This window comes from Streptomyces sp. NPDC104371, assembly GCF_055583785.1.
Window position 1 is genome coordinate 768419 of the sequence record NZ_JBVJNF010000002.1, and the last position, 55727, is coordinate 824145.

The window sequence follows — 55727 nt, forward strand, 5'->3', positions numbered from 1 at the left end:
TCTGCCCGCCTGCTCGGGGGAGCGGTCCGGGTGGTCGTACGAGGCCATGCGCGCGGCGGCGCGGGAGGCCGTACCGGCCTGCTGGGCGGCGAAGATCGCGAGACCGAGCTGGACGACGAGCAGACCCACGCCGATCAGCAGCGGGATGACGCCCACGTACTCGAGGATGGCCTGGCCCCGGTCGCCCGCCTTCTTCCGACGGCCACGGGTACCACGCTTCGGGGTGCCGGAGCTGACGGTGATCACGGTCGGCTCTCCCTCGGTGCGGCAGCCCTGCTCGTGATGCGCAGGGGGAAGTTCACCCCGCCGGGGAAGAGCACCGGTACCCGGACCCCGACGTCGACCTTCACCATGTCGCCTTCGGCATGGCACCCGATGTCCGCGCTCCAGCCGCCCGGCAGGTCCTCCCGCCCGGCCCGTCGGCACGCCTGGTCGGGGCTCAGGCCGTCGGCGGTCGCCCCGGCCCGTGCCGCCTTGTCGGCCGCGTTGCCCGCCAGTACGAACGCGTAGCCGGTCAGCGCCGCCTGCCAGAGCAGGGCGATCGTCACCAGGATGATCGGGGCCATGGTGGTGAACTCGATCGTCAACTGGCCTTGATCACCTAAGCGTTGGCACCGCTTCCCGCGAACGGCGTCGGCCGGGGGCGCGCCGTTCGTACGGCTGCAGTGCCTCACCCAGAGTCTCATGATGCACATCGCCCCCTGGCCGTGTCCGTGGTCTACGCGTTGTTTCCCCGCTGTCACTCGGTCATGCCGTCGGCGCGGGCGCGACGGCGCAGTCCGATCGAGCCACGGTCCGTGCGGTGCCTGCTGCGCCGGGCCTTCGTCAGGGCCTCGGCGTTGACCAGGCCCAGCTCCCCGGCGAGGGCCCACAGGGCCTGCTTCACCGTGGACTTGGCCTCCAGGTCGTGCAGACGGCCCGCGTCGACGGCGCTCTGCAACTCCTTGAATCCGGCCGGCACGGTGGTGCCCGCGACCCGGGTCCCGGTGATCTTCTGTATCAGCGGGGGCTGGATCTCGGTGGTGCGGGTGTGGCGGTTGACGACCACGGTGATCTCCTCGCCCTTGCGGATCTGGAGCCTGCTCCACATCCGCACCAGCCGCTTGGCGGCCCGGACGGACACCACGTCCGGGGTGGTCAGCAGCAGCGCGAGGTCGGCCATCTCGACGGCCGCGGCGTTGGCGGCGTTCATCTGCGAGCCGCAGTCGATGACGACGACGGAGTGACGGATGCGCAGCGAGCTGACCACCTGCCGCACGGACCGGTCGCTGACCTCCTCGCCGCGCTCGCCGTCCTTGGGCGCGAGCAGCAGCGACATCCCGGACTCGTGGTCGAAGACGGCGTCCTGGAGCACGCGCGGCGTGATGTCCTGGATGCCCGCGAGGTCCACGATCGAGCGGCGGAACTGCACGTCGAGGTACGAGCCGATGTCGCCGGTCTGGAGATCCAGGTCGACCAGGGCGACCGTCTGCCCCGACGCGTGGGCGGCCAGGGCGAGTTGGATCGCGGCCACGGTGGTGCCGACCCCGCCCTTGGCGCCGGAGACAGTGACCACGGTGCCGCCGGGACCGGCCATGGCCTCGCCGCCGCTGCCGAGGTGGCGGCGGACGCCGACGGCCCACTGGGCGGCGGACTGGACCCGGTTGGCGAGTTCCTCGTAGCTCAGGGGCAGCGTGACGAGGCCGCGGGCGCCCGAGTCCATGGCGGCGGAGAACAGGCCGGGGCTGGCGTCCGTGGTGATGAGGACCACCCCGACCGCCGGGAAGCGCAGCGCGACCTCCCGGATCAGTTCCAGCGCGGGCACCGGACCGATCCGCTCATGGACGAGCACGACCTCGGGCAGCTCGTCGACGGACTCGCCCGCGAGCCGGGCGAGCATGTCGATGAGCTGGGTGGAGTCCACCACCGGGACGGCGGGCTCCGCGTCGGGGAGCTGGCTGAGCAGGGTGGTGACGGCCCGTGCCGCGTCGACGTCACCGACGGCGGGGAGAATCCTCGTGGTCATCCGGCCTCACTTGTCCTTGGAGAGCTCATAGGTGCGCTCTCCGGGCCGGAGCGAGGTGTCACTGCCGGGAGCGATCAGGGCGAGGCGGACATGCTGGGCGAAGGACTCGGCGTAGGCGACGCGCTGCGCGTCGGTCGTGCCGAGCGCGAAGGTGATGGGCACCGCCTCGCTCATGCGCGACCGGTTGCTGTCGTCCTTGCCTTCCAGGGCGGTCAGTTGGCCGACGTCGATGACCTTGGCGTTGGAGACGATGATCTTCGACTGTGCGGGGGTGCCGCGGTCGTCGCCGGAGAAGGTGGCGAAGATGTTCACCTTGGCACCGGGCTTGATCTTGCCCGCCACACCGGTGGCGGCGTCGATCATGATGGCGATCTCCTGCTGGCCCGGCTCCAGCGCCGGACGCTTGACGATCATGTCGCTCTGGAGCAGCGATCCCTGGCGGAGATCGGTGACGGCGATCTTCCCGTCGATCTCCGAGAGATCGGTGACGGCGTTCTCCGACAGCCAGCGCTTGGGCATCGAGATCTTCTCGAACTGCTGCGCGCTGAGCTGGGTGTAGGGGGCGATGTCGTCCTTCACCTGGTAGGCGGTGACCTCCGGCCCGACCTTGGACTTCGCGTCACTGATGACGGACAGCACACCCGCGAACGCGACGAACGCGAGAAGCACGGAGAGGAGCAGGAGTAAGACGCCGCGGCGCTGGCGGGAGTTCATGGGCCGGACAACCTCATCAGGGGGACGTGGGATCGGGCGAGGCGGACGGGGTATGAGCAGGTGCCGTGAGGAGACTGTGCGGCGCGCAGTCGCCCGCGCTCACAGCACCCCCCGAGCGGACCGCAGACTGTCAAATGCTCAGCTCAACTGCATCAGCACCTTATCGATGTCACACATAACAGTGAACAGCGACGATTAACCTGTTACAGGCGATCCAGGAGGGCCAAACTCGGTGAGAACGGGGCGATTTGACCGGCCGCGACCGACAATTCACGGCTGGGTACCTGCCCGTTCGTCACAGCTTCTTCACGCGGGTCGTCAATGCGAGGCGACGAGGCCCCAGTTCAGGGCGAGGGCGTACAGCCCCACGAAGGAGAACATCCCCAGAGGGATACACATCAGGACCCGCACATAGACCGGCCCCCAGGTGTCCGGCCCCGCGATGGTGGCCCGCTTGCGGGGACGCGCCGGGTCGTAGCAGACCCGGACCGGTGCGCCTTCCTCGTACCCGAAGGCGCCCGGCCGGTCCTTGAACTCGACGGTCACGCCGTCCGGGGTACGGAAGGCGAAGATGAACTCGGGGTGCGATGGGCTGTTGCCTCCCGGGGACATCCGGCGCGTCACACACCATCCCTGGGTCCGCTCGCCGCGCAGGACCAGCCAGATCACGATGACCGCCCGATACAGCACCAGGACGATCCCCACCGTGCAGGCCAGCCCCACGGCCAGGAAGGTCATCTCCCACGTCGACATCGACATACCGCCGCCTGCTTCTTCTACTTCTTCGTCTTCTTCAGCGCGACGCTGTCGACGATGTCCGATATATCGCGGTGGGAGAGGGTGCCCTCCTTGGAGTTCACCGTGATCAGGTAGGGGCGCTGCTCGGTGTCCACACCGGTCAGCATCACACCGTCCAGCTTGGTGCCCTTGGGGAGCGTCCCCTCCTTGCCCTTGGAGGTGAAGGTGTAGGCGATCTTCCGGGCCTCCTCGGGCCCATCAGGACCGGTCACCTCGATCTCCGTGGTCTTCACCGGGGTGGCGCCGAGCTGGATCCGGGCCTCGGCTCCGACGACCGCGGTGTCGGCGGTGTTCATACCGGTGCCGAAGTCGAACTCGACGCTCATGGACGCGACCGTGACGCCGCCCTCGGTGAGGGTCGCCCGCGCCACCTCGTAGGGGTTGCCCTCGCGGGTGGGCGCCTTCTCGAAGCCCTTGGGGCAGGCGACGGAGAGCCGCTTGGTGTCCAGGGTGCCCCAGCCGTCGGGGGTGGTGGCCGCCGCCCGGCCGCCGCCACCGCATCCGGTGAGCAGCAGCCCGGCGACACCTGCCGCCACCGCCGTGGCCAGGCCGCGCTTCGACTTCCCGTTCATCCCTGCGTTCCCTCGCTCGTTCCGAAGCTCATCCACGTGCACGTACCCGGCGCTACTTCGCGCAATAGCTGTACGGGGTGTAGTCGCGCTTCCCGTTCCGGGGCGCACCCAGGAACTCGGCGTTCTTGAGCGTCTCGGACTTCTTCTCCAAGGAGATGGAGGCACCGACGGACAGGCCCAGGTTCAGTTCGAATCCGTACTCATGGGCATCGGAATCACCATCGTACGAGGTCTTGCTGGACTTGCCCTTGTCGAACAGCAACTGGCCGAAGGGGTCGTCGGCCCCCGGGCGCTGGGTGGGCGCGTTGTTGCTCAGCAGGTACGAGAACACCGCGCTGCCGTCGCCGTTGCCGTCCAGCCACCGCTGGGCGACGGCCCGGTCGGCGGCGCCGTCCTGGCCCTTCGGGAAGGTCAGGGTGTTGGTGTACACCTTGATGTCGCTGCCGCCGGAGTTGTCGGTGTCGCCGGCACCGCCGTTCTTGGCGTCCTTGCCGTCCTTGCCGTTGCCGCCCTTGTACCCGCTGGAGACACCGGTGGCGGTCTCCGTGGTCTGGGTGAAGTCGATCCGGACCAGCTCCCCGGTCTTCTGGTCACGGGTGACGGTGATCGTCGCGGTGCGGTCGCCCATCGCGTGGTCGCCCGTCTCGAAGCCGCCGGCACTGGCCTCGGCACCCAGCACACCACTGGCCTTCACCGAATAGGTGTACGACTTGGTGCCGTTGAAGTCGTCCTTGGTCCAGACGACGTCGCCGTTGATCGAGGCGCTTCCGTTGACCCCGGCGGAGACGACCCGTTCGTCGCCCGCGTTGATCGACAGCCCGCCGTCCACATCGCCGTAGACCCCGACGGAGCCGTAGCTGATGTGGCGGTCCTTGAGCTTGCCCTCGATCCGCTTGCGGAGCTTCTCCTCCTCCACCAGCGGGCCCTTGCCGAAGAGCGCGAGGATGCCGTCGCCCATGCTGGCCTCACCGGCGCCCGGCGAGGTGCGGCGCGTCTCGTACATCTTCAGCTTCTCGAGGTCGTCACGGAACGCCGCGGCCTCTTCCTTGCTCTTGAAGACCCAGGTGTCGCCGTTGTTGACCTTGATGCCGCCGCCGAGTTCGACCTCGCCCTTGCCCAGCTTGCCGATCTTGCCGCCGAAGCCGCCCGCGGCGCCGATCGACGCGGAGTCGGTGAAGGTGGTGTAGATGAGCTGGTCGCCGCCGTCGACCTTGCCGTCGCCGTTGACGTCGTAATTGGCCTGGTGGGCCTGCTCCTTGAAGCCGTACTCGCTGCCCCACTTGAAGAAGCCCAGCTTGAACTCGCTGCCCGCCTTGTCGCTGATGGTGGAGATGGTGCACAGCGGTGGCTCGTAGTCGGCGTTGCTGGTCGGCGGGGACGACTCGGTGCCGCCGGAGGAGCAACTGCCGCCGCCCCACAGCGAGGAGATGGAGCAGCGGAACCGTTCGCCGATCGAACCGGCCACGCCGGTCCCGATGAGGGCGAGCACGATGGCCACCGCGACGATCACGGCACCGACGTACTCCAGAGTGGTCGCGCCACGCTCGGAGCCGCCCGGTCGGCGCATCGCCGTCACCCGGCGAGACCACCACGTCCCGGCGGCGGTTCTGTGCGCGTGACGTCTCCTCATCGCTCCCCCTCCCGCAACCGGTCCACCCCGTAGCCCGCGACGGCACCGACCACCACGACGGCGCAGGACATCAGCAGCCCCTCCGCGGAGACACGGCCCCAGTGCGTGCCGACGTTCACGATCTGCGCGAAGAGCGGCACCGCGAACAGCGCGGCGAGGTGCCGCGGATGCGACTCACGGAACGGCTCCCGGTGCGTCCGCCCGGCGATCCAGGTGGCCAGCGCGACGCACACGGCATTGGGCAGGTGGATACAGAGCAGCCGACCGCCGAACGACTCCAGGCGCTCCGTCGTGGCCAAGTGTTCGTAGAAGTACGTGACTTGGACGTACTCGGTGAGGAACAGCGCGATGAGCCCGGCCGCCCAGGCGAGGACGAGCGCGAAGAACCCCCCGCTCTCCACTCGGCCCGCCGTCACACCGCTGTGCGGCGGCCCACCTGTCCCACGCATGCCTGACGCCCCTCCGGTCGCACCCTGACGAAGTCGCCACACCGTAGGCGTCGTTGAGGCACGGACTCATAGGCCCGTGGACCCAGAACCGGACCCAAATTCGAATCTTGGGTCCGTTCGGAAGCGCACGGGGCGAACGGAAGTCTGCTCGGAAGGCTCTGCGGCAGACCGGGGTCAGGACGCCGCGGCGCGGTCCCGTCGCGCGTGCCCCGGCGTGGTGACCGAGCAGAACACGCAGCGGTCGCCGATGAGTTCGAGACCGCACCAGTGGCAGAGGTCCCGTCGCACCGACGTCACGAGCTGGTACAAGACCGAGAGGTCCGGAAGGAACGTGGCGAACTCCACCAGCTTGCCGGTTCCCCACCAACGCGCCGACTCCGCGGGCAGTTCCGCCTCCACGATTCCCTGGACCGACCAGGCGCTCGCGAGGGTGGAGCCGATCCAGTCGGCCTGGAGCTGCCCCTGGGCGACGAGGAGCCAGGTGCCGAACTCCGGCCCGGTCAGGCGTGCTTCGGGGCCGATCTCCACCAACTGCGGCGCGGGGTTGGTCACCACGCCGAACTGCTTGCCCGGCATCCAGGACTTGGCGTGCGACTTGAGGCTCACCGGGACGCGGTCCAGCTTGGCGACGGTGTTGAGGACCGCGCCCGCGTGGATGTAGTGCGTGAGCAGACGTCCGGCGGAGGCCACGACACCGGCGCTGAGGTCGGTAGCCGACAGTTGGCGTAGCTGGCGGATCAGCACCGCGAGCCCCAGCGGGGGCAGGTCCGACTTGAGCAGGGCGACGCGGTCGCTCTCCAGGATCGAGCGCACGGAACGCAGCCGCTGCTCCGTCGCGGGCGGCGTCGCCGACGAGTAGACGACCACCACATGGCCGTGCTGGTCCAGCAGGGCCTGCATCTCCCCCAGGGACTGCTCCAGCGACTGCTGGTCCGGACCGCGCAACAAGGCGGCGGGCGGGATCGGTTGATCGGCCGACGGCAGCATCATGTCCGCACTGGTGACAGCAATCGCGGTCGACACGTCGAGCCCCCGTTCCTCGGTCGCCGCAGCTCGGGGGCCCAGAATCACGGCCCGCACGGCTGCCACAGCACTCTATCCGTGCCATACCGGTCGGAGCACATCGCTTCTTCACTTCCGAGACAGCCCATGCCTCACCAAGTGAGGCCAGACATGGGCGAGTCGGGCAAGTGCCGCGTCAGTCGTCGTCCTTGGTCACGGTCACGGGCTGCTTCTCGTCGTCCTTCGTCACGGCGGCAGGCTCCTCCTCGCCGTCGTCGAAATACGCGTCCAGCACGCCGTCGAGCCGGGTCTCCCACTCCTGGAAGCGGGCGCGGGAGTCGGCCTCGATCTCGATGGGGTACCAGCGGCGTTCGGGCGTGTGCACGGTCACCGTGAACCGCTTGCCGAACCGCGCGGTCTCCGTCTCGACGGCGCCGATCTCGTCCCAGCGGAACTCGCACTCCTGGTCGTCCAGGCGGAGTCGTACACCGTGGTGATCTGCGACGATCTTCGCGCGACGGTCGGACGCCTCGAAGACGGGCCCGTCGGGGGCAGGCTCCTCTGCCGAAGCTTCCGAAGCCTTGGATGCCTTCGAGTCCTTCGACGTCTCCGCCGTCTCCGACTCCTTCGCAGGCTCCGCCTCGGCCTTCTCCCCGGCCTTCTTCTCCGGCTCCTCCTCGGAGTCCTTCACGGAGTCCTTCACGGAGTCGGAGTCCTTGTCGGCCTCCGCCTCGGCCTCCGCCTCAGGCTTCGCCGACGGCGCGCGGTCGCGCTTCTCGTCGGCGTCCGCCACCGCCGCAGGGGCCACTTCCGCCTCGACCACCTCCGTCTCGGCGGGCGCGGTCTCCTCGGACGTCGCATCCTCCGGCTCGGCGGCGGACGCGGGCGAGGTGAGCCCGGGGATGAAGGCCGGGTCGACCCCGGCGCCGTTCAGGGGCTTGCTGCTCGAACCAATGCGCTGCTCCACAGCGGGCAGTATGGTCGAAGATCCTGTGCCGGACACAGCCAGACCCTGCATCGTTATACGAATCTTCGCCGAATCCCCGCGTCGACGGCTTGTTGACGCCCCGTCAGACGCCGTCCCGCCCGGCGCGTCGCTCGCCGCGAGAAGCACCACCGAACGGCGAGAAGCACCACCGAACGGCGAAGAGCACAGAAGAGCAGCGCACAGAAGAGCAGAGCACAGCCGAACGACCCGGATGCCACGCCAGGGAGGCCCCATGGACGCCGCTGTCGCCGCAGAACGCCTCGCCGCCCTCATGGCGGAACGCGTCGACCACCGCTTCAAGGGCCTGCCGCCCGACGCCGAGGGCCGTACGCTCGCCGACCTCGCGGCCGAGCGCCGCGACCTCTTCACCGGCGGCTTCACCACCCCGCTCCTCACCCTCGCCGCCGAGCACCTCACGCACAACCTCCACCTGATGGAGACGTACACGGCCCGGCACAGCCTCGCCTTCGCCCCGCACGGCAAGACGACGATGGCGCCCCAGCTCTTCCACCGCCAGATCGCGCACGGCGCCTGGGGCATCACGCTCGCGGTCCCCCACCAGGTGCGCGTGGCCCGGCACTTCGGCGTCCAACGCGTGTTCCTCGCCAACGAACTGGTCGATCCGGCGGCCCTGCGCTCGATCGCGGCCGACCTCGCCGCCGACCCGGACTACGACTTCGTCTGCTACGTCGACTCACCGCACGGCGTCGCGCTGATGGACGCCGCCCTGACCGGAGCCGAACGCCCCATCGACGTAGTGGTCGAACTGGCGGCGGGCGAAGGCGCGCGTACGGGCGTCCGTACGGAGGCGGAGTGCGCGGCGGTCGCGGATGCTGTAGCGGCGACGCGGACCCTGCGGCTGGTGGGCGTGGCCGGATACGAGGGCGAGGTACCGCGGGCGGACCCGGACCGGGTACGCGCCTGGCTGCGCCGACTGACCGCGCTGGCCGTGGACTTCGACAAGTCGGGCCGGTTCGCCGACGCCGACCGGATCGTGGTGAGCGCGGGTGGCAGCGCCTGGTTCGACGCGGTGGCCGAGGAGTTCACCTGTATGCCCGAACTCTCCGCCCCCGTACTGAAGTTGCTGCGCTCGGGCGCGTACGTCACGCACGACGACGGCCACTACCGCGGGCTGACCCCCTTCACTCGCGTCCCGCACGAGGGCGCGCTCCAGCCCGCGTTGCGCCTGTGGGCCCAGGTGGTGTCCCGCCCCTCCCCGGAGCAGGCGTTCGTCAACGCGGGCAAGCGGGACGTGGGGTACGACCTGGGCCTGCCCACCGCGCTGGTCGTCCACCGCGACGGCGAGAAGCGCGCGGCCACCGGCATCACGGTGACCGCCCTCTCCGACCAGCACACCTGGCTCCGTACGACCCCGGAGGCCGACCTCCGGGTCGGCGACTGGCTGGGCCTCGGCCTGTCCCACCCGTGCACGACCTTCGACAAGTGGCCCCTGATCCCGGTGACCGAGCCGGACGGCACGGTGGTGGAACTGGTCCGCACGTTCTTCTAGGAGTGCTCATGTCCCCTCTGGACCTCGCCGATCTCGTCATCCGGGACGCGGATGTGGTCGACGGCAGCGGCGCCCCCTCCTACCGTGCCGATGTGGCGGTCAAGGACGGCCGGATCGTCTCGATCGTGCAGGAGGCCGCGGCGGCGGGCTGTCAACGCCCGCGTGCGGTAAGGGAGCTGGACGCCGAGGGGCTCGTCCTCTCCCCCGGCTTCATCGACATGCACGCCCACAGCGACCTCGCCCTCCTGCGCGACCCCGACCACAGCGCCAAGGCCGCGCAGGGGGTGACGCTCGAGGTCCTCGGGCAGGACGGGCTGTCGTACGCGCCCGTGGACGACCGCACGCTCCCCGAGGTGCGCCGCGCGCTCACCGGCTGGCACGGGTACGGCGACGACATCGACTTCACCTGGCGGTCCGTGGGCGAGTACCTGGACCGTCTGGACGAGGGCATCGCGGTCAACGCGGCCTATCTGATCCCGCAGGGCACGCTGCGGATGCTCGCCGTCGGCTGGGAGGACCGGAAGGCCACGCCCGAAGAGCTGGACCGCATGCGGCAGTTGGTCGCCGAGGGCATGGTGCAGGGCGCGGTCGGCATGTCGTCCGGGCTGACGTACACCCCCGGCATGTACGCCACGGACGCCGAACTGACCGAGCTGTGCCGGGTGGTGGCCGCGTACGGAGGCTACTTCTGCCCGCACCACCGGTCGTACGGGGCCCACGCCCTGGCCGCGTACGAGGAGATGGTGGCCGTGGCCCGGGAGTCCGGCTGCCCGCTCCATCTCGCGCACGCCACCCTGAACTTCGGCGTCAACCGGGGCCGGGCGGCCGAGTTGCTCGCCCTGCTCGACACGGCCCTGGCCTCGGGCGTGGACCTCACCCTCGACTCCTACCCCTACACCTCGGGCTGTACGACGCTGGCGGCGCTGCTGCCGAGCTGGGCGAGCGAGGGCGGCCCCGGTGAGATCCTCGCGCGACTCGCGGACGACCGCGCGGCCGAACGGATGCGGCAGGAGCTGGAGATCACGGGCAGCGACGGCTGCCACGGCGTGCCCGTCGACTGGGACACCGTCGAGATCTCGGGGGTCGGGGACCCGGCACTCGCGTCGTACGTCGGCCGGACGGTCCAGGAGTCGGCGGACCTGCGCGGCGAGACACCGTGGGCCACCGCTCGTCGTCTCCTCGTCGAGGACCGCCTCGGCCCGACGGTCCTGCAGCACGTGGGCCACGAGGACAACGTCCGCGCGATCATGCGGCATCGCGCCCACACGGGTGGCTCCGACGGCATCCTCCAGGGCGCGAAGCCGCACCCGCGCGCCTACGGCACCTTCCCGCACTATCTCGGCCGGTACACAAGGGAGTTGGGGGTGCTCTCCCTGGAGGAGTGCGTCGCCCGGCTGACCGGCCGCCCGGCGGCCCGGCTGCGGCTGCCGGACCGCGGCCTGGTCCGCGAGAGCCACCGCGCCGACCTGGTCCTCTTCGACCCGGCCACGGTCGCGGCCGGTGCCACCTACGCCCGCCCCCGTACCCCGCCGACCGGCATCCCGTACGTCCTGATCGACGGCCGCTTCGTGATCGAGGACGGGCGGCGCACCGGCGTACTGGCGGGGCGGGCGGTCCGCCGTACCGCGACGTGACCGCCCGCGCGCGTCACCTACGGCTTGGGCAGGACGCAGCCGCTCGCGTTCAGGTTCAGCTTGTTGCCCGCGCCGAAGCACGCGGGGATCTGGTAGGTCTCCTCGGCGTAGTTGATGCCCTGGCGGACGGTCACCGTGCCGTTCTCGTCCACCTCGCAGGGGTTGTTCACCGTGCAGGTGCCGCCGTCCTCGTTGCCGGTGTTGTTGACGGCGACGACCTTGCCGGTGCTGTCGACGACCGGCGAGCCGGAGGTGCCGCCGATGGTGTCGCAGGCGGAGGTGTAGCGGACCGAGTCCTTCCAGGTCCAGCCGCCTTCCTTCAGGCGGTAGGCGAACCCGTCGATGTTGCAGCTGTAGATCCGCTTCCAGTAGCCGGAGACGACGTTGATCGCGGTGCCGGCGACCGGGTGCGTGTCCGCGACGGTGAGCGCGTTGATGCCGTACGAGCTGCGGATCTGCGCGTAGGTGGTGGTGAGCTGGTAGATCGTGACGTCGGTGTCGGTCATCGTGGAGTACGCGACCTTGCTCGCGCGCAGCGTCGCGACCGTGCTGCCCGAGGAGTTGAGCAGACCGAAGGTGCGGCTGGAGGCCTGGTCGACGATGACCTCACCGGGGTCGGGGAAGCCGGTCTCCAGGCAGTGGCCGTTGGAGAGGACGAGCGCCGGGTCGCTGTCCGCGGAGTTGGGGAAGCGGATGACGGAACCGGAGCAGTTGCTGAGCGAGACGGTACCGGCGAAGTCGGCGGCCTGAATCGTCGCCGTCTTGGTGGCCGTACGGGTGGCCTCGGTGGATGTGCTCGCGGTCCCGGGTGCCGCGGTCGCCGTTGCCGTGCCGGCCCCGGCGAGCACCAGAGCGAAGAGCGCGGCGGCGAGAGGCTTGCGCATGTGGGGGGTCCCCTCCTGGTGAGAGTGGTGACGTGGACGGCCGGAGGTGCACACCGCCCTCGTCTTGTCATGCGCATTGTGAGTAGCCCCCACCCCGGGGACAAGGAGTAGTTTTCGGCCACCCACCCGCACCGCAAGGCGACCACCCCCACACCTCACCCGTTCGGCGGAACCCGAAACGACGTACACACCCCACCCACCCCTCCCCTCACCCCCACACCCACCTCGACCCGATTACCGGTCATAACCCCTCAAACCGCCCGCACGTGGTGCAGAACACGCGGCGCGCGGCGGCGCACGGCCGTAAGCTCACGGGCATGCAGGTGATCCAGTCCACGAAGCTCGCCAATGTCTGCTACGAGATCCGGGGCCCGGTGCTCGAGGAGGCGATGCGACTGGAGGCGGCGGGTCACCGCATCCTCAAGCTCAACACCGGCAACCCGGCCGCCTTCGGCTTCGACTGCCCGCCCGAGATCCTGGAGGACATCCTCCGCAACGTCTCCACGGCGCACGGCTACGGCGACGCCAAGGGCCTGCTCGCCGCCCGCCGGGCCGTGGTGATGCACAACCAGACCCTCGGCATCGAGACGGACGTCGAGCACGTCTTCATCGGCAACGGCGTCTCCGAGCTGATCGTGATGGCGATGCAGGGCCTGCTGGACGACGGCGACGAGGTCCTCGTACCGGCCCCGGACTACCCCCTGTGGACGGCGGCGGTCTCCCTGTCGGGCGGCACCCCCGTCCACTACCGCTGCGACGAGCAGTCGGACTGGATGCCGGACCTCGCGGACGTCGAGCGGAAGGTCACCGACCGCACCAAGGCGCTCGTCATCATCAACCCCAACAACCCGACGGGCGCGGTGTACGACGAGGCGATGCTCCGCGGCCTCACGGACATCGCGCGGCGGCACAACCTCCTGGTGTGCTCGGACGAGATCTACGACAAGATCCTCTACGACGGCGCCACGCACACCCCGACGGCGTCGGTCGCCCCGGACCTGATGACCCTGACCTTCAACGGCATGTCGAAGGCCTACCGGGTGGCGGGCTACCGGGTGGGCTGGATGTCGGTCTCGGGCCCCCGGGCGCACGCGACCTCGTACCTCGAAGGCCTGACGATCCTCGCGAACATGCGCCTGTGCGCGAACATGCCGGGCCAGCACGGCGTGGTGGCGGCGCTCAGCGGACGCCAGTCGATCAAGGACCTGGTACTGCCGGGCGGGCGGCTGAAGGAGCAGCGGGACACGGCGCATGAGCTGCTGACCCAGATCCCGGGCGTGACCTGCGTGAAGCCGAAGGGCGCGCTGTATCTGTTCCCGCGCCTCGACCCGAAGGTCTTCAAGATCAAGGACGACCGGCAGATGGTGCTGGACCTGCTGCGCCGCGAGAAGATCATGGTCGTCCAGGGCACCGGCTTCAACTGGACGGAGCCCGACCACTTCCGGGTGGTGACCCTGCCTACGGTGGCCGACCTGACCGCGGCGATCACCCGCATCGGGCACTTCCTGGACGGCTACAGCCAGCCCTGACCCTGGTACTCGCCCCTGGGTGCTCACCGCGCGCGCATGCCTCACACCATTGCGCGACCCGGCTCAACTTTAGACGAATTCTAAGCTAGGATGGCATCCTGTCACGGCACAGGAGGCCTTCCCATGTACGAACCGATCCGCACCAAGTCGGTCCACACCATGGCCGGCCCCACCCCCGACTTCCCGCACCGCTCGCGCGAGGAGGAGCTGGACATCCAGCTCGCGGGCCATCTGGCGGCGCTGCTCACGGTGACGGACGAACTGTGCGCGCTGGCGCCCTCCGCCGATCTGCGCGCCGCCGCCGAGCGGCTCGCGGAGCAGGTGGCGCGGCTGCGCGGCGGGGTGCCGCCGGTCCGCGCGACGACGGCCGCGCACGGCAGTGCGCCACAGATCGCGGCGCTCCACCGGCGCGCCCACGCGCTCGCCGGCCGCGCCCTGGTGGTGGCGGCGTCCCGCGCGGACACCGCGGCGGCGATCCTGGCGGCGCGGCGCATGGACGCGCACACCGCCGCGCTCGCCGAGCGGCGGAAGCCGATCACCACCGGCTGACCCTTCCTCGAGCCGCCCCCGCACGGCTCCCCTCCCGAGCCGCCGCCCCTCCCCCGCGGCTCCCTTCGACGGCCCCGGTCCGCGCGCACCCGCAGCGCCGCGCGGACCGGGTGCCTCACCACGTCCCCGGCTCGACGCCTCAACGCCCGACGCGGACCGGCCGGTTGAGACCGATGACCTCGGTGATACGTGCATTCGGGTGGTCTGCGCGCCCAAGTGCCTGCCGCGCGGCGGCGCTTTCGGAGCGGGCTCGTAACGTCGGCGCACATGACGGTGGTCGGGCCGTCGATACCGCAGGCCTCGCCACGGTCTTCGCAGTGCCCCCACCGGTGATCAGCCGCATTCATCCATCCCCCGCGCTTCCCGAGATGTGACACTGTGAAACGTAGGAAATTGTGGGCAGGGCTCATCGGCTCGGCGGCGGTGGCCGCGGGCGTGACCGTCTGGGCGACGCAGTCCCACTCGACAACCACCCCGGAATCCAAGCCCGCGTCGACGGTCTCGAAGGTTCAGCAGGCCGACGCGCTGTTGCAGCAGGCCCAGCGGATCCAGGACCCCAAGGAGGCGGCCGGGGCCTTCAGACGCGTCCTCGACCTGGACCCCGACAACAAGCTCGCCTGGTACGGCCTGGGGATCATCGCGCTGAGGGACCGCAAGGCGGCCGAAGCCCGCGCGGACTTCGACAAGTCGCTGAAGATCGACCCGAAGTTCACTCCGGCCCTCTTCAGCGAGGCCGTGCTGCTGCGGTCCAGCGAGCCCGAGCGCGCCGTCGACCTGCTGAAGCGCACCGTCGCCGCCAATCCGAGGATGGCCCCGATCGCCGACCTGCAACTCGGGGCGATCCTGGCGGAGAAGGGCCATGACGACGAGGCCACGGCCGCGTTCCGGCAAGCCGTCGCGGCGGAGCCCTCGTTGATCTCCCGGGTCCCGGAACGCTTCCGGAAGTCCGTCAGCCCCTCATCGACATCGAGCCACGCAGGGAGCGCCAGATGACGTCGGCCGCGACACCGAGGTTCTCCGTCTTCACCCCCAGCCACCGGCCCCGGTTCCTCGACGACTGCCTCACCTCCCTTCAGGCGCAGACCTGTTCGGACTGGGAGTGGATCGTCCTGCTCAACAACGGCGCACGGTGGCGGCCCGAGCAGCCCGACGACCGGGTCCGGGTGGAGATCGCGGACGAGATCCACGGCGTGGGGGCGGCCAAGCGCCGGGCCTGTGAACTGGCGCGCGGCGAGATCCTCGTGGAGCTCGACCACGACGACATCCTGGCGAAGGCGTGCCTGGCGGAACTCGGCGAGGCGTTCGACTCGAACCCTGAGGCCGTCTTCGTCTACAGCAACACCGCGCAGATCACCGAGGACGGCAAGCGGGACGACAGCCGTTTCGACGAGACCTGCGGCTGGCGCTACGAGGAGGTGGACGTCGACGGCCTTACGGTGCTCCAGGTCATCTCCCTGGATCCGACGCCGCACAACGTCTCCTACATCTGGTACGCGCCCAACCATGTGCGGGCCTTCCGCAAGGACGCCTACGAGAAGACCGGCGGGTACGACGCCACGCGTACGGTCCTGGACGACCAGGATCTGATGTGCCGCCTCTTCCACCTCGGCGACTTCCACCACATCAACCGCTGTCTGTACCTCCAGCGGGTCCACCCGGCGAACACCCAGTCCGACCCGGAGATCAACGCGCACATCCAGCGCGAGACGGTCGCCCTGTACGACAAGTACATCGAGGCGAACTCCCTGGCCTGGAGCGCGCGGCGCGGGCTGCTCGCGCTGGACCTCGGCGCGGCCCACCGCAAGCCGGTCGGCTATCTGGGCGTGGACCAGTATCCGGGAGAGGGCGTCGACATCGTCGCGACCCTGCCCGGGAAGCTGGATCTGCCGGACGACTCGGTCGGCGTGATCCGGGCGGTGGACTTCCTGGAGCATGTGCCGGGCAAGGTGCCGCTCATCAACGAGCTGTACCGGCTGCTGGCGCCCGGCGGCATGCTGATCACACTGACGCCCAGTTCGGACGGGCGTGGCGCGTACCAGGACCCGACCCATGTCGCGTACTACAACGAGAACTCCTTCTGGTACTACACGAACAACCAGCACCGTTCCTTCGTGCCCGAGATCAAGGCCCGGTTCCAGTCGTCGCGGCTGGTCACCTACTTCCCGACCGAGTGGCACTCGCAGAACGACATCTCGTACGTGGTCGCCAACCTCATCGCGATGAAGGACGGCGCGGCACGGTGCGGTGGGCCGCTGCTGGTGTAGATCCGGTCCGGCAACGCGCCCCGCGGGAACGGTCGTTCCGGCGGGGCGCCGGTGCGTGTGCTCATGTCGGGGACGTGGACGTGGCGCCCCGGTCCGTGGACGCGCGCGCGGCGGTGGCCAGTGCGGCGAAGGCCGGGGTGCTCATGGCCTCGGCGAGTTGGTCCTCCCACCGTGGCAGGGGCGGGAGTCCGGCGCGCGGCCAGGCGCCGTGGCCCAGTACGCCGTACGTCGGGCGGGCGGCCGGGCGCGGGAACGCCGCCGAGCCGACCGGGCGGATCCGCTCGGGGTCGAGTCCGCCGAGCCGGAAGGCCTCACGCGCCAGGCCGTACCAGGTGGTGTGCCCGGCCGCCGTGCCGTGGTAGACGCCTGCCGGTGCCCGTCCGGCCAGTGCGGCCCGGCCCAGGACCGCCAGCCGCCGGGCCAGCGCGCGGGACCAGGTCGGCTGGCCGTGCTGGTCGGCGACCACGTCCAACGTCGCCTGTCGGGCGGCGAGTTCGAGCATGGTGGCCACGAAGTTGCGGCCGTGCGCGCCGTAGAGCCAGGCCGTGCGCACGACATAGCCGGTGTGCGGCAGGAGTTCGGCCACGGCCCGCTCCCCCGCCAGCTTGCTCCGCCCGTACGCGTTCACGGGTCCTGTCGACGCGTCCTCGGGGTACGGCCGCGGGGTGTCGCCCGGGAGTACGTAGTCGGTGGAGAGATGCAGCAGCAGTGCGCCGTGCGCGGCGCAGGCGCGCGCGAGATGGCGAACGGCCGTGCCGTTCACGGCCGTCGCGGCCCGCTCCGACCGCTCGGCGCCGTCGACGTCCGTCCAGGCCGCGCAGTTGACGACCACGCGGTGTCCGGCGACGGCCGCGCGCACGGCGGTCGGGTCGGTGATGTCGAGCTGGGCCCGGCTCGGCGCCGTGACCGTGGCGTTCGGGTCGGCGGCGAGTTCCTCCACCAGGTCCCGGCCGAGGAGCCCGCGCGCCCCGGTCACCAGCCAGGTCGTGGTCGTCACAGCCCCGCCCCGCGCTTGAGCGGCTCCCACCAGGTGCGGTGCGCGCGGTACCAGGCGACGGTCTCGGCCAGCCCCTGCGCGAAGGAGACGTGCGGGACATAGCCGAGCTGTTCGCGGATCTTGCTGTCGTCCAGCGAGTAGCGCAGGTCGTGGCCCTTGCGGTCGGCCACGTACACGACCCGGTCCCAGTCCGCCCCGGTCGCGTCCAGCAGCAGGCCGGTGAGCTTGTGGTTGCTGAGTTCGGTGCCGCCGCCGATGTGGTAGACCTCCCCGGCCTCGCCGCCGTGCAGCACCAGGTCGATGCCCCGGCAGTGGTCGGAGACATGCACCCAGTCGCGGATGTTGCGGCCGTCCCCGTACAGCGGCACCGTCCGCCCGTCGAGCAGATGCGTGATGAAGAGCGGGATGACCTTCTCGGGGAACTGGTACGGCCCGTAGTTGTTGGAGCACCGGGTGACGACGACGTCCAGGCCGTGGGTGCGGTGGTAGGCGAGGGCCAGCAGATCGGCACCGGCCTTCGACGCGGAGTACGGGGAACTCGGCGCCGGCGGCCGTCCCTCGGTCCAGGAGCCTTCGCCGATCGAGCCGTACACCTCGTCGGTGGAGACCTGGACGAAGCGGCCGACGCCGTGGCGGTGAGCGGCGTCGAGGAGCACCTGGGTGCCCAGCACGTTCGTCCGGACGAACGGACCGGCCCCCTCGATCGACCGGTCCACATGGGACTCGGCCGCGAAGTGCACCACCGCGTCCTGCCCGGCCATCGCCTGGTCGACCACCTCGGGGTCGCAGATGTCTCCCCGGACGAAGCGATGGCCCGGGTGGTGCGCCACCGGGGCGAGGTTCTCCTCGGCCCCCGAGTAGGTCAGCTTGTCCAGGACGGTGATCCGCTCCGTCGGGTCCGCGCTCAGACGTCGGCGGACGTATTCCGAACCGATGAAGCCGGCGCCGCCGGTCACGAGGATGCGCATAGCTCTCCGAGTTGTCCGTCTCAGGCGGCTCAGTGGCCGCGGCTCACAAGGCTTGAAGGCTTCTGCGGTACGCGCCGCAGCTCGCGAAGGAGGGCAGCAGGCCCTTGCGTTCGGCTTCCGCCAGCGTGGGCGCCGCCGCGTCCTTGTCGGACAGGCGCGGCGCGATGCCCTCGGGCCAGGCGATACCGAGGGCGGGGTCCAACGGGTCGACGCCGTACTCGCGTTGCGGCGCGTACCCCCGTGAACACAGGTAGACCACCGTGGAGTCGTCCTCCAGCGCCATGAAGGCGTGGCCGAGCCCTTCCGAGAGATAGACACAGCGATGCGTGGTGTCGTCGAGCCGCACCGCCTCCCAGGTGCCGTACGTCGGGGAGCCGGTACGGATGTCGACCACCACGTCGAGAACCGCGCCGCCGACACACGTGACGTACTTGGCCTGCCCCGGCGGGACCGAGGCGAAGTGGATGCCCCGGAGCGTGCCGCGCGCGGAGCGGGAGCAGTTGGCCTGCCGGAGTTCGAGCCCCTGGCCGACGGAGTCGTGGAACCTGTCGCCCTTGAACCACTCGTGAAATCGGCCCCGGCTGTCCGCGAACACGGTGGGCGTGTCCACCCAGGCCCCTTCGATGCCCAGCGGTTTCACGTGGCTGATTCCTTTCGCGCGAGAGGAGAAGGGGCAACGGGAGAGGGCGGAGACGGCAGCCGCGTGGCAGCTCGGGAGTCCTCCAGCAGCCGCAGCAGATAGTGGCCGTAGCCGCTCTTGAGCAACGGCTCGGCCAGCGCGTGGAGTTGGCCGTCGTCGATCAGGCCCGCCCGCCAGACCGCCTCCTCGACACAGCCGATCTTGAACCCCTGGCGTTCCTCGACCACGCGGACGAACTCCGCGGCGCGGACCATGGAGTCGAAGGTCCCGGTGTCCAACCACGCGGTGCCCCGGTCGAGTCGGGTGACCTGGAGCGTTCCGGCCTCCAGACAGGCGCGGTTGAGGTCGGTGATCTCCAACTCGCCCCGGGCGCTGGGCACCAGGCCGCGCGCGATCTCCACCACGTGGCGGTCGTAGAAGTACAGTCCGGGCACGGCGTACCGGGACCTCGGGCGGGCCGGCTTCTCCTCGACGGACAGCGCCCGGCCCTGTGCGTCGAACTCCACCACGCCGTAGGCCGAGGGGTCGGCGACCTGGTAGGCGAAGATCCTGCCGCCCTGCACGTCGCGATGGCGGGCCAGCCGTGTGCCGAGGCCGCTTCCGTGGAAGATGTTGTCGCCCAGGATCAGCGCCACGGACGCGTCGCCGATGAAGTCCGCCCCCAGGACGAACGCGTGGGCGATGCCCTCCGGTCGCTCCTGTGCCAGGTAGGAGAGGCGCAGGCCCAGTTGACTGCCGTCGCCGAGCAACCGGCGGAACTGGTACTGGTCTTCGGGGGTCGTGATGATCAGGATCTCCTGGATACCGGCCATCACGAGTGTGGAGAGCGGGTAATAGACCAGGGGCTTGTCGAACACCGGCAGGAGTTGCTTCGACACCGAGCGGGTCAGCGGCCATAGTCGCGAGCCGGTGCCACCGGCCAACAGAATTCCGCGCATGGCGTCACGATAGGCGAATTGCCCTTGAATACGGACGAATGCCCCCGAATGCGGCCTGTACGGCTTACCTGGCCCAGGCAGCCCGTGCGGCTCACGCGACGGAAACGCGACAGGGGCGGGGTCCCGTACTCGTCCGTACGGGACCCCGCCCCTGTCGTCTTGTCGTCACCGCGGCCGGTACTGGCGACGTCGCAGGTCAGGGCAAGTCCGACCGGCCGCGGAGCGTGCGGTGGGCGTCAGCCCAGGCGCTGCACCAGCGCGCGGTACTGGTCCCACAGCTCCTTCGGCGTGTGGTCACCGAAGGTGTTGAGGTGCTCGGGGACCAGCGCGGCCTCCTCGCGCCACACCTCCTTGTCGACGGTGAGCAGGAAGTCCAGGTCGGAGTCGGTCAGGTCCAGACCGTCGGTGTCCAGGGCCTGCTTGGTCGGCAGGATGCCGATCGGGGACTCGACGCCCTCGGCCTTGCCGTCGAGGCGCTCGACGATCCACTTCAGCACGCGGCTGTTCTCGCCGAAGCCGGGCCAGACGAACTTGCCCTCGTCGTTCTTGCGGAACCAGTTGACGTAGTAGATCTTCGGGAGCTTGGCCTGGTCCTTGTCCTTGGCCACGTTGATCCAGTGGGCCATGTAGTCGCCCATGTTGTAGCCGCAGAAGGGGAGCATGGCGAACGGGTCGCGGCGCAGCTCGCCGACCTTGCCCTCGGCCGCGGCGGTCTTCTCGCTCGCCACGTTGGCGCCGAGGTAGACACCGTGGTTCCAGTCGAAGGACTCGGTCACCAGCGGGACCGCGCTGGCGCGGCGGCCACCGAAGAGGATCGCCGAGATCGGCACACCCTTCGGGTCCTCCCACTCGGGGGCGATGATCGGGCACTGCGAGGCCGGGACGGTGAAGCGGGCGTTCGGGTGGGCGGCCGGGGTCTCGGACGCGGGCGTCCAGTCGTTGCCCTTCCAGTCCGTGAGGTGGGCCGGGGCCTCCTTGGTCATGCCCTCCCACCAGACGTCGCCGTTGTCGGTGAGCGCGACGTTGGTGAAGACGGAGTTGCCCCACATCGTCTTCATCGCGTTGGCGTTGGTGTGCTCGCCGGTGCCGGGCGCGACGCCGAAGAAGCCGGCCTCGGGGTTGATCGCGTACAGGCGACCGTCCTCGCCGAACCGCATCCAGGCGATGTCGTCACCGATCGTCTCGACCGTCCAGCCGGGGACCGTCGGCTCGAGCATGGCGAGGTTGGTCTTGCCACAGGCGCTCGGGAAGGCGGCGGCGACGTACTTCGCCTCGCCCTGCGGGGGCGTGAGCTTGAGGATCAGCATGTGCTCGGCGAGCCAGCCCTCGTCGCGCGCCATGACGGAGGCGATGCGCAGGGCGTAGCACTTCTTGCCGAGCAGGGCGTTGCCGCCGTAGCCGGAGCCGTACGACCAGATCTCGCGGTCCTCGGGGAAGTGCGAGATGTACTTGGTCTGGTTGCAGGGCCAGGGGACGTCCTCCTGGCCTTCCGCCAGCGGGGCGCCCACGGTGTGGACGGCCTTCACGAAGAAGCCGTCCTCGCCCAGCTCGTCCAGGACGGCCTGACCCATGCGCGTCATCGTGCGCATGGACACCGCGACGTAGGCGGAGTCGGTGATCTCGACGCCGATCGCGGACAGCGGCGAGCCCAGCGGGCCCATGCAGAACGGGACGACGTACATCGTGCGGCCCTTCATGGAGCCGCGGAAGACACCGCCCTTGCCGTCCTTGCCCTGGAAGATCTCCCGCATCTCGGCGGGGGCCTTCCAGTGGTTCGTCGGACCCGCGTCCTCTTCCTTCTCGGAGCAGATGAACGTCCGGTCCTCGACGCGGGCGACGTCGGACGGGTCGGAGGCCGCGTAGTAGGAGTTGGGGCGCTTGACCGGGTCGAGCTTCTTGAAGGTGCCCTTGCGGACGAGCTCCTCGCAGAGACGCTCGTATTCGGCCTCGGATCCGTCACACCAGACCACACTGTCCGGCTGGGTCAGTTCGGCGATCTCGTTGACCCACGAGATCAGTTCCTTGTGCTGGGTGAGGACGGTCGAGGGAGCCGCGATGTCGCGCGCCACGATTGCTCCTAGAAGAGGGGTTTTTTATTGATTGCCCCGTGGGGGCCTCGACCCGGATGCTTCGTAGCCGCTCATCCGGTGCCGACTGCACTCATTTGATCATCCGCCGAAAACGCCCATCTGTCCAGGGGAGCGCACACCTGAGCAACGTGAGAATCGCCACGCCACCAGGCGTTTCCCCTTACCCGGACCACACCCGGCTTGAGGGAGTCTTTGCGTTCCACGGCCCTCGCGGATGTCGGACATACAGGGGACGAGTCGGCCAATATCAACCGCCCCCCTGATTCGCAACTTACGACCCCGTAGGTACCATGCCCCGCATGACTGCGTCCGTCCCCGACGCGCCCACGGACTCGCCGGCAGTCGGCCGCGGTCCCGTCGCGCCCTCGCTGCCCCATCCGGCCAAGCCGAAGCTCCGCGGCTGGCTGCATCTCGGCATGTTCCCCGCCGTCCTCGTCGCGGGGCTGACCCTCACCGCCCTCGCCAACTCCACACGCGGGCGCATCGCTTGCGGCATCTACGTCCTGACGGCCTGTCTGCTCTTCGGCGTCAGCGCTCTCTACCACCGCGGCGACTGGGGCCCGCGCATGAGCGGGGTGCTGCGCCGACTCGACCACGCCAACATCTTCCTGATCATCGCGGGCACCTACACGCCGCTGACCCTCCTGCTCCTGCCGAGCGCGAAGGGGCAGTGGCTGCTGTGGGGCATATGGGGCGCGGCGGCGGCCGGGATCGTCTTCCGGGTCTTCTGGGTCGGCGCCCCGCGCTGGCTCTACACCCCCTGCTACATCGCGATGGGCTGGGCGGCCGTCTTCTTCCTCCCCGACTTCATGCGCGCGGGCGGGATCGCCGTCCTCGTCCTCGTCATCGTCGGCGGCCTGCTCTACAGCGTGGGCGGCGTCATCTACGGGATCAAGCGCCCCAACCCGTCGCCGCGCTGGTTCGGCTTCCACGAGGTCTTCCACTCCTTCACGCTCGCGGCGTTCGTCGTGCACTACGTGGGGATCTTCCTGGTGGCGTACCAGCACGCGTAGCTCTCCCGCTCCCCTCCCTCCCATGGCCACGGCTCTCCAGCCGTGGCCATTTCTCATGCCGCCCTCCGCGCTGTCGGCGGCGGCGCTCGGGAGCCCTCGCGGGCCCGTGCCGAGGAGAACGCCGCCATGGCCAGAGCCCCCGAAGATGTCCGACAATGACGACCATGGCCGCCACCGCACACCGCTCGAGCCCCGCCGCCGAACCCCGTCCGGGGCTGCGCGAACGGAAGAAGATCAAGACTCGTACGGCGATCCGCACGGCGACGTACCGGCTGGTCGAGGAGCACGGGTACGACGCCACCACCATCGAGCTGATCGCGGACGCGGCCGAGGTCTCCCCCTCCACGGTGTTCCGGTACTTCCCCACCAAAGAGGACATCGTCGTCACCGACGAGTACGACCCGGTCCTGGAGCAGGAGCTGCGGGCGCGCCCCGAGGGCGAACCGCTGGTGGAGTCCCTGCGCCATGTGGTGCACCGCGCCGTCGAGCGGAGCGCGTCGGGCGAGTACGGGACGCCCGCGGAGATGCGGCTGCGCAGCCGTCTGATCGCGGAGGTGCCCGCGGTCCGCGCCCGGTCGATGGAGAGCATGGCCGCGACCGGCCTGACCATGTGCGAAGTGGTGGCCGACCGCACCGGGCGCGACCCCGGCGACCTGGAGGTGCGCGTGTACTGCATGAGCGTCGTCGCCGCCCTCATAGAGGCCTCCCGTTACTGGACCGAGCACGGACAGCGAGGGCACATGGGCGACTACGTCCAGCGCGCGCTGGACGTACTCGAGCACGGTCTTGAGTCACGGAATTCCAAAGCCCCCTGAGCCGCCCCCATGCCATCCTGACCCCGTGAACGCACCTGAGATCCACGTCGAGTTCGCCCCCGAGCTGGGGCTCTTCATCCCGCACGGCCGACGCGGGCATGCCACGAAGGTCGTCACCGACGGCGCCTCCACGCTCGGCCATGTCGTCGAGTCGCTGGGCGTGCCGCTGACCGAGGTGGGCGCACTCCTCGTGGACGGTCGCGCCACGCCCGTCTCCCATGTGCCGGCCGACGGCGAGTCCGTCGAGGTACGCCCCGTCGAACGCCCCCAGCGGGTGCCCGGCGCCCCGCTCCGCTTCCTGCTGGACGTCCACCTCGGCACCCTGGCCCGGCGGCTGCGGCTGCTCGGCGTGGACACGGCGTACGAGTCCACGGACATCGGTGACGCGGCGCTCGCCACCCGCTCGGCCGCCGAGCAGCGCGTGATGCTCAGCCGCGACCGCGGACTGCTGCGCCGCCGGGAGCTGTGGGCGGGCGCGTTCGTGTACAGCACCCGGCCGGAGGAGCAACTGACGGACATACTCGACCGGTTCGCGCCCGAGCTGAAGCCGTGGACCCGGTGCACCGCGTGCAACGGACTGCTGCGCGACGCGACCAAGGACGAGGTCGCCGACCAGCTCGAACACGGCACGCGCCGCACCTACGACGTCTTCGCGCAGTGCCGTGACTGCGGGCGCGCGTACTGGAAGGGCGCGCACCACCAGGAGCTGGAGGCGATCGTGGAACGCGCCCTCGCCCGAGGGTCGGGCACAAGCTGAACCCTCGCCTCGACCCGGGGTCTCAGCCGCTCAGCACCCTGCGGAGCTGTTCCGGATCCGTGGTCGGGGCGTCGCAGGTGAAGTGACGGCAGACGTAGGCGGCCGGTCGGCCGTCGGCCAGCGGCCGGTCGGCGAGGAGCGGGAGTTCGCCGTCCCCCGCCACGCCGACGGCCACGACCGCGCCCGGCGCGGTGCCCAGAAGGGCCGTGCGGTGCAGGGCCTTGGTGGCGGGATCGTCCATGGCGGGGCCGACGATCGCGACCTCGCGCGGCCCGTCGAGCAGCGCCTCGGCGACGGCGAGACCCCAGCCGATGAAGCGGGGCACACGCGGCCCGACCGTCCCGACGACGCCCAACGCCCGCTCCGCGGCGGTGCGATGGGCCGCGGAGCCGGTCTGGGCGGCGTACGACAGAAGGGCTCCGGCGGCGGCGCTCCAGCCGGACGGGGTGGCGTTGTCGGTGGGGTCCTGGGGGCGGCGGATGAGCTGCTCCGCGTCGGCGGCGGTGTCGTACAGACCCCCGCTGTCGTCGGTGAACTGCGCCAGCACATGGTCGAGCAGCAGTCCGGCGAACTCCAGCCAGACGCCCTCCCCGGTGACCGAGGCGAGCGCGAGGAAGCCCTCGGAGACATCGGCGTAGTCCTCCAGCACGCCCGCGTTCGCGCCGACACGGCCGTCCTTGGACGTACGGGCGAGACGCGCGTGTTCGTCCAGATGCACGCGTACGACGAGGTCGGCGGCGGCGATCGCGGCGTCCACGAGATCGGGGCGGCCGAAGTACGCGCCGGTCTCGGCGAGGGCTGCGATCGCGAGGCCGTTCCAGGCCGCGACCACCTTGTCGTCACGGCCGGGGGCGGGGCGCAGGGCGCGTGCCTCGAAGAGGCGGCGCCTGATCGACTCGATCTTCTCCGCATCGAACACGCGCTCGTGCTGCGGGAGTTGGAGGACCGAGCTGCCGTGCTCGAAGGTCCCTTCCTCGGTCACGCCGTAGTAGTGCGCGGCGAGTTCGGCGTCCTGGTCCCCGAGGACCTCCGCCAGACGCCGGGGCGTCCACACGTAGTACGCGCCCTCGACGGGGTGCCCTGCGGCGCCCTGCCGCCCGCCGGGCGCCTCCTCTTCGCTGTCGGCGTCGAGCGCGGAGGCGAACCCGCCTTCGTTCGTGCGCAGTTCACGCACCATGAAGTCGGCCGTCTCCAACGCCACCCGGCGCGCGAGATCGGAGCCGGTGGCCCGCCACAGATGCGCGTACACGCGACACAGCAGCGCGTTGTCGTAGAGCATCTTCTCGAAGTGCGGCACGACCCAGTCACGGTCGACCGAGTAGCGGGCGAACCCGCCGCCGAGCTGGTCGTAGACACCGCCGCGCGCCATGCGCTCGCAGGTGTCCCGCGCCATCTGCAGGGCGCCCTCGGAGCCGGTGCGGGCGTAATGACGCAGCAGGAACTCCAGCACCATGGACGGCGGGAACTTGGGCGCGCCGCCGAAGCCGCCGCGCTGCGCGTCGTACTCACGCGTGAGGCCGAGAAGGGCCTGGGCCAGCTCCTCCTCGCCGGGCGGCCGGGTGCCGCTGTCCGCGAGTTCGCGCCCCGCGAGATCACGGACGATCTTCCCCGCGACCTCCGTCACCTCGTCCCGGCGCTCGGCCCAGGCCCGCCGCACCCCTTCGAGGACCTGCGGGAAGGACGGCATGCCCCGATGCGGCGCGGGCGGGAAGTACGTACCGAAGTAGAACGGCTCGGCGTCCGGGGTGAGGAACACGGTCATGGGCCAACCGCCCTGCCCGGTGGCCGCCTGGACGGCCTCCATGTAGACGGCGTCGACGTCGGGCCGCTCCTCACGGTCCACCTTCACACTGACGAAGTGCTCGTTGAGGTACGCGGCGGTCCCCGCGTCCTCGAAGGACTCGTGCGCCATGACATGGCACCAGTGGCAACTGCTGTATCCGACGCTCAGCAGTACGGGCACGTTCCGGCTGCGCGCCTCGGCGAAGGCCTCGGCCGACCAGGGCCACCAGTCGACGGGGTTGTCGGCGTGCTGGAGCAGATACGGGGACGTCTCATGGGCCAGTCGGTTCACCGTTCCACTCTGTCACGGGGTCGGGGACCGCGTAGAACCGCAGACTGACCGGGCGCGCCTCGTCGGGGGCCTCCTCGCGTGGATGGCCGTAGCGGTCGAGGAGCGCGTGGTACTCGCGTACGAAGTCCAGCAGTTCCTCCTTGGTCAGCCACGTTCCGGCGCGCATGACCTGGGCCCAGCCCTCCGGGCCTCGGTACTCCTCGTGGGCGCGGCGGAAGAGCGCGGTGTCCACGTCGATCTTGAGGATCGCCAGCTGCTCGGCGGCGGCGTACTCCGCGGGGGTCATCGTCGCCGGGTCGGGCGTGGTGTGCTGGAAGGGCAGCGCCCGCCACCAGCGCTCCCGGCCGCCCGACTTCTCGGGGATCTCTTCGATGAGGCGCTGCTCGGCCAGCTTGCGCAGGTGGTAGCTGGTCGTGCCGGAGCTCTCGCCGAGTTCCTTGGCGAGGACCGTCGAGTTCGCCTCGCCGTGCCGGCCGACGTACTCGAGGATCCGGCGGCGCAGCGGATTTCCGAGGGACTTGTAGAGCGCCGTGCGCTCCACGCTGGTCAGTTCTTGCTCCGGCATGGCCACCACGGTACTCGCCACCCACCCGATTCCCAGAGGGAATTTTGCAGAATTCTCTTTGCAGAGAGACTTCTGCGGTCTAGCCTGATGGCATGCGAGCGATCGAGACACATGAGCGGTCGGGCGCCGCCGCCGTGCGCCGCTGGACCTTGGTGGTGCTGGGCGCGGCGGCCGTGGGCCTCGTCCCCTGGATGATCCTGCTGGCCCACACGCTCCCGGCCAGCCCGGAGGTGCGGCACTGGCAGCTGGCGTGGGTGGGGCTGGACGTCCTGCTGGCGGCGGGCTGCGCGGCCACGGCGGCGCTGGGATTCCGCCGCGACGGGCATGCGCGGCTGACCGCCTCGGCGACGGCCGCGATCGCGATCCTGGACGCCTGGTTCGACATAACCACCTCCCTGCCGGGCGCGGATCTCCTCCAGGCCTTCGCGTGCGCGGCGGCTGAAGTGGCCCTGGCGGGGGCATGTGTGTTCCTGGCGGTGTCGAAGAGGGCAGGGGGCATGCGATGCGGGTGACATCACCGATGCCATGACGGTCGGCCGCCTCGCGCGCTCTCCTTCTCGAACGACACCGCAAGACAACGGAGTTGACGCGGGAGGGGGACGTGACATGCGGGACGGCCATCGGGTGGAGGCCGAGAAGCTGCTGGCACGGGCCGTGGAGGAGGAGGTGCGCCGCTCGGGCGGTCGCACCGACGGGGCCGTGCTCCTGTCGCGGGCGCGCGGCGCGCTCGACGCCATCGCGCAGACAGCCACCGAGGAGTACGAGGCCTACGCCCAGGCCCTCGACAGGACAGAGGCCGGACGGCTCACCTTCGGGCAGCGCTATGCGCGCGACGGGGCCGGAACTCCCCTGCTGACAGCGGGCGTTGCCGCGGTGGCCGCCTGCGTGGCGGACCTCGCGTTCGGTACGGGCCCGGGGACGGCGCTCGGCGCGGGCGCCGCGGTCGGTGTCGTGGGCGCCGCCGCCACCGTGGCGAAGGTGACCGCCTCTCATCTGCCCGCGGCCCACCGCCGGGCCGGAGCGCTCGGCCAGCCCGGCGGACCCGAGCAACTGCGCCTCCAGTGGCTGACCGCCCTGGAAGTACGCGGCATCCGCCCCTTCCTCGACCAGCAGCGCGTGATCGCCTCCTCCACGGCGCAGAAGCAGACCCCACCGCGGCGGCGCCGGGGCGACAAGAGCGCGGCGGCCCGCAGGCGCACCGTCCTGGAGCAGTCCTTCGCCCATCTCCCCGAGCTCCACGGCCCGTTCGCGGGCAGACGACAGGAGCTGGGGCTGATCCGGCAGTGGGTGCGAGCCGCCCGCGCGAGCGCGGAGACCGAGCCGACCGTGGTGATCCTGCACGGCGTACCGGGCTCGGGGCGCACGACGCTCGCGATCCGCGCCGCGCACGACCTGAAGGACCACTTCCGCGGGGCGTGCGTCGTCGATCTGCGCGGCGGCAGCGCCGGGGAGCCCCCGCTGTCCACGCGCGACGCCCTGCTGCATCTGCTCAACCGGCTCGGCGCCCCCCGCGAACAGCTTCTGTTCCGCGAGCGCTCGGCGCCGGACCAGCAGGTGGAGCGGCTGAGCGAGCTGTACCACCAGTACCTGACGGGCCTGCCGGTCACGATCGTGCTCGACGACGCCTCCGACCCCGAGCAGGTGCGCGCCCTCGTCCCCGAGCATTCCGAGAGCCTCGTCCTCGTCACCACCCGGGACCCCCTCGACCTGCCCGGCGATCTCCCGGCGCGGGTGCACCGGCTCCCGGTCGAGGCGCTGGACGCGGCGGGCGCGGAGGAACTGCTCGGCGCGGCGGCCCAGGACGACTCGGGGCCGTACGACGCGCAGTCCGCCGACCGCGTCCGCCACCTGTGCGGCGGCCTGCCCCTGGCCCTGCGCGTGGCGGGCTCCTCTCTCGGCCCGCGCACCCCGCTCCGGCTCGCCACCGACCTCGGCGCCTACGGCCCGGTGGAACCGGTGGAGCGCGCCCTGTGGCTGCGCTACACGGACCTGCCCGAAGCGGCCCGCTGCCTGCTGCGCCGGCTCGCGCTGGCGGGGCGTGCCTCGCTCGGGGCAGCCGCGGCAGCCGCCCTGCTCGCCACGGACGAGCAGGAGGCGACGCGGCAGTTGCGCACCCTGGCCGAAGCGGGCCTGATCGACCACGTCCGCGGCAGCCGCTACCGGCTGCACGACGTCGTCCGCGCCTTCGCCCAGGCCCGGCTGACGGACGAGGAGGAACCGGCCGCGCGGACGGCGGCGCACGAACGTCTGATCGTCAACTACGCGGAACTGGCCGACTCGGTGCTGCGCCTGGTGGACGGCAACATGTCGACCCGCTCGGACCGCTTCGGCCCGCACGGCTTCACGTCGCTGGACGCGGCCCTGCGCTGGCTGGACGACGAGTCCAGCTTCATCACCGCCGCGCTGCGGCACACGGAGGGCGTCGACCAGTCGGCGGTGCTGCATCTCCTGGGCGCGCTGTGCGACTACTGCCTGCTGCGCGGCGACCTCTACCGGCTGGGCGAGATCAGCGAGCTGACCCAGGCCGTCGACCAGGGCCTGCTGACGCGGTCGGTGCAGTGGCGTACGGGCATCGCGGCCCGCCAGCTCGGCGAGCTGGACAAGGCCCGCACCACGCTGGCCTCCGTGGTGGACCTCTACCTCGAAGCGCATCAGGACGCGGGAGCGGCCAGGGCGCTGTGCTCCCTCGGCATCACCCTGCACCACCAGGGCCGGCTCACCGAGGCGGCGGCCAAGCTCCAGGAGGCCATGGATCTCCAGGCGTCCCCCGCGCTGGCGGCGGACCGCGCCTGGACCATGCACGCCCTGGCCGCGGTGGAGCGCGACCGCGCCCGGCCCGCCGAGGCCCTCGGCCTGCTCACCCGCGCCCTGGACCTGCACCGGGAGAACGCGTCGGTGCACGGCGAGGCCTGGGCCCACTTCCAGTTGGGCCAGCTCGCCCTGCGCATGGGCGACGTCCCGCGCGCGGAGAGCGAGCTGCGCACCGCGCTGGACCTGTACACCAGCACCCATGACGCCCGGGGCGAGGCCTGGGCGCTGACCCAACTGGCCCGCGCCCGCCTGCTCTCCGGCGACGCGTCCACCGCGGCCGAGGCCCTGCGCCATGCGCTCGGACGCCACCGCGACAACGAGGACGCGCGAGGCGAGGCCTGGACGATCTACTACCTGGGCCAGGCCCTGGAGGACACCGGCGACCTGGACCGGGCGGTGCGCGAGCTGGAACGCTCCCGGACGATGTTCTCCCGGATGCGTGACGGATACGGCCTGGCGTGCGCCCGCCATCACTCCGGACGCGCGACACGGGACCAACAGGCGGCGCGGACAGGCTCGTTGCGCAACTCCGGCTACGCCCGCCAGCTCCTGGCGGACGCGAAGACGGACTTCCGGCGCATCGGTGTGGCGCACGGCGAGGCCTGGACCTGCCTGGAGCTGGCCGTGGTGGACGCGGGCAACGCGCGCACCCCGCAGGCCCTGGCCCTGTGCGACGAGGCGGTGGACCTGTTCGCCTCGTACGGCGATCTGCGGGGCGAGGAGTGGGCCCGCTTCCTGCGCTGCACCCTCCTGCCCTACGCCTCCCCCGGCGGCGCGGAGGTGGGCACGGCGGTGGCCCAGGAGGAGCTGGCCCAGTTGTCCCGTACGAGCGGGCCCATGCGGGACGCGAAGCTGGACGGCTGCCTGGCGGCCTACCGGCTGCTGCTGGAGCGGGGCGTGAGCCTGGAGAGCGGCTGGCAGGCCTGGCAGCTCGGGCTGGTGCCGGGACGGCACGCCCGGGAGGTGATGGGGGTGGTGACCGCCCGGAGCTGACGTCCGCACACCCCGGCTCGCGGCACACCACAGAGCGGGGCCGCACCTCTCACGGTCGCGGCCCCGTCAGGGCAGTCCTCAGCCGCGCTGGGGCTTGGGCGCGCTCGCGCCCGTCGTCCCGGCCTCCCCGCCGGAGCCGGAGGCGGCGTCCTTCTGGAAGTCGACCTTGCTCATGTGCTTGTTCATGGACTTCATCAGGCCCCACACCGCCAGGCCCATCACCGCGAAGACGATGAAGCCGAGGACACCGGGGGTGACCTTGTTCTCGTCGAACTCGGCGAGGGGGATGAGGTGGGTCACGGCCAGGCTCACGCTTGCGCTCATGTCAGGCATTCTCCCTCAGCATCAGCGGATGCCTGCAAAGAGGTCGTCCTCCGGCAGCGAGGTGGCCACGAGCGACTTCGCCAGCTCGTACTCCTCGGTCGGCCAGACCTCCTTCTGCAGGTCCATCGGGACGCGGAACCAGCCACCGTCGGGGTCGATCTGCGTGGCGTGCGCGATCAGCGCCTTGTCGCGGACCTCGAAGAAGTCCGCGCACGGGATGTGGGTGGTCAGCGTGCGGTCGGTGCGCTGGATCTCGTCCCACCGCTTCAGCCAGTCCCCGTACGGCGACTCCAGGCCGCGCTCGAGCATCGCGTGATGCAGCGCCTCGGTGCGCGGCCGGTTGAAGCCCTGGTTGTAGTAGAGCTTCTGCGGCTGCCACGCCGGGCCGAACTCCGCCTCGGGGTACTTCTCGGTGTCCGCCGCGCCCTCGAACGCCACCATCGAGATCTTGTGGGTCATGATGTGGTCGGGGTGCGGATAGCCGCCGTTCTCGTCATAGGTGGTGATCACCTGCGGACGGAACGCGCGAATGCTGCGCACCAGCTCACCGGCCGCCTTGTCGACGTCCTCCAGGGCGAAGCAGCCCTCGGGGAGCGGGGGCAGCGGGTCGCCCTCCGGCAGCCCGGAGTCGACGAAGCCGAGCCACTCCTGCTCGACGCCGAGGATCTCCCGGGCCTCGTCCATCTCCTTCTTGCGCACCTCGTGGATGTGTTCCTCGACGTACTTGTCGCCCTGGAGCTTCGGGTTGAGGATGGAGCCTCGTTCTCCGCCCGTGCAGGTCACCACCAGCACGTCCACCCCCTCGGACACGTACTTCGCCATGGTGGCCGCGCCCTTGCTCGACTCGTCGTCGGGGTGAGCGTGCACGGCCATCAGTCGCAGTTGGTCAGTCAAGACTCGATCCTCAGTAAGTCGGCAGGTCGGCGCCCGGTGTGAAGCGGTGCGTCGGGCGGCTTCTATAGTGACCGAATCGGGCGGCGAAAAATTCCGGGCGCGGTCGGTGGAGATCCCTGTCGGGACATCCGTACCGCCCTGCCGAGAGGACGATCAATGACGACGGCGAGCACGCGGCTGCCAGAGGGCCGCTACGGGCACTCCGCGGACGCGCGCACCGACCGCACTCTCAAGATCGTCGGCTCTGCGCTGGCGGCGGTCATGCTCGTCGTCATCGGCTGGTTCGCCTACCACTACGTCGTGCAGAACAAGATCAGCGCCGAGGTCATCTCCTTCGAGGTCACGCCCGACGCGATCAAGGCGCACCTGGAGGTGCGCAAGGACGCGGACGCCTCCGGCTACTGCACGCTGCGCTCCCAGTCGAAGGACGGCGCCGAGGTGGGCCGCGCTGACTTCCGGTTCGACGGACACGCCACCCGCATCGACAAGACCGTCACGCTGCGGACGACCTCCCCGGGCGGCACCGCGGAGCTGCTCGGCTGCCACGCCGACTGACGTCATCCTTCTCACGTACCTCACTGACCTGCGCTGACGTAATTCTCGTGGCTTATGTCCTCCCCCTTTCGCCGCTGAATTGTTAGGCTCGTGGTTTCGCCCACCCATGGAGGAACATTCTTCTGGGTAGGGCGATGCTTTGTATTCCAAGTACCGACGAGGAGCACCTGTGACCCAGACCAGCGAGAACGTCACCTGGCTGACCCAGGAGGCGTACAACCAGCTCAAGGCCGAGCTGGAGTACCTTTCTGGTCCTGCGCGCTCGGAGATCGCCGCCAAGATCGCGGCCGCGCGCGAGGAGGGCGACCTGCGTGAGAACGGCGGGTACCACGCGGCCAAGGAGGAGCAGGGCAAGCAGGAACTCCGTGTGCGCCAGCTCACCCAGCTCCTGGAGAACGCCAAGGTGGGCGAGGCTCCGGCAGCCGACGGCGCGGTGGCCCCCGGCATGGTCGTCACCATCGCCTTCGACGGTGACGAGGACGACACCATGACCTTCCTGCTCGCCTCGCGCGAGTACGCCAGCTCGGACATCGAGACCTACTCGCCGCAGTCCCCGCTGGGTACCGGCGTGAACGGCAAGAAGGTCGGCGAGGACGCCGAGTACGAGCTGCCGAACGGCAAGAAGGCCATGGTGAGGATCCTGAAGGCCGACCCCTACCAGGGCTGAGCCGCCCCGACGCCTTCGACGAGCCCCCGACGCCTTCGCGGCGCCGGGGGCTTCGTCATGTCCGGATCAGCGGGATCAGCCGTCGCTCACGCCGTCGCGGAGCGGTACTTGCGCACCGCCAGCGTGCGGAAGAACAGGATGATCGCGGCCGACCAGATCAGCGAGGCCCACACGGGGTGCTGCATGGGCCAGGCGTCGGGCGTCCGGAAGCCCGGGGGAAGGTTGCCGAACAGCTCGCGGCACGCCTGCACGGTGGCGCTGAACGGGTTCCACTCCGCGATGTGCCGCAGGAAGGCCGGCATCTTGTTCGCGTCGACGAACGCGTTCGAGATGAAGGTCAGCGGGAACAGCCAGATCAGACCGCCCGAGGTCGCCGCCTCAGGGGTGCGCACGGACAGGCCGATGAGCGCGCCGATCCAGGAGAACGCGTACCCGAAGAGCAGGAGCAGGCCGAATCCGGCGAGCACCTTGCCGAAGTTCTCGTGCGTGCGCCAGCCGACGATCACGGCGACTATCGCCAGGACGACGAGGGTGAGCGCCGTCTGCACAAGGTCGGCGATGGTGCGGCCGGTGAGCACCGCGCCGCGAGCCATCGGCAGGGAGCGGAAGCGGTCGATGAGGCCCTTGTGCATGTCGTCGGCGATGCCCGCGCCCGCGCCCGCCGTGGCGAACGTGACGGTCTGGGCGAAGATGCCGGCCATCAGGAACTCTCGGTACGCCTCCTTGGAAGTGGAAGCACCGACCTGGACCGAGCCGCCGAACACATAGGTGAACAGCACCACGAACATGATCGGCTGGAGCAGCCCGAAGATGAGCATCTCGGGAATCCGGGCCATGCGGATCAGGTTCCGGTGGGCTATGACCAACGAGTCACGGACGAGCTGACTGACGGGGTTCGTACGGGCCGCGACCGGCGCGGCGTCGTGGACGGCACTCACTGCGCGGGCTCCTTCGTGTGCTTGCGGTGGGACTTCGGGTCTTCCGGATCCTCGCCGCCCTCCGCGGCGTTCTCCTCGGCGACATGGCCGGTCAGGGAGAGGAAGACGTCGTCCAGGGTGGGGCGGCGCAGGCCGACGTCGTCCATCTGGATGCCGCGGGAGTCCAGCTCGCGGATGACCTCGGCGAGGAGCTTGGCGCCGCCCGTGACGGGGACGGTGAGCTTACGGGTGTGCTCCTCGACCGTGGTCTCGCCCTTGCCGAAGCCGCGCAGGACCTCGGCGGCCGCCGCCATGCGCGCGCGGTCGCGCACGACGATCTCGACCCGCTCCCCGCCCGTCTGGGCCTTGAGCTGGTCGGAGGTGCCGCGGGCGATGACCCGGCCGTGGTCGACGACGCAGATGTCATGCGCCAGATGGTCGGCCTCTTCGAGGTACTGAGTGGTCAGCAGGAGCGTCGTCCCGCCGGAGACGAGCTGCTTGATGACGTCCCAGAGCTGCTGGCGGTTGCGGGGGTCGAGGCCCGTCGTGGGCTCGTCCATGAACATCACGGGCGGCCGGACCACGAGAGCCGCCGCGAGGTCGAGCCGGCGGCGCATACCGCCGGAGTACGTCTTGGTGGGGCGGTCGGCGGCGTCCGTGAGGTGGAACTGCTCCAGCAGCTCGGCCGCACGCGCCTTGGCCGCCTTCCCCCTCATCTGGTAGAGCTGGCCCACCATCTGGAGGTTCTCGCGGCCGGTCAGATACTCGTCGACCGCCGCGAACTGCCCGGACAGGCCGACCGAGCGGCGCACCGCGTCGGGGTGCTTGAGGACGTCGATCCCCGCGACGATCGCCGTACCGCGGTCGGGCCGCAGCAGGGTCGTCAGACAGCGGACCGCGGTGGTCTTGCCCGCGCCGTTCGGCCCGAGAAGGCCCAGCACGGTGCCTTCCGGGACGTCGAGGTCGACGCCGTCCAGAGCTTTCACGTCGCCGAAGTGCTTCACCAGACCTTCGGCATAGATGGCGCCCGGCATATGCGTTCTCCACGTCGTTGGGGATCAGGGGCAAGCGGTTCTTGTGAGCGCGACTTCTGAGCGGTCTTCTTCGTGACGAGGCCTCACCATAACGCGATGTATCGCGACTCTCAATGCGATTTTCCAGATGACCACGAACAGCCCTTCGACCTCAGCCGATGACCATGCCTTTCGGCCTCAGTCGATGACCGTGTAGCCCGCGTCCCGCAGCACCTGGCCGACTTCCGCGCAGTGCTCCGGGCCCTTCGTCTCCAGATGCAGTTCGACCTCCGCCTCCGTGAGCCCCAGCCGCGGGTCCGTCCGCACATGGCTCACATCCAGGACGTTGGCGTCCGTCCCCGACAACGCCCCGAGCAGTGTCGCGAGGGCGCCGGGGCGGTCGGTGAGCCGCAGCCGGACCGCCAGGTAGCGGCCCGCGGCGGCCATGCCGTGCCGCAGCACACGCTGGAGCAGCACAGGGTCCACATTGCCACCGGACAGCACCGCCACCACCGGGCCCTCGAAGGCGTCCGGCTCGCGCAGCAGCGCCGCGACGGAACTCGCGCCCGCCGGTTCGACCACCAGTTTGGCGCGCTCCAGGCAGAGCAGCAGCGCGCTGGAGAGGTTGTCCTCGGCGACCGTACGGATCTCGTCGACCAGGTCGCGGACGATCGTGAACGGCACCTCGCCGGGCCGCCCCACCCTGATCCCGTCCGCCATCGTCACCGGGTGATCGACGGACACCGGGTGCCCGGCCGCGAGCGACGGCGGATACGCGGCCGCGCCCTCTGCCTGCACGCCGACCACCCGGACATCGGGGCGCACGGCCTTCACCGCGGTGGCGATGCCCGCGATCAGCCCGCCGCCACCGACACCGACGACGATCGTCCGCACCTCGGGGCACTGCTCCAGGATCTCCAGGCCGACCGTGCCCTGGCCGGCGATGATGTCCGGGTGGTCGAACGGGTGGATGAACACCGCGCCCGTCTCGGCGGCGTACTCCTGCGCGGCGGTCAGCGTCTCGTCCACCACCTGGCCGGACAGCCGCACCTCGGCGCCGTACTCACGGGTGGCGCTGATCTTGGGCAGCGGCGCGCCCTTCGGCATGAAGACCGTCGAGTGCACCCCGAGCAGCGAGGACGCGAGGGCCACTCCCTGCGCGTGATTGCCCGCGCTGGCCGTGACGACCCCCGCGGCGCGCTCCTCGGGCAGCAGCCCCGCGATCCGCACATACGCGCCGCGCAGCTTGAACGACCCGGTCCGCTGGAGGTTCTCGCACTTGAGGTGCACCGGCGCGCCGACCAGCCGGGACAGATGCCTGCTGCCCGCCATGGCCGTGACGCGCGCGACGCCGGACAGCATCTTCTGGGCACCCCGGACGTCGTCGAGGGTCACCGCTGCCAGGGGGCCGGCCGTGCCGTAGCTCATGACCACCAGTTTCGCAGCTCGCACCGCCGCGCACCGGGTATGACCAGGCGCCTGCCACAGGTTTGCGCACGGCCGGTACGACGCGCGCCCCGGGCGCGTACTCTGTCCCCCATTCCAGCCCCCGACGCATGAAGTGAGCCTCCGGCCATGCCCACACCACCTGATACGTCGATGGACATGACGACCGCCGGTGACACCGGTCTCCTGGACCTGTTGCAGCACGAGGTCGCGCTGTTCGCCCGTCGCGCCGAACAGACCCGGCTCGGCGGGGTGGGGCAGGTGCGCAACTCCATGGACCGTGCCGCGTATCTGCTGCTCAACCGCCTCGACAAGGAAGGTCCCATGGGCGTCAAGGCGCTCGCCGCGAGCATGGGGATCGACTCGTCGACGGTCACCCGGCAGGTGGCGCCCCTGGTCGACACCGGTCTCGTCAAGCGCACCTCGCACCCGGAGGACGGGCGCGCGGTGGTGCTCCAGCTCTCCCCGCGCGGGCAGGCACGCCTGGAGGAGGTGCGCTCGTCCCGGCGGCAGCTCATGGGCGAACTGACGAGCGAGTGGACGCCGGAGGAGCGTACGGCGTTCTGCACGCTCCTCACGCGGTTCAACGCCGCCCTGTCCGCCCTGCAGGGCGCACCGGGGGCCCCGGCGGCGGAGTCCGAGCCGACGACCTGAGCCCCGGAGCCGCACGCGCGCGGGACGCGGCCGGACTCTTGACCGGAAGACACGGCCGGATTCATATGAGTCATATGAATCCGTACGAATGGCAACCGAGTCGTACGGATCCGGGGTCGCCCTCAGACGGGAGGCGCAGTGCGAGAACGGCGTGCGTCCCAAGGCGCCCGTCGTGCCCGGGAGTTCGAGGCGTTCGTCGCGGGCGCGGCCGGGCGGCTGCTGCACGCCGCCACCCTGCTCACCGCGGAGGCCCCGGACGACAACCCGCGCGCGCGACGTCTGCTGACCCTGGCTCTCGCCCAGACGTACGCGTCCTGGGACAGCTTGCGCGGTGAGGACCCGTACGCCCGTGCCCGCCAGTATCTGGCCGCCCGTTTCGCGCACGGGGCGTGGCACCGCTACGGGGTGCTCGGGCGGCAGCGCCCGGACGCGAGCAGTGTCCTCGCGCGCCTGTCGCCCCAGGAGCGGCTGATCGTGGTCCTCAGGCTGTACGAGGGCGTCGCCGAGGAGCAGGCGGCGGCGCTGCTGGGGCTGCCCGGCGAGCGGGTACGGACGATCTGCGCGCGGGCGGTCGCGACGCTGCTGCATCCGCCGCGGAAGGCGGCACCGGCGGCGCTGGGCACCAAAGCGGTGCCGTCGTGAAGCCGCTCGAGCGGGAGGCGGCCGTGCGCCGGATGCTGGAGAGCGCTCCACCGCAGGTGCCGCCGGGCCTCACCGCGGAGGTGATGCGGCGCGGCGGCCGTATGCTGCGCCGCCGCGTGGTGGCGCGCCGCCTGCTGTGGCTGGCGCTGCTGGCCGCGGCCCTCGCCTTCACGATCTGGGCGTGGACGGCGCGCCCCTGGGTGGAGCCGCCGTCGACGACGACTCCACCGTTCGGCACATGGTGACCGGACGGCGCGGACGCCGCCCTGTCGCTCGCTAGGCCAGGGCCTGCTGGAGGTCTTCCAGCAGGTCGTCGATGTTCTCGATGCCCACGGAGATGCGGACGAGGTCGGCGGGGACCTCCAGGGCGGACCCGGCCGCGGACGCGTGCGTCATGCGCCCGGGGTGCTCGATCAGGGATTCCACGCCGCCCAGCGACTCGCCGAGCGTGAACACCTTGGCGCGGTTGCAGACCTCGACGGCCGCCTCCTCGCCGCCCTCGACCTGGAAGGAGACCATGCCGCCGAACGCCTTCATCTGCTTCGCGGCGATCTCGTGACCGGGGTGCTCCGGCAGGCCCGGGTAGAGCACGCGCGTCACGCGCGCGTGCCGGGTGAGCATCTCGGCGACCCTGGCGGCGTTCTCGCAGTGCCGGTCCATGCGCACGGACAGCGTCTTGGTGCCGCGCAGCACCAGCCACGAGTCGAAGGGCCCGGCGACCGCGCCCATCGCGTTCTGGTGGAACGCCAGTTCCTCGCCCAGCGCCTGGTCGTTCACGATCAGGGCGCCGCCGACGACGTCCGAGTGGCCGCCCATGTACTTGGTCAGGGAGTGCACGACGGCGTCGGCGCCGAGGGCCAGCGGCTGCTGGAGGTAGGGGGTCGCGAAGGTGTTGTCGACGACGAGCTTGGCGCCCGCGTCACGGGCGACCTGGGCGACGGCGGCGATGTCGGTGATGCCGAGGAGCGGGTTCGAGGGGGTCTCGACCCACACGACCTTGGTCTTCGGGGTGAGCGCGGCACGCACGGCGGCGGGGTTGCTGGTGTCGGCGACCGACCACTCCACGCCCCAGCGCGAGACGACCTTGGAGAAGAGACGGAACGTGCCGCCGTAGGCGTCGTTCGGGATGACGACGTGGTCACCGGGGCTGAGCAGCGTGCGCAGCAGGCAGTCCTCGGCCGCCAGTCCTGACGCGAACGCGAGGCCGCGGCGACCGCCCTCCAGGGCGGCGAGGTTCTCTTCCAGGGCGGTCCTGGTGGGGTTGGCGCTCCGGCTGTACTCGTAGCCGCCGCGCAGCCCGCCGACGCCGTCCTGCTTGTAGGTCGAGACCTGGTAGATCGGCGGGACGACCGCGCCGGTGAGGGGATCTGCGGTGTTCCCCGCATGAATCGCGAGGGTCTCGAAGTGCTGACTGATCTGCCTGTCGCTCATGGGCCTGAGGGTAATGCTCTTGTGAGAGTGATGGCGGCGCGCGGACCGGGCGCCGCGCGGAGCGACCCGCCGAGGGACGCGCCGCGACGGATTTCCACAGCGGCCCGGCCACGGTTTTCCACAACCTCACGGACCAGGTTGGCCAAGTGTCCGACCGGTCTGGTTCGCTTGTGGCATGGAGATTCTCTGGGTCCTGATGGCGCTGGCCTTGTTCAGCATGGTCCTGCTCCCTGTCCTCCGGCGCAGGCGGGCGGGTATCCAGCAGGTCGCGCCGGGCTCGCCGGACGCCGCGGACCCGGCGAACTACGGCTTCGTCCGCCAGGAGGAGCTGGACGTCCGGATGCCCGGCCCCGACCAGGATCTGCTGGACGTCCTGGACCTGGTGCAGCGCACGCAGGACTATCGCGCGGCCTCGCAGCTCCTGGCCGGTACGGAGCAGGAGAGCGAGACACGCTGGCAGCGCGTGCAGGCCTTCGCGGGCGCCGCGTCCCTGGAGCTGCAGCAGCGGCCGGGCGGGGTGAGCGAGACGCCGGGCGGCCAGTGGCTGCGGGTGTGGCGGGCGGAGGCCCCGAAGGACGCGGGCGGCGCGGCCGTGCAGGCGGAGTTCCTGGTGCAGCAGGCGTGGCGGACCTCGACGCCGGGGACGGACGACTTCCGGATCATCATGGAGGAGGCGAAGGCGGCGTGCGCGCAGGCGGCGCTGCTGGCCCCCGGTGACCCGATCCCGTACATCATCGAGCTGTCGGTGGCGCGTGGACTGGCCTACCCGCAGCCGGAGTTCGAGCAGCTCTGGCTGAAGATACTGGACCGCGCTCCGGCCCACATGGGGGCGCATCTGGCGGCGCTGCACTACTGGTGCGAGAAGTGGCACGGCTCGCGGGAGCTGGCGTACAACTTCGCCGAGACCGCCGCGGCCCGCGCGCCGCGGGGTTCGCTCCTGGCCGCGATGCCTCTCTTCGCGGTCTTCGAGCACCTTCCCGAGGTGCATCTGGTGCGGAGCTTCTACCAGAGCGAGGTCGTGACGAAGGCGATCCACGGCGCGCTCTTCGCGGTGCAGGCGGCCCGCCCCGACGACCCGATGCTGGCGCATGTCCGCCACCTCCTGCTGTTCTTCCTCGTCCGCAGCGAGCGCTGGGCGGAGGCGATGGCCCAGCTCGTCCACGTCGACGGGCACGTGGGCGCGCTCCCCTGGACCCTGACGGCGGACCCGGCCGCGGACTACACGGTGTACCGGGCGCTCGCGGTGGCCGGGTACGAGGCGAACGGCGGCAGCCCGGCGACGCTGCCGCACTGAGGCCCGTGCCGAGGCCCGCGCCAAGGGCGCCGGGGCCGGAATGCGAGCCGGTACCAGAACGTTGAGCCAATGCCGTCCCGGCGAGAGAACGGGGGCGGCGAGAAGACGAAGGAGCCCGCGCCATGCTGTTCGGTCGTACGCCCGTCCTGCCCACCCCTGAGCAGGCGCTCGAGGGCCGCCCGGAGCCGTCCTTCCCGGTTCCCGACCGCCACACGGTCCTCGGCACCCCGCTGCTCGGCCCCTACCCCGAGGGCCTGGAGATCGCCGACTTCGGCATGGGCTGCTTCTGGGGCGCCGAGCGCAAGTTCTGGCAGCTCCCCGCGGGCATTCACACGACCCTGGTCGGCTACCAGGGCGGCTTCACGCAGAACCCGACGTACGACGAGGTCTGCTCGGGCCTCACCGGCCACGCGGAGACGGTCCGGGTCGTCTACGACCCGCGGGAGATCTCCTACGCGCGTCTGCTCCAGGTCTTCTGGGAGTCCCACGACCCCACGCAGGGCTTCCGTCAGGGAGGCGACGTCGGCACCCAGTACCGCTCGGCCGTCTACACCCACACCCCCGACCAGGCCGCCACGGCGGAGGCCTCCCGCGAGGCGTACCAGAAGGTCCTCACGGCGGCGGGCTACGGCAGGATCACCACGGAGGTGCTCCCCGCCGAGGGCCGCACGTTCTATCCGGCGGAGGGCTACCACCAGCAGTACCTCTCGGACAGCAAGAACCCCGACGGCTACTGCGGTCTGGGCGGGACGGGGGTCACGCTGGACGCCCCGTTCGAGACCAACTGGGGCGCGTCCTGCCCGACGGGTCTCGCGCCCGCTCCGACCGAGGAGTAGCCGAGGAGTGACCGAGGCGCAGCGGCTCACGGGTCAGGGGCGCGGCTCCGGGTCGGCTCAGGGGTGCGGCTCGCCCTCCAGCGCCCTCCGGTCCCAGCCGCCCGACTCCGCCGCTGCCTCGTAGCTGCTCTGGAGGAATTCGCTCAGCATCCGGTCCGGATCGTCGGCGGTGGCGGCGGCCTCGTAGGGCAGGACGAACTCGCCGAGGTCGCGCCGGTAGGACGCCTCCTCAGGACGGACCGCGTAGTCCGCGAAGCCCGCGGGTTCGGGATAGGCGTACGCGTAGAACGCGCCCTCCTCGCCACCACCGGGCCAGAAGCCGCAGCTCGACAGTTCGAGGGAGTAGGCCTCCCTGGTCACCCAGTCCGGGCAGTTGGGGATTCCTCCGCAAGGGTGCGGCGGGGCGGGACGCCCGGAGAAGCGGGTGCAGGCCAGGTCCATCGCTCCCCAGAAGAAGTGCACCAGACTGACCTTGCCGACGAAATGCGACCGGAATCTCCCCAACGCCCGGTTCGCCTGCATCAGTTGGCCCCAGAACAGCCACGCGGCGTGCGGATCGTAGGAAGCGTGCCGGAAGTCCTCGGCGAAAGGGACGGCCGGTTCGACTTCGTTCGGCCGGGGGCTGATCCGGGTCCGGATGTCCAACTCCCCCAGCGCGCCCATGACTTCGGCGTAGAACTGGGACACCGGCTTGGGTTCCAGCACCACCTCGCGCCGCCTTCCGTCGCTGACGCGTATGGACAGCCGGTGATCCACGAAGTCGAACTCGATATCGAACACCCCCGTGCCGTACGGGATCGCGGACGTGGTCAGGCCGCGCGCGCTGACGTACAGGGTGACCTGCCACCAGTGATTGGCGGTGGGGGCGTGGGCCAGCCGGATCTTGCCGACGATCTGGGTCCACATATGCAGGGTGTCGCGGGTCTCGGCCCAGTCCGCCACCCGCAGCCGCGGCCAGGTCCCGACCCTCTCCGCCTGAGTACGCCCGGTCATCACACCTCCCGGCAGACGTCGCCCCTCCAGCCTATGACCCGGCGGCGGGACCGACCACGCGAGAGCGGCACCGCCGCATCCCCGTCCGACACCTCCCCATCCGACACCCGACACCCGCACACCGGCATCCCCATCCATACGCATGACAGAGCGTGAAATTCTATTCATCGGAAAATGCGGTGCACGCATATCCTGAATTACGTCAGCCGGGTATTGTCATCCGACTGAAGAAACGATTCACCATCGACCCGTTCCCCCGAATGCCGGATACCCCTCACCCCATGGCGCTCGTTAGGTGATCGTGACTTGGAACGAACCAGACGATCAGACTCCTGCCGGAAGCGGAACGGTGTGCTGCGAACCGCCCGGAAGTGACGCGTACTTCAAGGGTTGTTCGGACCTTCTCGAAGAATTCCTCCAGCGGATCGGCGAGATGGAGAGCGAATACCTGCGCACTCTGGACGGAGCGCCCTGACCAAGGGCGCGGAGGAGCTGGAGAATGGACAGGCAGCAAGGTGAATCGAGCCTCTACGACTTTCAGTTCGCCCTGAGAACCGACTACGACACATACGACACCCTGGGGCAGCACTCCTACGACGCGGTCCCCCTGGAGACGCATCATGTCTGGGGCTCGCCCGGCCCGGACTTCATGGCCCACACCTGGGACCCGGACGAGGAACTGGCCCGGATGCTGTCCGGCGTGACCACCGCCACGACCACCGCGGAACCCGCTCCGGCCCCGCTGAACGGGCCGCATCGCCACCGGATGGAGCGTCGGCGCCCCCGGCCCGGAACCCACACCCTGGACACCGGCCGACGATTCGACCCCGGCACGATCCTGATCGCGACCATCGCCGCCTGCGCGGTGGCCATGCTGGGCTGGTCCGTCGCCTACTCGTACAACCAACTGCGCGCCATCGCCTCGATCGTCCTGCCCGCGCCGCTGGCGCAGTGGTGGCCGCTGACGGTGTACGGGCCATGGTTCGTCGCCGCGCTGTCGATCCTGCGGGCGTCCCTTCAGCACCGCACGGCACGGCGTTCCTGGTCCGTCATCCTGGTCGCCTCCGCCACGGCGGTGGCCCTCTGCGTCAGCAACTCGTCGCATTCCGCGCTGTCGATGGTGATCGTCGGCATTCCGCCGATCACCGCCTTGGTGTGCTTCCGGGAACTCGTCGGTCAGATCTCGTACAAGTACCGCCCCCGGCACGCCGCGCCCAGCAGGGACTGACCCGAGGACCGGCCCCGAGGACCGACCGGGGACGGGGCGGCGCGGCCCTCGGCACGCGCCGCCTTCGGCGTCAGTGCGGACCGCTGCCGTACGACCGCGTGAGGATCTCCAGGTTGTGACCGTTCGGGTCGTCGAAGTACGCTCCGCGACCGCCGTCCCGGTGGTTGATCTCGCCCGGCTGGTGGTGGTGCGGGTCGGCCCAGTACGGCAGGCCCGCCGAGCGGATCCGGGAGAAGATCGCGTCGAAGTCGCCCTCGGAGACCAGGAACGCGTAGTGCTGCGGGGTGATCTCGTCGCTGGTCTCCATGAAGTCCAGCGTCACGCCGTTCGGGACCTGCACCGGGATGAACGGGCCGTACTGGGGATCCACCTCCAGCCCCAGCAACTGCGCGAAGAACTGTGCCGACGCCTGCTTGTCGTGCGCGGCGACGATCGTGTGGTTCAGTTCGACGGACATGGGTCGGGCCTCCTGTCGCCTGAGTGCCGGAACCACTTCCCACGCTAGCGCCCCGGGGCGCGCCATGAGACGGGCAGACGCACGGGCGGCCCGCCGGAAGCCGTGCTCCCGGCGGGCCGCCCTGTCGCCGGGGCCTGTCGCGACAGGCCCCTAGCGGGTCACTTCCCGTACAGCGCGTTGATGATCGAGATCGTCGACGTGTTGCCCTTCTTGTCGGTGATCTTGGCGCGGAACGAGAGGCCCTTGTCCTTCTTCGGGTTCTTGTAGGTGATCTTGCCCTTCTTGACCGTCACCTTGGTCCAGGTCTTGCCGCCGTTGTACGAGACGTACACCGCCAGGGACTTGAGGTTCTTGCCCGCGGCCGAACCCTGCACCGAGACCGGGGTCGTGGCCTTCTTGCCGGCCGTGACGCGGCTGTCCAGGCCGGTGGTCGCGGCGAAGCGCGCCGTCGAGGCGGGCAGCTTCGCGCCCGAGGCCTTCTTGGACTTGAACGTCCAGGCCGCGTCGACGCGGGTGGAGGCCGCGGCGACCTTGGTGCTGCGCGAGACCGAGGTCGTCAGCTTGTACGAGGCCTCGCCGGCCGGGACCTTGAAGCTCTCCAGGCCGAACAGCGGGTCGTCGTTCGAGCCGACCTTGGTGCCGTTGCGGTACAGCGTCGTCTTGACCGACGTGAAGTCCGAGGACCCGGCGTGCGTCTGGCCGTCCGCGAACAGCGGCAGCGAGCCGGAGATCTCGTTGCCGTCGCGGAAAATGCCGTAGTAGGTGCCGACCCTCGGCCCGAACACGGCCGTGTTCAAGGTCTTGGTGTAGCTCTTGCCCGCCTTGAAGGTCTGCGGGGTCCCGAGCGTGTAGAAGGCCTCCTGGATCGGGAAGCCCTCGGCGTCCTTCTTGCCCGAGAACTGGGTGAAGTCGAGCGACCACTTGACCCGCTCACCGGTCGAGACGTACAGCGTGCGCGTGCTGCGCAGCTTCTGCGTGACCCCGGTGTTGTAGCCGATGTCGGTGGGCAGTTCGGCGGTGGCGCCGACCGTGCCGCTCTTGCCGCTCGTCGGCGACCCGAGCTTCACCTTGAGCGTGGCCAGTTCCTTCGCCTTGTAGTGGCGCACGTGAGCGCCCTGCAGCTTCGTCACCTTGGCGGCGGTGAACACGTCGTACTCGGCCGAGCCGCCCTTGCTCCACTGCCCGAACCAGCTCTGGCGCAGCCCGGAGGACAGCGAGCCGCCGACGTGCGCCACGCGTACGTCCTTGAAGGACGGTGCCATGACACCGGTCTCGAAACCGGCCGGGTCGTAGGCGTAGGAGACCGTGGCCGACACCGGCTTGACCGTGCCCGGCACCGTGATGTCGGCGGGCTTCGCCTTGGTCAGATCCAGGGTGACGGTGGTGTTCTTGGTGATGCTCAGCTTGGGCTGGACCAGCCAGTCGAGGCCGCCCGCGAACGAGTCCGGGTTCTTCACCGACATCGAGTCCAGCAGGTACGTGCCCTTGGGGACCCGGAGGGTGACGCTGGTCGCGTTGCTGTCGGAGAAGTAGTCCCCGCCCACGTTCCCGCCCGAGGTGGCGAAGAGGTCGGTGAGGTGGACGGGCTTCTGCCCGGCGCGGTTGACGTACTTCACGGTGACGTCGTACGACTCCGCCTCGCGCTCCACGGCCGCGGCCGTCCGTACGCTCTGGCCGCCGCCCGAGGCCGTCACGTACGCCGAGTACGCGCCGTTCGTGCTGCCGCCGAGGCGGGTGTCGACGGTGACGGGCACCGACGCCGTGCCGCCGGCCGGGACGGTGACCTGCTGCGCGCCCAGCGTGAAGAAGCCGGTGGGCGCCGCCTGGCCCTTGGGGCCGGTGGCCGTCAGCGCGAGCGACAGCGTCACGTCGGTCGTACCGGTGTTGCGGTACGTCAGTTCCTTGGTGACCGGCGCGTCGTCGGTGTGCGGCCACTGCGCGACGCCGAAGCTCAGGGACGACGGCTCGGCGAGTACGGTCTGCGTGATCGCCCGGTCCACGGCGATCCGGCCCGAACCCTGCTGGAACGGCGTGTAGTTGCCGCCCTTCGCGGAGCCCACGAGCGCGGACTTCAGCTCGGCGTACTTCCAGTCGGGGTGCTGCTGCTTGAGGAGAGCGGCGGCGCCCGCGACATGCGGCGTCGCCATCGACGTACCCGAGATGGTCACATAGCCGGCCGGCTTCTCGCCGTACTCCTTGGCGATGGCGCTGCCCGAGGCCGAGGCGGCGGTGATGTCCACACCGGGCGCGGAGACATCGGGCTTGACGGCGCCGTCGAGGCCGGGGCCGCGGCTGGAGAAGGAGGCGGGCTTGTTCGCCCCGTCGACGGCACCGACGGTGAGCGCGTCGGCCGCGCTGCCCGGGGAGTCGACGGTCCGGTCGCCGAATTCGCCCTCGTTGCCCGCGGCGATCGCGAACAGGATGCCGTTCTGCTCGGAGAGCTTGTTCACCTCGGCTTCGAGCGGGTCGATCCCGGGGCTGTCGGCGCCGCCCAGGCTGAGGTTGACGATGTCGGCGCCCTGCTGGGCCGCCCACTCCATGCCCGCGAGGATGCCGGAGTCGTCGCCGTACCCGTCGTCGTCCAGGACCTTGCCACTGAGGATCCTGGCACCGGGTGCGACACCCTTGTAGGTGCCGTTCGACTTCGCGCCGGTACCGGCCGCGGTGGACGCCACGTGCGTGCCGTGCCCGACCTTGTCGGCGGTGCCGGAGGCGGTGGAGAAGTTCTTGGCCGCGATCACCTGGCCCTTGAGGTCCGGGTGGTTCGCGTCGACGCCCGTGTCCAGGACGGCGATCTTGACGCCCTTGCCGTCGTACCCCGACGACCAGGCCGTGGGAGCGCCGATCTGCGGTACGGACTTGTCGAGGCTGGCCTTGCGGACGCCGTCGAGCCAGACGTGCGCGATGCCGGAGGCGGTGGTGCGGCCGTCGGTGACCGCCCGCCACAGTTCGGGCGCCTCCTTGCGAGACGTCTGCAGCGCGTCCGCGTTCAGGGACTTCAGGTTCCGGCGGAGCGTGCCCGCCTCACGGACGTCGGCCTTCGCGGTGTTCGCCGCGCCCTTGTAGCCGACGATGACCTTCAGGCCGTCGCGCTGGTTCTCGCGGCTGCGGGCGGAGTCGAGCCCGGTGACATCGAACAGTCGCCGGTCCAGCTTGCCGGTCGCGACCATGGCGGACGCGTCGGCCGGGATCACATAGGTGTGGCCCTGGATCTTGCGCACCTGGACCGGGACGTTCTCCCGGCCCTTCGCCCGCTCCAGCCCGACGACCCGGCCCTTGGCGTCGACGGCGACCCGGTCTCCGGTGATCAGCGTGATGCGGTGCTCGCCGGTGAGGCCGGTCGAGCCCCGTCCGGAGAGGGTCTCGGGCTGCGCCGTCGCCGGGCTGGTCATGCCCGCCGCCAGCGCCACGGCGGCGGCCGTGGCCACGGTCGCCGCGCATGCCTTCTTCACTTGTCTGCGCACATCTCCCCCTGGAGAAGTAAGGTCCGGGCGAATCCCCTGTCACCCGGCCGGAGGGGGTCTCGAACAGACGCGCGTCGCACGTGCGTACGTCAACCCCCCAGGCGTGCAGTATGCCTGGGGGGTGATCAATGCCTCAACTCGCCACGCTGAGGTATGAGTTGGGCGGCTTGTCCGACGGTGTCTCAGGACACCACGTTCTCGCTGACCGTGATCTTCCCCTTGCGGATGGTCGCGAGCCGCGCCGCCTTCTTCGCGATCGTGGAGTCATGGGTGACCATCACGAAGGTGAGCCCGTGTTCCTTCCACAGGGCGTCCAGGACGCCCATGATCTCGTCGCGCGTGGACTCGTCGAGGTTTCCCGTCGGTTCGTCGGCGAGCAGCACCTTCGGCCGCTTCACCAGCGCTCGGGCGATGGCGACGCGCTGCTGCTGACCGCCCGACAGTTCGGCGGGCAGATGTCCGAGCCGCTCGCCGAGACCGACCGACTCCAGGGCCTCGGCGGCCCGTTCGCGGCGCTCCTTCCCCTTCACCCCGAGGGGTACGAGGGCGGTCTCGACGTTCTCCTGGGCCGTGAGCGTCGGGATGAGGTTGAAGCTCTGGAAGACGAAGCCGATGTTCTCGCCGCGCACCTTGGTGAGCCGGGCCTCGGAGAGCCGGGCGAGGTCGGTGCCGTCGAGTTCGACGCTGCCCGAGGTGGGCCTGTCGAGCCCGCCGAGCATCTGGAGCAGCGTGGACTTGCCGCCGCCGGTGGGTCCTTGGATGACGAGGCGGTCGCCGTCGCCGATCGTGAGGTCGACCCCGTCCAGGGCCTGGACGGTCTCCTTGCCCCGCGTGTAGCGCTTGGTGACGCCTCTGAGTTCGTACATGGTCCAACTCCTGGATGCTGAAAGGGGTTCGGGGCCTTGGGGTCAGGGCCGGCCCCGTGCCGCGGGGCGGGTGCTACTCGACGCGGCGCAGCGCGTCCGCGGGGCGCAGCCGGGAGGCGCGCCAGCCGCCGAAGGCACCGGCGACCAGACCGCCCGCCACCGCGAGGCCGACGGCGAGGCCGATGGTGGTGAGGCCGACCGGCGCGGTGAGCGCGACCTCCAGGGTCTTCGCGGCCTCTCGGCCGGGACCGCCGAAGCCACCACCACCGCCACCGCCACCGGGACCACCGCCGAAGCCACCACCGGCGCCACCGCCACCGCTGCCGATCTCGGCCTGCAACGTGGGGCTGATCGCGGTGACGGCGTAGGCGCCCGCGAGACCGAGCGCGATGCCGAGGGCGCCACCGACCAGACCGTTGACCATCGCCTCGCCGATCACCTGCCGGGTCACCCGGCCCGACTTCCAGCCGAGGGCCTTGAGTGTGCCGAACTCGCGCACCCGGCGCGAGACCGCGGAGGAGGTGAGGAGTCCGGCGACCAGGAACGCGGCCACGAGCACCGCGACGGACAGCCACTTGCCCACGTCGGTGGCGAGGCCCGACGCGGTGGACAGGGAGCCGGAGACGGTGCTCGCGAGGTCGGCGGAGGTGGTGACCGTCGTCCCCGAGATGTTCCGCTGGATGGTCTTCTTGACGCTGTCGATCTGCTGCGAGTCCGTCGCCTTGACGTAGATCGTGGTGACCTTGTTCTTGGCGTCGGCGAGCGTCTGGGCCCGCTGGAGCGGTATGTACAGGTCGGCCGCGGAGTCGCCGCTGTCGGCCGTCGCGATGCCGATGACCTTGAACTTGACGCTCTTGACGGTGACCGTGTCACCGACCTCGAGCTTGTTCTTCTTGGCATACGCCGAGTCGGCGACGGCGACCTTCGCGTTCGTCTCCGACGTCTTGAACGTACGGCCGCTGGTGATCTTCGAGGAGGTCAGCGGGCCGAGGGCGGACTGGGTGACGTCGGTCCCGTAGACGGAGTAGTTGTTGACGTCGAAGTCGGCGCCGCCGCCCTCGACCCGGCCCTGCGGCTCGCCGCCCGGCTCACCCGTCCGACCGCCGCTGTCCTGGTCCCGCTTGAACTGGCCCTGCCGGAACTCACCGCTGATCTTGACGACCTGGAGGCTCAGCCCGCCGACGGCGTCCGAGACGCCCTTCTGCGCGCCGACCTTGGTGACCGTGCCGTTCGCCAGGGTCTGGAAGCCCTGCACCATCACGCGGTCGCTGCTCTGCTTCTCCTTGGAGTCGCTGCCACGGGCACCGAAGCTGAAGCGTGGCCGCTGCGCGTCGCCCTTCGTGGAATCGGCCGCCTTGGTGACGGTCATGTCGGTGCCGAGTCCGTACAGCGACTGGAGCACCTTGTCCTGGGCCTTCCCCATGCCGGAGGACACGGAGTTGACCACGATGACCAGGGCGATTCCCAGGGCGAGCCCGGAGGCGACGACCAGGGCCGCCTTTCTCCGGCGGCGCAGTTCGCGCCTCAGGTAGGTGAAGAACATGGTCGAAAGCTAGGCAAGCGCCCTGATGAACCCTTAAGCCCGCACTGAGAGAACGATGAGAACCCGCGTTCCGTGCGCGCGTACAGCGGGACGCCCGCCGTCCCTGGGGGTCGGCGGGCGTCCTGGTGAAGTCAGGCGTCTCGTGAAGTCACAGGAGAGCGCGGGGAGTTCGGCGTCAGGCGGCCGAACCCGCCTTCCACTGGGCCCAGTCGAGGTTCCAGCCGTTGAGGCCGTTGTCCGGGGCGACCATCTTGTCGCCGGTGTTCTTGACGACCACGACGTCACCGACGAGCGAGTGCTCGAAGAACCACGCGCCGGGGGTGTTCGGGTCGTTCGCGCCCTTGGCGTCCGACAGGCCGACGCAGCCGTGACTGGTGTTCGCCACGCCGAAGACGCCGCCGCCCCAGTAGCTGCCGTGGATGAAGGTGCCGGAGGTGGTCAGGCGCATGGCGTGCGGCACGTCCTTGATGTCGTACTCGCCCTTGCCGTCGCCGTCCTTGAAGCCGACCGTCGCGCCGTTCATCCGGGTCTCCTTGAACTTCTGGGAGATCACCATCTGACCCTGGTACGTCTTGTTCTGCGGCGAACCCGCGGAGATCGGGATGGTCTTGACGACCTTGCCCTCCTGGGTGACCTTCATCTGCTTGGTTGCCGCGTCGACGTACGAGACCTGGTTGCGGCCGATCTTGAAGGTGACCGTCTTCTGCTGCACGCCGTACACACCGCTCGCGCCCTCGACACCGTCCAGGTCGAGCTTCAGGGTGACGGTGGAGCCGGACTTCCAGTAGTCCTCGGGACGGAAGTCGAGCCGGTTGGCGCCGAACCAGTGACCGACGACCTCCTGGCCGCTGCTGGAGGTCACGCTGATCTTCTTCTGGACGGCGGCCTTGTTGCTGATCGCCTTGTCGAAGTTGATCGAGACCGGCATGCCCACGCCGACGGTGGAGCCGTCCTCCGGCGTGAAGTTGCCTATGAAGGAGTGGGCCGGGGCGACGGTCGTGAAGGAGGCGTTCTCGTGGGCCTCGCGGCCCGAGGAGTCCTTGGCCGTCACGGCGACCTTGTAGGTGGTCGCCCGCTCCAGCTTGGCGCTGGGGGACCAGCTCTTCTTGTCGGCGGATATCTGCCCGTCGACGGCCGTGCCGGACGCGGTGGTCATGGAGACGTCGGTCAGCGTCCCCTTGGCGACCGTGATCTTGGCGGCGTTGTTGATGGAGGCGTTGTCGGAGCCGTCCGCGGGAGCGATCTTGATCTGCGCCTCGGAGGCCTTCTCGGCCGCCGCCTCGTCCACCTTGGCCTGCGAGGTGGCGTCGCCGTTACCGGCCGCTTCGCTGCCCCCGCTGCATGCCGTGAGTACGAGCATCCCGCCGAGCAGTGCGGACGCGGTCGACAGAACCTTGCGCCGCCTACTGTCCGTCTTCACACGCTTCTCCATCATCGCCGAATTCCCGTAAAAGCCCGTGGGCCCCCGCAGCAGCCTCAACGCTCCGACCGGTTCGTCCCGTTCCTCGTTCCGGAAGATGTGGGGAACGCCACGCCGGACGAGGGATACGCGGCCGGACCCGGACGCGCGGGACACCAGGGAGCGCCTTGAGAGACGACAGGACCCCGGGTGTCGGTTGCCACCCGGGGTCACGATTTCCCCAAGACTTCTCAGCCGAGTCGGACCACCTCCCCTTCCTCGGCGTCGTCCGCCTCGTCCTCCGCGTCGAGGGCCCAGTCCGGCGAGTCCGGGTCGTAGTCGATCGACTCGCTGCTCCAGGAGGCCTGGGCGAGTTCGACTCCCGGCAGGGCGCCGAGCAGGTCGGAGGGGTCTACGAGGTAGGCGAGGGCCTCGGCGGCGTCGTCCGCGACCGCGCCCTCGGTGTACGCGCGCTCGCCCTCGGGCATGTCCGGATCCTCGGCGATCCGGCACAGCGCGGCCTTGGTGACGGCGTCCGCGTCGTCGACCTTGACGACCAGCTCCGTACGAATGCGGACATACCGTGATGTCTCTGGAGTACTCATGGCGGGCAGCGTACGGCCCGGAGCAAGCCGGGACGGGCCGCGACTTTCCCGCGGCCCGCGCCTTTCACTAGCATCGACCCACACGCCAATTCGCAAGCGTCACAAGAGGATCGGTATTTGGTGTCCGCCGCGCGTCGATCGTCATCCACCCCCCGCAGGACGTTGCTCACCGCCACCCTCGCGGGAACCCTGCTGGGGGCCCTGTGGTTCGTCCCGTCCGCGGGTGCCGCCCCGGACCCCTCCGGACAGCCGGCCACGACCGGGAGCACCGCCGCGGAAGCGGCGAGCACGCAGACCCGACTCGCCGACACGGGAGCCGTGGACACGACCCCGTACGTGGTGGGCGGGACGCTCTTCCTGTGTCTGGGCGCGGGGTTCGTGACGTACTCGGTGCGCAGGGAGCGCCTGGGGACGTCCTAGTAGTCCGTACTGCAACCGCGTAGGACCTGCTCCGGGGGCCGCCGTCGTCATCGCGTCGGCGGCCCCCGTCATGGTGCTCGGGCCTGCACTCAGGCCAGCGGTCCGGTGACCCGCTCGACGGCCGACACGAGCCGACCCGCCCGTACGAACCCGTCCGCCGCCGCGAGGTCCGGGGCCAGGAAGCGGTCCGGGCCAGGCCCCTCGGCGCCCGCCTCGCGCAGCGCGTCGATCGCCGCGCGGGTGGCCGGGGCCGGGGTCAGCCCCTCGCGCAGTTCGACGGCCCGCGCCGCGGTGTACAGCTCGATCGCCAGCACCCGGGTCAGGTTGTTCACGGCCGTGCGCAGCTTGCGCGCCGCCGACCAGCCCATCGAGACATGGTCCTCCTGCATCGCGGAGGACGGGATGGAGTCGGCGGAGGCCGGGACCGCGAGCCGCTTCATCTCGCTGACCAGCGCCGCCTGGGTGTACTGAGCGATCATCAGGCCCGAGTCCACGCCCGGGTCGTCGGCCAGGAAGGGCGGCAGGCCGTGCGAGCGGTTCTTGTCGAGCAGGCGGTCCGTGCGGCGCTCGGCGATCGACGCCAGGTCCGCCGCGGCGATCGCGAGGAAGTCGAGGACATAGGCCACCGGCGCGCCGTGGAAGTTGCCGTTGGACTCGACGCGCCCGTCCGCGGGCAGGACCACCGGGTTGTCGACCGCCGAGGCCAGTTCGCGCTCGGCGACCAGGCGGGCGTGCGCCATGGTGTCCCGGCCCGCGCCCGCGACCTGCGGGGCGCAGCGGACCGAGTACGCGTCCTGCACGCGCGGCGCCTCGTCCTGGTGATGGCCGGTCAGACCCGAGCCCTTGAGCACCGCGAGCATGTTGGCGGCCGACGCGCCCTGGCCGGGGTGGGGGCGGATCGCGTGCAGCTCGGGCGCCAGGACCCTGTCCGTGCCGAGCAGCGCCTCCAGCGAGAGCGCCGCGGTGACGTCGGCCGACTTGTACAGCGTCTCCAGGTCCGCGAGCGCCATGATCAGCATGCCGAGCATGCCGTCCGTGCCGTTCAGCAGGGCGAGGCCCTCCTTCTCGCGCAGCTCCACGGGGGCGATGCCGTGCGCGGCGAGGAGTTCGGCGGCGGGCCGTACGGTGCCGTCGGGGCCCTCGGCGTCGCCCTCGCCCATGAGCGTCAGGGCGCAGTGGGACAGCGGGGCCAGGTCGCCGGAGCAGCCGAGCGAGCCGTACTCGTGCACGACCGGGGTGATGCCCGCGTTGAGGATGTCCGCCATGGTCTGCGCGACCTCGGGGCGCACGCCGGTGTGTCCCGAGCAGACGGTCTTCAGCCGCAGGAACATCAGGGCGCGTACGACCTCCCGCTCGACCCGCGGGCCCATGCCGGCCGCGTGCGAGCGGACGATGTTGCGCTGCAGCCGGGTGCGCAGCTCCTGGCCGATGTGCCGGGTCGCCAGCGCGCCGAACCCGGTGCTGACTCCGTAGACGGGGTCCGGCTTGGCCGCCAGCGCGTCCACGACCGCGCGGGCCTCCGCGAGGGCCGTGAGGGCCTCTTCGGACAGCTCGATCCGGGCGTTCGCGCGGGCCACGGCGAGCACGTCGGACGCGGTGACTCCGGACGTCCCCACCACCACAGTGTGCATATCCATATTCAGGAGCGTACGCAGTGAATTCGATGATGTCACTAGGTGATTGACGAGCTGCCCCTCACCCGATCGACGGAGTTCGGGGGCGGTCCGGCGAGACGGCCGCGCTCAGGACGGGCGCCCGCGGAACCGACGGCGCTCGCCCGCGGGCGGAGGCGTGTCGGCCAGCCGCACCACCGGATCCTCGGGCCCCTCGCGCCCCGCGACCACGGGTTTCGCGGCGCCCAGGGCCTTGGCCCGGTACTGGGCCGCGTCCGCGAGGCGGAACAACCGGCGGCCCGAGCGGACCGGCCCGATGGGGTCCAGGGTCGAGGCGACCCCGCAGGCGACGCCGTCGCCCAGCTCCAGTTCGGCCGCGCGACGGCAGACCTCGTCGGCGATCCGGACGACCTCGTCGGCCGACGGACCGACGGCGAGGAGACAGAACTCGTCCCCGCCGAGCCGGGCGACCAGGGTCTCCGGCAGCATGGCGCCGCACAGCGAGAGCACGGACCCGAAGCGTTCCAGCAGCCGGTCGCCCACGGCGTGCCCCTGGGTGTCGTTGACCCGCTTGAGCCCGTTGAGGTCACAGACGACGAGCGAGACGCCGATCCCCTCCTCGCGGTGCCGCTCGATCGCCTCGTCCAGACGTACGTCGACGGCGCGGCGGTTGGCGAGTCCGGTGAGGGAGTCGGTGAAGGCCAGCCGCCGGGCCTCCTCCAGGCGTTCGGTCTGGGCGATACCGGCGGCGACGACCGAGGCGAGAACGGTCGCGAACTCGGCGTCGGCGGGGTCGAAGACGGGCGCACCAGCCGGGCGGGCCACATACAGCTCGCCCCAGGCACGGCCGTGCAGCACCAGCGGCGCGACGACACAGCAGCCGCGCCGACGCCGACGCAGGGCGGCCACGCGCTGGTGGAAGTACCCGGCGTGCTCCGCGGCCTGGCCCTCCGCGGTCTCCACCCAGGCGCTCGCCCCGCCGCCGCCCGCCCAGCGCTCGTGCAGGAACTCGGTGATCTCCGGGAACTGGTGCACGGGGTACGCCTCGTGCTCCGGGAACTCCTCCTCGCCCGGCGCCAGCTCCCCCACGTTGGCCAGGACCCGCAGCCGCCCCAGGTCACGCTCCCACACGGAGAGCGCGGCGAAGTTCCCGGCGAGCGCCCGGCACGCGCCGAGCGCGGCGGCCTGCCAGGACTCGCGCGGAGCCTGCGCGGCGGCCATCCCCTGCGCCAGCGCCACCACGGCCCTCAGCCGACTGTCCTCACCCATTCCCCCAG

At 70.5% G+C, this 55727-nt stretch carries 53 protein-coding genes (1 of these 53 cut by a window edge); 20 read left to right on the forward strand and 33 right to left on the reverse strand.

Annotated elements, in window-relative coordinates; genetic code table 11:
- The 10 genes from ACZ60T_RS09255 to ACZ60T_RS09300 all read right to left on the reverse strand — a co-directional run.
- Window positions 1–246, reverse strand: partial view of a TadE/TadG family type IV pilus assembly protein gene (locus ACZ60T_RS09255; protein WP_469665391.1) — the 5' portion only. Its footprint begins 165 nt before the window's first position; only the first 246 of its 411 coding nucleotides appear in the window; its start codon is at window positions 244–246; its stop codon lies beyond the left edge, outside the window.
- Window positions 243–587, reverse strand: a complete 345-nt coding sequence (locus ACZ60T_RS09260) for a pilus assembly protein (RefSeq protein ID WP_365621563.1) — start codon at window positions 585–587, stop codon at window positions 243–245. The genes ACZ60T_RS09255 and ACZ60T_RS09260 overlap by 4 nt, the downstream gene beginning before the upstream one ends.
- Window positions 588–739: 152 nt before the next feature.
- Window positions 740–2005 (reverse strand): CpaE/TadZ family protein, encoded by a 1266-nt coding sequence (locus tag ACZ60T_RS09265; protein WP_365621560.1) that lies wholly within the window; start codon window positions 2003–2005, stop codon window positions 740–742.
- Window positions 2006–2011: 6 nt separating this feature from the next.
- Window positions 2012–2719, reverse strand: coding sequence for a Flp pilus assembly protein CpaB (cpaB, locus tag ACZ60T_RS09270; RefSeq protein WP_365621557.1), 708 nt, complete (start codon window positions 2717–2719; stop codon window positions 2012–2014).
- Between the two features lie 318 nt (window positions 2720–3037).
- A complete protein-coding gene (locus ACZ60T_RS09275; protein ID WP_469665392.1) occupies window positions 3038–3478 on the reverse strand; it encodes a DUF3592 domain-containing protein in 441 nt (146 codons plus the stop codon).
- Window positions 3479–3495: 17 nt separating this feature from the next.
- Window positions 3496–4089 carry a hypothetical protein gene (locus ACZ60T_RS09280; protein ID WP_469665393.1) on the reverse strand — a complete coding sequence of 198 codons (594 nt, stop codon included), beginning with the start codon at window positions 4087–4089 and terminating at the stop codon, window positions 3496–3498.
- A 52-nt stretch (window positions 4090–4141) separates the two neighbouring features.
- Window positions 4142–5656, reverse strand: a complete 1515-nt coding sequence (locus ACZ60T_RS09285; RefSeq protein WP_469665394.1) for an Ig-like domain-containing protein — start codon at window positions 5654–5656, stop codon at window positions 4142–4144.
- Window positions 5657–5715: 59 nt separating this feature from the next.
- Window positions 5716–6168: a hypothetical protein gene (locus ACZ60T_RS09290; RefSeq protein WP_469665395.1), complete on the reverse strand. Its 453-nt coding sequence runs from the start codon at window positions 6166–6168 to the stop codon at window positions 5716–5718.
- A 174-nt stretch (window positions 6169–6342) separates the two neighbouring features.
- On the reverse strand, window positions 6343–7191 hold the full coding sequence (locus ACZ60T_RS09295) for a hypothetical protein (protein WP_469665396.1): 849 nt from the start codon (window positions 7189–7191) through the stop codon (window positions 6343–6345).
- A gap of 175 nt (window positions 7192–7366) precedes the next feature.
- Complete coding sequence (locus ACZ60T_RS09300; protein ID WP_469665397.1) at window positions 7367–8137, reverse strand: hypothetical protein; 771 nt, start codon at window positions 8135–8137, stop codon at window positions 7367–7369.
- 253 nt (window positions 8138–8390) lie between these two features.
- On the opposite strand from ACZ60T_RS09300, the gene ACZ60T_RS09305 reads away from it, so the two are divergent.
- Together ACZ60T_RS09305 and ACZ60T_RS09310 are read left to right on the forward strand one after the other, a co-directional pair.
- Window positions 8391–9668 (forward strand): amino acid deaminase, encoded by a 1278-nt coding sequence (locus tag ACZ60T_RS09305; protein WP_469665398.1) that lies wholly within the window; start codon window positions 8391–8393, stop codon window positions 9666–9668.
- An 8-nt stretch (window positions 9669–9676) separates the two neighbouring features.
- On the forward strand, window positions 9677–11302 hold the full coding sequence (locus tag ACZ60T_RS09310; RefSeq protein ID WP_469665399.1) for an N-acyl-D-amino-acid deacylase family protein: 1626 nt from the start codon (window positions 9677–9679) through the stop codon (window positions 11300–11302).
- A gap of 17 nt (window positions 11303–11319) precedes the next feature.
- Here the strand turns inward: ACZ60T_RS09310 and ACZ60T_RS09315 are convergent, their stop codons facing one another.
- The gene (locus ACZ60T_RS09315; RefSeq protein WP_469665400.1) at window positions 11320–12186 is read right to left on the reverse strand and encodes a S1 family peptidase; all 867 of its coding nucleotides are present in this window, start codon (window positions 12184–12186) and stop codon (window positions 11320–11322) included.
- Between the two features lie 317 nt (window positions 12187–12503).
- On the opposite strand from ACZ60T_RS09315, the gene ACZ60T_RS09320 reads away from it, so the two are divergent.
- The 4 genes from ACZ60T_RS09320 (at window position 12504) to ACZ60T_RS09335 (ending at window position 16528) form a co-directional block, all read left to right on the forward strand.
- On the forward strand, window positions 12504–13715 hold the full coding sequence (locus ACZ60T_RS09320; RefSeq protein WP_365621528.1) for a pyridoxal phosphate-dependent aminotransferase: 1212 nt from the start codon (window positions 12504–12506) through the stop codon (window positions 13713–13715).
- A gap of 123 nt (window positions 13716–13838) precedes the next feature.
- Window positions 13839–14264: an SCO4983 family protein gene (locus tag ACZ60T_RS09325; protein ID WP_365621525.1), complete on the forward strand. Its 426-nt coding sequence runs from the start codon at window positions 13839–13841 to the stop codon at window positions 14262–14264.
- Between the two features lie 393 nt (window positions 14265–14657).
- Window positions 14658–15257 (forward strand): tetratricopeptide repeat protein, encoded by a 600-nt coding sequence (locus tag ACZ60T_RS09330; RefSeq protein WP_469665401.1) that lies wholly within the window; start codon window positions 14658–14660, stop codon window positions 15255–15257.
- On the forward strand, window positions 15254–16528 hold the full coding sequence (locus ACZ60T_RS09335) for a glycosyltransferase (protein WP_365621520.1): 1275 nt from the start codon (window positions 15254–15256) through the stop codon (window positions 16526–16528). The genes ACZ60T_RS09330 and ACZ60T_RS09335 overlap by 4 nt, the downstream gene beginning before the upstream one ends.
- A 61-nt stretch (window positions 16529–16589) precedes the next feature.
- Here ACZ60T_RS09335 and rfbD read toward each other — a convergent pair whose 3' ends face one another.
- The 5 genes from rfbD to ACZ60T_RS09360 all read right to left on the reverse strand — a co-directional run bounded on the left by rfbD (window position 16590) and on the right by ACZ60T_RS09360 (window position 22140).
- The gene (gene rfbD, locus ACZ60T_RS09340) at window positions 16590–17525 is read right to left on the reverse strand and encodes a dTDP-4-dehydrorhamnose reductase (RefSeq protein WP_469665402.1); all 936 of its coding nucleotides are present in this window, start codon (window positions 17523–17525) and stop codon (window positions 16590–16592) included.
- A complete protein-coding gene (gene rfbB, locus ACZ60T_RS09345; protein WP_469665403.1) occupies window positions 17522–18493 on the reverse strand; it encodes a dTDP-glucose 4,6-dehydratase in 972 nt (323 codons plus the stop codon). The genes rfbD and rfbB overlap by 4 nt, the downstream gene beginning before the upstream one ends.
- Before the next feature lie 43 nt (window positions 18494–18536).
- Window positions 18537–19133 (reverse strand): dTDP-4-dehydrorhamnose 3,5-epimerase family protein, encoded by a 597-nt coding sequence (locus ACZ60T_RS09350; protein WP_469665404.1) that lies wholly within the window; start codon window positions 19131–19133, stop codon window positions 18537–18539.
- Window positions 19130–20071 (reverse strand): glucose-1-phosphate thymidylyltransferase RfbA, encoded by a 942-nt coding sequence (rfbA, locus tag ACZ60T_RS09355; RefSeq protein ID WP_469665405.1) that lies wholly within the window; start codon window positions 20069–20071, stop codon window positions 19130–19132. The genes ACZ60T_RS09350 and rfbA overlap by 4 nt, the downstream gene beginning before the upstream one ends.
- A gap of 236 nt (window positions 20072–20307) precedes the next feature.
- A complete protein-coding gene (locus ACZ60T_RS09360) occupies window positions 20308–22140 on the reverse strand; it encodes a phosphoenolpyruvate carboxykinase (GTP) (protein WP_469665406.1) in 1833 nt (610 codons plus the stop codon).
- A gap of 320 nt (window positions 22141–22460) precedes the next feature.
- On the opposite strand from ACZ60T_RS09360, the gene trhA reads away from it, so the two are divergent.
- The 3 genes from trhA (at window position 22461) to ACZ60T_RS09375 (ending at window position 24746) form a co-directional block, all read left to right on the forward strand.
- Window positions 22461–23174 (forward strand): PAQR family membrane homeostasis protein TrhA, encoded by a 714-nt coding sequence (trhA, locus tag ACZ60T_RS09365; protein WP_252427449.1) that lies wholly within the window; start codon window positions 22461–22463, stop codon window positions 23172–23174.
- A 164-nt stretch (window positions 23175–23338) separates the two neighbouring features.
- Complete coding sequence (locus ACZ60T_RS09370) at window positions 23339–23989, forward strand: TetR/AcrR family transcriptional regulator (protein WP_469665407.1); 651 nt, start codon at window positions 23339–23341, stop codon at window positions 23987–23989.
- Between the two features lie 25 nt (window positions 23990–24014).
- Entirely contained in the window at window positions 24015–24746 is a 732-nt protein-coding gene (locus ACZ60T_RS09375; protein WP_365621500.1) for a Mut7-C RNAse domain-containing protein, read from the forward strand.
- A gap of 22 nt (window positions 24747–24768) precedes the next feature.
- Here the strand turns inward: ACZ60T_RS09375 and ACZ60T_RS09380 are convergent, their stop codons facing one another.
- A complete protein-coding gene (locus ACZ60T_RS09380) occupies window positions 24769–26820 on the reverse strand; it encodes a thioredoxin domain-containing protein (protein ID WP_469665408.1) in 2052 nt (683 codons plus the stop codon).
- On the reverse strand, window positions 26801–27385 hold the full coding sequence (locus ACZ60T_RS09385; RefSeq protein WP_365621494.1) for a helix-turn-helix domain-containing protein: 585 nt from the start codon (window positions 27383–27385) through the stop codon (window positions 26801–26803). Before ACZ60T_RS09385 ends, ACZ60T_RS09380 begins: the two co-directional genes overlap by 20 nt.
- A 92-nt stretch (window positions 27386–27477) precedes the next feature.
- Here ACZ60T_RS09385 and ACZ60T_RS09390 point away from each other — a divergent pair, with 92 nt between their 5' ends.
- Window positions 27478–27897, forward strand: a complete 420-nt coding sequence (locus ACZ60T_RS09390; RefSeq protein WP_469665409.1) for a hypothetical protein — start codon at window positions 27478–27480, stop codon at window positions 27895–27897.
- A gap of 94 nt (window positions 27898–27991) precedes the next feature.
- Window positions 27992–31189: a tetratricopeptide repeat protein gene (locus ACZ60T_RS09395; RefSeq protein ID WP_469665410.1), complete on the forward strand. Its 3198-nt coding sequence runs from the start codon at window positions 27992–27994 to the stop codon at window positions 31187–31189.
- A 78-nt stretch (window positions 31190–31267) separates the two neighbouring features.
- Here the strand turns inward: ACZ60T_RS09395 and ACZ60T_RS09400 are convergent, their stop codons facing one another.
- Both ACZ60T_RS09400 and mca read right to left on the reverse strand, forming a co-directional pair.
- Entirely contained in the window at window positions 31268–31522 is a 255-nt protein-coding gene (locus ACZ60T_RS09400; RefSeq protein ID WP_469665411.1) for a hypothetical protein, read from the reverse strand.
- Between the two features lie 12 nt (window positions 31523–31534).
- Window positions 31535–32407 (reverse strand): mycothiol conjugate amidase Mca, encoded by an 873-nt coding sequence (mca, locus tag ACZ60T_RS09405; RefSeq protein ID WP_469665412.1) that lies wholly within the window; start codon window positions 32405–32407, stop codon window positions 31535–31537.
- A 156-nt stretch (window positions 32408–32563) separates the two neighbouring features.
- Here mca and ACZ60T_RS09410 point away from each other — a divergent pair, with 156 nt between their 5' ends.
- Both ACZ60T_RS09410 and greA read left to right on the forward strand, forming a co-directional pair.
- Window positions 32564–32962, forward strand: a complete 399-nt coding sequence (locus tag ACZ60T_RS09410; RefSeq protein ID WP_365621479.1) for a DUF4307 domain-containing protein — start codon at window positions 32564–32566, stop codon at window positions 32960–32962.
- Window positions 32963–33131: 169 nt separating this feature from the next.
- Window positions 33132–33629 (forward strand): transcription elongation factor GreA, encoded by a 498-nt coding sequence (greA, locus tag ACZ60T_RS09415; RefSeq protein WP_469665413.1) that lies wholly within the window; start codon window positions 33132–33134, stop codon window positions 33627–33629.
- A gap of 86 nt (window positions 33630–33715) precedes the next feature.
- On the opposite strand, the gene ACZ60T_RS09420 is transcribed toward greA, so the two are convergent.
- The 3 genes from ACZ60T_RS09420 to ilvA all read right to left on the reverse strand — a co-directional run bounded on the left by ACZ60T_RS09420 (window position 33716) and on the right by ilvA (window position 36987).
- Window positions 33716–34567, reverse strand: coding sequence for an ABC transporter permease (locus ACZ60T_RS09420; RefSeq protein WP_365621475.1), 852 nt, complete (start codon window positions 34565–34567; stop codon window positions 33716–33718).
- A complete protein-coding gene (locus tag ACZ60T_RS09425; RefSeq protein WP_469665414.1) occupies window positions 34564–35580 on the reverse strand; it encodes an ATP-binding cassette domain-containing protein in 1017 nt (338 codons plus the stop codon). Before ACZ60T_RS09425 ends, ACZ60T_RS09420 begins: the two co-directional genes overlap by 4 nt.
- 177 nt (window positions 35581–35757) lie before the next feature.
- Entirely contained in the window at window positions 35758–36987 is a 1230-nt protein-coding gene (gene ilvA, locus ACZ60T_RS09430) for a threonine ammonia-lyase (protein ID WP_365621469.1), read from the reverse strand.
- A 147-nt stretch (window positions 36988–37134) separates the two neighbouring features.
- Here ilvA and ACZ60T_RS09435 point away from each other — a divergent pair, with 147 nt between their 5' ends.
- The 3 genes from ACZ60T_RS09435 to ACZ60T_RS09445 all read left to right on the forward strand — a co-directional run bounded on the left by ACZ60T_RS09435 (window position 37135) and on the right by ACZ60T_RS09445 (window position 38546).
- The gene (locus tag ACZ60T_RS09435; RefSeq protein WP_365621466.1) at window positions 37135–37659 is read left to right on the forward strand and encodes a MarR family winged helix-turn-helix transcriptional regulator; all 525 of its coding nucleotides are present in this window, start codon (window positions 37135–37137) and stop codon (window positions 37657–37659) included.
- Window positions 37660–37797: 138 nt separating this feature from the next.
- Window positions 37798–38301, forward strand: a complete 504-nt coding sequence (locus ACZ60T_RS09440) for a sigma factor-like helix-turn-helix DNA-binding protein (protein WP_365621463.1) — start codon at window positions 37798–37800, stop codon at window positions 38299–38301.
- A gap of 32 nt (window positions 38302–38333) precedes the next feature.
- Window positions 38334–38546, forward strand: a complete 213-nt coding sequence (locus tag ACZ60T_RS09445; RefSeq protein ID WP_469665566.1) for a hypothetical protein — start codon at window positions 38334–38336, stop codon at window positions 38544–38546.
- Window positions 38547–38577: 31 nt separating this feature from the next.
- Here ACZ60T_RS09445 and ACZ60T_RS09450 read toward each other — a convergent pair whose 3' ends face one another.
- Window positions 38578–39732, reverse strand: coding sequence for a cystathionine gamma-synthase (locus tag ACZ60T_RS09450; protein WP_469665415.1), 1155 nt, complete (start codon window positions 39730–39732; stop codon window positions 38578–38580).
- 175 nt (window positions 39733–39907) lie between these two features.
- Between ACZ60T_RS09450 and ACZ60T_RS09455 the strand changes: the two genes are divergently transcribed.
- Window positions 39908–41026: a hypothetical protein gene (locus ACZ60T_RS09455; RefSeq protein WP_469665416.1), complete on the forward strand. Its 1119-nt coding sequence runs from the start codon at window positions 39908–39910 to the stop codon at window positions 41024–41026.
- Between the two features lie 122 nt (window positions 41027–41148).
- Window positions 41149–41862: a peptide-methionine (S)-S-oxide reductase MsrA gene (gene msrA, locus ACZ60T_RS09460; protein ID WP_365621451.1), complete on the forward strand. Its 714-nt coding sequence runs from the start codon at window positions 41149–41151 to the stop codon at window positions 41860–41862.
- Window positions 41863–41919: 57 nt separating this feature from the next.
- Here the strand turns inward: msrA and ACZ60T_RS09465 are convergent, their stop codons facing one another.
- Window positions 41920–42855 carry a DUF5996 family protein gene (locus tag ACZ60T_RS09465; protein ID WP_469665417.1) on the reverse strand — a complete coding sequence of 312 codons (936 nt, stop codon included), beginning with the start codon at window positions 42853–42855 and terminating at the stop codon, window positions 41920–41922.
- A gap of 499 nt (window positions 42856–43354) precedes the next feature.
- Between ACZ60T_RS09465 and ACZ60T_RS09470 the strand changes: the two genes are divergently transcribed.
- A complete protein-coding gene (locus ACZ60T_RS09470; RefSeq protein WP_365621446.1) occupies window positions 43355–44083 on the forward strand; it encodes a DUF2637 domain-containing protein in 729 nt (242 codons plus the stop codon).
- A 70-nt stretch (window positions 44084–44153) separates the two neighbouring features.
- On the opposite strand, the gene ACZ60T_RS09475 is transcribed toward ACZ60T_RS09470, so the two are convergent.
- From ACZ60T_RS09475 to ACZ60T_RS09500, 6 genes are all read right to left on the reverse strand, one after another.
- Window positions 44154–44540 carry a VOC family protein gene (locus ACZ60T_RS09475; protein WP_365621443.1) on the reverse strand — a complete coding sequence of 129 codons (387 nt, stop codon included), beginning with the start codon at window positions 44538–44540 and terminating at the stop codon, window positions 44154–44156.
- 158 nt (window positions 44541–44698) lie between these two features.
- Window positions 44699–47932, reverse strand: a complete 3234-nt coding sequence (locus ACZ60T_RS09480) for a S8 family peptidase (protein ID WP_469665567.1) — start codon at window positions 47930–47932, stop codon at window positions 44699–44701.
- Between the two features lie 254 nt (window positions 47933–48186).
- The gene (locus ACZ60T_RS09485; RefSeq protein WP_365621440.1) at window positions 48187–48870 is read right to left on the reverse strand and encodes an ABC transporter ATP-binding protein; all 684 of its coding nucleotides are present in this window, start codon (window positions 48868–48870) and stop codon (window positions 48187–48189) included.
- A 73-nt stretch (window positions 48871–48943) separates the two neighbouring features.
- Window positions 48944–50413, reverse strand: coding sequence for an ABC transporter permease (locus tag ACZ60T_RS09490; RefSeq protein ID WP_469665418.1), 1470 nt, complete (start codon window positions 50411–50413; stop codon window positions 48944–48946).
- A 175-nt stretch (window positions 50414–50588) separates the two neighbouring features.
- Window positions 50589–51845 carry a L,D-transpeptidase gene (locus ACZ60T_RS09495; protein WP_469665568.1) on the reverse strand — a complete coding sequence of 419 codons (1257 nt, stop codon included), beginning with the start codon at window positions 51843–51845 and terminating at the stop codon, window positions 50589–50591.
- 218 nt (window positions 51846–52063) lie between these two features.
- A complete protein-coding gene (locus ACZ60T_RS09500) occupies window positions 52064–52417 on the reverse strand; it encodes a hypothetical protein (RefSeq protein ID WP_469665419.1) in 354 nt (117 codons plus the stop codon).
- A gap of 120 nt (window positions 52418–52537) precedes the next feature.
- Here ACZ60T_RS09500 and ACZ60T_RS09505 point away from each other — a divergent pair, with 120 nt between their 5' ends.
- A complete protein-coding gene (locus ACZ60T_RS09505) occupies window positions 52538–52837 on the forward strand; it encodes a hypothetical protein (RefSeq protein ID WP_365621432.1) in 300 nt (99 codons plus the stop codon).
- A gap of 89 nt (window positions 52838–52926) precedes the next feature.
- On the opposite strand, the gene hutH is transcribed toward ACZ60T_RS09505, so the two are convergent.
- Entirely contained in the window at window positions 52927–54468 is a 1542-nt protein-coding gene (gene hutH / locus ACZ60T_RS09510; protein ID WP_365623025.1) for a histidine ammonia-lyase, read from the reverse strand.
- A gap of 111 nt (window positions 54469–54579) precedes the next feature.
- Window positions 54580–55719 carry a GGDEF domain-containing protein gene (locus ACZ60T_RS09515; RefSeq protein ID WP_469665420.1) on the reverse strand — a complete coding sequence of 380 codons (1140 nt, stop codon included), beginning with the start codon at window positions 55717–55719 and terminating at the stop codon, window positions 54580–54582.
- Window positions 55720–55727: the final 8 nt, after the last annotated feature.

Bases quoted from the DNA above. Each gene is read 5' to 3' on its own strand.
- ACZ60T_RS09265 (WP_365621560.1), bottom strand. From the start codon at position 2,005: ATGACCACGAGGATTCTCCCCGCCGTCGGTGACGTCGACGCGGCACGG.
- cpaB (WP_365621557.1), bottom strand. From the start codon at position 2,719: ATGAACTCCCGCCAGCGCCGCGGCGTCTTACTCCTGCTCCTCTCCGTG.
- ACZ60T_RS09275 (WP_469665392.1), bottom strand. From the start codon at position 3,478: ATGTCGATGTCGACGTGGGAGATGACCTTCCTGGCCGTGGGGCTGGCC.
- ACZ60T_RS09280 (WP_469665393.1), bottom strand. From the start codon at position 4,089: ATGAACGGGAAGTCGAAGCGCGGCCTGGCCACGGCGGTGGCGGCAGGT.
- ACZ60T_RS09285 (WP_469665394.1), bottom strand. From the start codon at position 5,656: ATGCGCCGACCGGGCGGCTCCGAGCGTGGCGCGACCACTCTGGAGTAC.
- ACZ60T_RS09290 (WP_469665395.1), bottom strand. From the start codon at position 6,168: ATGCGTGGGACAGGTGGGCCGCCGCACAGCGGTGTGACGGCGGGCCGA.
- ACZ60T_RS09305 (WP_469665398.1), top strand. From the start codon at position 8,391: ATGGACGCCGCTGTCGCCGCAGAACGCCTCGCCGCCCTCATGGCGGAA.
- ACZ60T_RS09310 (WP_469665399.1), top strand. From the start codon at position 9,677: ATGTCCCCTCTGGACCTCGCCGATCTCGTCATCCGGGACGCGGATGTG.
- ACZ60T_RS09315 (WP_469665400.1), bottom strand. From the start codon at position 12,186: ATGCGCAAGCCTCTCGCCGCCGCGCTCTTCGCTCTGGTGCTCGCCGGG.
- ACZ60T_RS09320 (WP_365621528.1), top strand. From the start codon at position 12,504: ATGCAGGTGATCCAGTCCACGAAGCTCGCCAATGTCTGCTACGAGATC.
- ACZ60T_RS09325 (WP_365621525.1), top strand. From the start codon at position 13,839: ATGTACGAACCGATCCGCACCAAGTCGGTCCACACCATGGCCGGCCCC.
- ACZ60T_RS09335 (WP_365621520.1), top strand. From the start codon at position 15,254: ATGACGTCGGCCGCGACACCGAGGTTCTCCGTCTTCACCCCCAGCCAC.
- rfbB (WP_469665403.1), bottom strand. From the start codon at position 18,493: ATGCGCATCCTCGTGACCGGCGGCGCCGGCTTCATCGGTTCGGAATAC.
- rfbA (WP_469665405.1), bottom strand. From the start codon at position 20,071: ATGCGCGGAATTCTGTTGGCCGGTGGCACCGGCTCGCGACTATGGCCG.
- trhA (WP_252427449.1), top strand. From the start codon at position 22,461: ATGACTGCGTCCGTCCCCGACGCGCCCACGGACTCGCCGGCAGTCGGC.
- ACZ60T_RS09370 (WP_469665407.1), top strand. From the start codon at position 23,339: ATGGCCGCCACCGCACACCGCTCGAGCCCCGCCGCCGAACCCCGTCCG.
- ACZ60T_RS09385 (WP_365621494.1), bottom strand. From the start codon at position 27,385: ATGCCGGAGCAAGAACTGACCAGCGTGGAGCGCACGGCGCTCTACAAG.
- ACZ60T_RS09390 (WP_469665409.1), top strand. From the start codon at position 27,478: ATGCGAGCGATCGAGACACATGAGCGGTCGGGCGCCGCCGCCGTGCGC.
- ACZ60T_RS09395 (WP_469665410.1), top strand. From the start codon at position 27,992: ATGCGGGACGGCCATCGGGTGGAGGCCGAGAAGCTGCTGGCACGGGCC.
- ACZ60T_RS09400 (WP_469665411.1), bottom strand. From the start codon at position 31,522: ATGCCTGACATGAGCGCAAGCGTGAGCCTGGCCGTGACCCACCTCATC.
- ACZ60T_RS09410 (WP_365621479.1), top strand. From the start codon at position 32,564: ATGACGACGGCGAGCACGCGGCTGCCAGAGGGCCGCTACGGGCACTCC.
- ACZ60T_RS09425 (WP_469665414.1), bottom strand. From the start codon at position 35,580: ATGCCGGGCGCCATCTATGCCGAAGGTCTGGTGAAGCACTTCGGCGAC.
- ilvA (WP_365621469.1), bottom strand. From the start codon at position 36,987: ATGAGCTACGGCACGGCCGGCCCCCTGGCAGCGGTGACCCTCGACGAC.
- ACZ60T_RS09435 (WP_365621466.1), top strand. From the start codon at position 37,135: ATGCCCACACCACCTGATACGTCGATGGACATGACGACCGCCGGTGAC.
- ACZ60T_RS09445 (WP_469665566.1), top strand. From the start codon at position 38,334: ATGCTGGAGAGCGCTCCACCGCAGGTGCCGCCGGGCCTCACCGCGGAG.
- ACZ60T_RS09450 (WP_469665415.1), bottom strand. From the start codon at position 39,732: ATGAGCGACAGGCAGATCAGTCAGCACTTCGAGACCCTCGCGATTCAT.
- ACZ60T_RS09455 (WP_469665416.1), top strand. From the start codon at position 39,908: ATGGAGATTCTCTGGGTCCTGATGGCGCTGGCCTTGTTCAGCATGGTC.
- msrA (WP_365621451.1), top strand. From the start codon at position 41,149: ATGCTGTTCGGTCGTACGCCCGTCCTGCCCACCCCTGAGCAGGCGCTC.
- ACZ60T_RS09465 (WP_469665417.1), bottom strand. From the start codon at position 42,855: ATGACCGGGCGTACTCAGGCGGAGAGGGTCGGGACCTGGCCGCGGCTG.
- ACZ60T_RS09470 (WP_365621446.1), top strand. From the start codon at position 43,355: ATGGACAGGCAGCAAGGTGAATCGAGCCTCTACGACTTTCAGTTCGCC.
- ACZ60T_RS09475 (WP_365621443.1), bottom strand. From the start codon at position 44,540: ATGTCCGTCGAACTGAACCACACGATCGTCGCCGCGCACGACAAGCAG.
- ACZ60T_RS09480 (WP_469665567.1), bottom strand. From the start codon at position 47,932: ATGACCAGCCCGGCGACGGCGCAGCCCGAGACCCTCTCCGGACGGGGC.
- ACZ60T_RS09485 (WP_365621440.1), bottom strand. From the start codon at position 48,870: ATGTACGAACTCAGAGGCGTCACCAAGCGCTACACGCGGGGCAAGGAG.
- ACZ60T_RS09490 (WP_469665418.1), bottom strand. From the start codon at position 50,413: ATGTTCTTCACCTACCTGAGGCGCGAACTGCGCCGCCGGAGAAAGGCG.
- ACZ60T_RS09495 (WP_469665568.1), bottom strand. From the start codon at position 51,845: ATGGAGAAGCGTGTGAAGACGGACAGTAGGCGGCGCAAGGTTCTGTCG.
- ACZ60T_RS09500 (WP_469665419.1), bottom strand. From the start codon at position 52,417: ATGAGTACTCCAGAGACATCACGGTATGTCCGCATTCGTACGGAGCTG.
- hutH (WP_365623025.1), bottom strand. From the start codon at position 54,468: ATGCACACTGTGGTGGTGGGGACGTCCGGAGTCACCGCGTCCGACGTG.
- ACZ60T_RS09515 (WP_469665420.1), bottom strand. From the start codon at position 55,719: ATGGGTGAGGACAGTCGGCTGAGGGCCGTGGTGGCGCTGGCGCAGGGG.